The sequence below is a fragment of the Streptomyces sp. NPDC049627 genome (assembly GCF_044465645.1).
In the GTDB taxonomy this organism is placed as follows: Bacteria; Actinomycetota; Actinomycetes; order Streptomycetales; family Streptomycetaceae; genus Streptomyces.
The window spans coordinates 1-56,959 of the sequence record NZ_JBITLW010000022.1 but is presented as its reverse complement, the minus strand read 5'-3'; the positions used below and the strand labels follow the sequence as shown (position 1 = coordinate 56,959).

The following is a 56,959-nucleotide window of genomic DNA, read 5'->3' as shown; positions in this document are numbered from 1 at the left end:
TCCTTCGGCGCCGGACTGCTCGACCAGCCCAGCGACCGGCAGGGCGTGATCATCGCGCTGTTGATGCTGCTGGTTCCGGTGCTCGGGTTCCTCGGGCAGTGCGCGCGTGTGGGGGCGGTGCACCGCGACCGGCGCCTCGCCGCGCTGCGGCTGGCGGGGGCCACGCCCGCCCAGGTGCGGCGGATCGCGGCGCTGGAGGCGGGGCTGGCCTGCCTGGTCGGCTCGGCCGTGGCCACCGTCTCCTCCGTACTCCTCCTGCTGCGCGTGTGGCAGCACCCCGATCCCCTGGCCTGGATCGGCATGGCCGTGGTCGCGGTGGTCGTCCCGGTGCTGGGCTCGGTCGTGAGCGCGGTGTCACTGCGCCAGGTGGTGGCCTCGCCGCTGGGCTGGGTACGGCGGGTGCGTCCGGCACGGGGGCCGGGACGGGCGTTCCTGGCGGTGTGCGTGTTGCTGAGCGCCATGGCCGTGGGCCTGGCTCTGACCACGTACTTCGGCAATCCCCTCGAATTCGCCCTCGCCCCGCTGACGGTGTTCGCCACGAGTCTGCTGATCGGCGTCTCGGCCGTGTGGCTGGCGGGCTGGTCGTCCCGGCGGCTGGGCAGCGCGCTCGCGGCCCGCGCCCAGCGCCCGGCGCTGCTGATCGCGGCGGAGCGGCTGCGCGACGACCCGTGGGCGACGGCACGCACCCACGCCGCGGTACTGCTGGTGACGGTCGTGGGTACGGCCTTCGTGGGCATCCGCGCGGTGCTGCTGTACGCCGTGGACCACACCGACTACCTCGCCGAGAACCGGTCGTACTACGCCACCGGCCTCGACCTCTCCGGCGCCGCGATCCTCGTCGCCCTGCTGCTGACCCTGTCGGCCCTGGCGGTGGGCACCGCCGAGTCGCTGGCCACCCGGCGCCGGGGGCTGGCCGCGCAGACCGCGGCCGGGGTGCCGCAGACCGTGCTCGGGCGGGCGCTGCTCCTGGAGACCGCGCTCCCGCTCGCACCGGCGGTCCTGCTCGCGGGCGCGGGCGGCACGGCGATCTACGTGGGCTGGGCCGGGATGATCGACGACGCCGTCGGGCCGGTACCGCTGCTGCCGGTACTGGTCCCGGTGGTCGTGTACGCCGCCTGCCTCCTGGCCACGGCCACCTCACTGCCGCTGCTGCACCGGTCGCTGCGACCGGCGGAGCTGCGGTACGCGTGAGAGCAGCCGTCCGGCCCCGGGGGCACTGGGGGCCTCCGGGGCCGGTCACGGCGAACGCGCCGCAGGCGTACGCCAGGTATGCGAAGGCCCGGATCGTCAGGCGGAAATGCCGTCGATCCGGGCCATGGCGTCCTCCGCGCCGAACGGCTGCAAGTACGGCAGCCAGCGCGGGTCCCTATGCCCGGTGCCGATGATGCGCCAGGCGAGGCCGGTGGGGGGAGCCGGTTTGTGGCGCAGCCGCCAGCCCAGCTCGAAGAGATGTCGGTCGGCCTTGACGTGGTTGCAGCGGCGGCAGGACGCCACCACGTTGTCCCAGACGTGCTTGCCCCCGCGGCTGCGCGGGATGACGTGGTCGACGCTGGTTGCGACGCCACCGCAGTACATGCACCGGCCCCCGTCGCGCGCGAAGAGCGCCCGCCGGGTAAGAGGAACGGGCCCCCGATAGGGAACCCGGACGAATCGCTTGAGCCGGACCACGCTGGGTGCGGGGACTGTGACGGTTGCGCTGTGCATGAAGGCGCCGGACTCCTCGAGGCATACGGCCTTGTTCTCGAGGACGAGGACGAGCGCGCGGCGGAGCGGTACGACGCCGAGTGGCTCGTACGACGCGTTGAGGACCAGGACATGCGGCACGGATGCCTCCTTGGGCGTCGGCGGCGCGTGGCTCGCGCCGGGACGATCTGTAGTCAGTCTCCCCTCTTGCCTGGTGAAAGCGCCACCATGTCCCGGTAACGGGCTGGGAGTGTTTTCGACCACATCTGATTCATCCCCCGGACGACGAACGGTTCATCCCACCAGTTCATCCCCACGTGGGCACGGTTCCTCCCTCGAACGTGGCGGCAATCCACACACGATGCCCCGATAGTGTGGTGGACCTGCCCTGCCGGTGACCTTTTCGTGACCTTGACCATCTGCCGGCGGGGCGGGCCGCTGCACTGGAGGTACCAGCCGTGTCCTTGCCCGCCGTCCTACTGGCCGCCGGTCCGACGCCGTCGCCCTCTCCCTCGGAGACTCAGACCCCGGCGGTTCCCTCGATCCAGGACGCCCACGAGAGCGCGACCCAGGCCGCGAGCTGGGTCGAGCAGAACTGGTCGACCTGGCTGGCGATCGGCCTCAAGGTCCTGCTGATCCTGGTGATCGCGGCCGTGCTGAGAGTGGCGATCCGGCGGGCGATCACCAAGCTCATAGACAGGATGAACCGCACCGCCCAGGCGGTGGACGGCACGGCCATCGGCGGCCTCCTGGTCAACGTCGAGCGCCGCCGTCAGCGCTCCCAGGCGATCGGCTCGGTCCTGCGCTCGGTGGCCAGCTTCCTGATCATGGGCACCGCCGCCCTGATGGTCCTGTCGGCCTTCGACATCAACCTGGCTCCGCTGCTGGCGTCCGCCGGTGTCGCGGGCGTGGCCATCGGTTTCGGCGCCCGCAATCTGGTCACCGACTTCCTCTCCGGCGTCTTCATGATCCTGGAGGACCAGTACGGCGTCGGCGACTCGATCGACGCGGGCGTCGCGTCCGGCGAGGTCATCGAGGTCGGCCTGCGCGTGACCAAGCTGCGCGGCGACAACGGCGAGATCTGGTACGTCCGCAACGGCGAGGTCAAGCGCATCGGCAACCTCTCGCAGGGCTGGTCGACGGCCGGCGTGGACGTCACCGTCCGCTCCTCGGAGGACCTGGACAAGGTCAAGCGCACCATCGACGGGGTCGCCGAGAAGATGAGCAAGGAGGAGCCCTGGAACGAACTCCTCTGGGGCCCGATCGAGACCCTCGGCCTGGACAGCGTGCTGCTGGACTCGATGGTCGTTCGCGTCTCCGCGAAGACCATGCCGGGCAAGTCGCTGACGGTGGAGCGTGAACTGCGCTGGCGCATCAAGCGTGCCTTCGACGCCGCCGACATCCCCATCGTCGGCCGCCCCGCCCTCCCGGCGGACGACGCCCCCGCGGCCGACCCGACGGCGGCCGTGGCGGCCCCGTCGGCCTACGCCAACTCCTCCTCCCCGCAGGCCCAGAACGCCACTCCGCTGACGCCGCCCAGCGTGACCAAGTAGCCCGCGCGGGCCGCGCACACGTCCCTCAGTCGATCCACCCCCGCCACCGCGGCCAGGGCCGTTCGCACCGCCCATCGGCGATGGCCTTCTCGTAGGCCCGCCGGGTGAGCTCCTCCAGCTCGGACCCGGCGGGCCCAGGGCTGTCCGCGCCGGAGAGACGGGAGTGAGCGACCACGCACTCGCCGTGCGGCACCGGCCGCGTCGCCCAGAAGACGAAGGTCCCGCCCACGAGGAGCACGGCGAGCGAGGCGAGGACGAGCAGCGAACGGCGGCCGGCACGAGGCATCCGTGCAGCGTAGCCGCGACCGGTTACGGCTTCGCCGGGCTCAGCAGCACCCAGAAGTAACGACTGCATTGCTGGTGTAGACCACCCTTGACGCGACCTTCGGAGGAGCGTACTTTCTGGCCATCGGACAGGAAACTTTCCTAACAGTGATCCCTGAATGGACTTCCCTCGTAGATCACTGAGAAGCTGGTCGACTGAAAGGCAGGTGTCGATCCCATGGCAGGAACCGCCGGTACGCCGGGCACCCCGCGCGTCCTGCGCGCCATGAACGACCGTGCCGCCCTGGACCTCCTCCTGGAGCACGGCCCGCTGTCCCGCACGCGGATCGGCAAGCTCACCGGCCTGTCCAAGCCGACCGCCTCCCAGCTGCTGGCCCGCCTGGAGGCCGCCGGCCTCGTCCTGGCCACCGGCACGACAGAGGGCCGACCCGGCCCGGGCGCCCAGCTGTACGAGGTCAATCCTGCCGCCGCGTACGCCGCGGGGCTCGATGTCACCCCCGAACGCATCCGCGCCGCCGTCGCCGACATCACCGGCCGCACGGTGGGGTCGTACGAACTGCCCACCCCCGGCAGACGCCCCGCCCACCCGGTGGTCCGGCAGGTCACCGACGCCCTCGACGGCGCCGTGAAGGCGGCGGGTCTCGCCCGCGACGACGTCCACCGGCTCGTCATCGGCACGCCGGGCGCCTTCGACCCCACCACGGGCCGGCTGCGCTACGCCTCCCACCTCCCCGGCTGGCACACCCCCGCGCTGCTCGACGACCTCGCGGCCGCCCTGCCGATGCCGGTCGAGTACGAGAACGACGTCAACCTCGTGGCGCTGGCCGAGCAGCGGCTCGGCGCGGCCCGCGGCCACGAGGACTTCGTGCTGCTGTGGAACGAGGGCGGCCTCGGTGCCGCCCTGGTCCTCGGCGGCCGCCTGCACCGCGGCTGGACCGGCGGCGCGGGCGAGGTGGGTTTCCTGCCGGTCCCCGGGGCACCCCTGGTCCGGCAGGTGACCAAAGCCAACAGTGGCGGCTACCAGGAGCTGGCCGGTTCGCAGGCGATCCCCCAGCTGGCGCGCGAACTCGGCATGACGGACATCCCGTCCGGGCCGTACGCCGAAGCCGCCGCCACCCTCGTCCAGCGGGCCGCCGCGGAGGACACCGTCCTGCACCGGCTGCTCCTGGCGACGTACGCGACCCGGCTGGCCACCGGTCTCGCCTCCCTGGTCTCCGTCCTCGACCCGGAACTGGTCGTCCTCAGCGGCGCCTCCCTCACCTCCGGCGGGGAGGTGCTGCGCGCCCTCGTCCAGGACGAGCTGGAGGAGCTGGCCGCGTCCCGGCCCCGGCTCGTCGTCGGCGACGTCCGTGAACACCCCGTGCTGCGGGGCGCGTTGGAGAGCGCGCTCGCGACCACACGCGACGAGGTCTTCGACACCTCACGCTGACCGCCCGCCCCGCCGGCGCGCGCCCACCACACCCCCTGATCCACCCCCCGCCTTCTCTCACCCAACCCCTGTCCCGCCCTTGGGAGACCTTGCCATGCCCGGAAAGTCCTGGAAAGTCATACCCTCAGCGTCCCGCAAGGCGGCCACCGCGCTGGCCGCCTCCGCCTCCCTGGCCCTCCTCGCCACCGCCTGTACCGGTCAGTCGGAGTCCGGCGCCACCGACGACCCGAACGCCAGGACGACGATCACCTTCTGGCACGGCTGGAGCGCGCCCGCCGAGGTCAAGGCGATCCAGGCGAACGTCGACCGCTTCGAGAAGGCCCACCCCAACATCACCGTGAAGGTCGTCGGCAACATCAACGACGACAAGCTCAACCAGGCGCTGCGCGCGGGCGGTTCGAACGGTCCGGACGTGGTGTCGTCGTTCACCACGTCCAACATCGGCAAGTTCTGCTCCTCCGGCGCCTTCCTCGACCTGAAGCCCTTCATCGAGAAGTCGAAGCTGGACCTCGGCAAGATCATCCCGAAGCCGATGCTCGACTACACCCAGTTCGAGGGCACCCGCTGCGCCCTGCCCCTGCTGGGCGACGCCTACGGCCTCTACTACAACAAGGACGCCTTCGAGAAGGCCGGCATCAAGTCCCCGCCGAAGACCTGGTCCCAGTTCGCGAAGGACGCCAAGAAGCTGACTGTGAGCAAGGGTGACAGTTACCGGCAGCTCGGCTTCATGCCGACGTACCACGGTTACGAGACGGTCGTCGATCACTACATGTCCCAGTGGGACCACGCCTACTTCGACGCCGACGGCAAGTCCGGCATCGCCGAGGACCCGGCCTTCGCCGAGATGTTCACGTACCAGAAGAAGCTCATCGACGACCTCGGCGGCTTCGCGAAGCTGGAGAGGTACCGCAACACCTTCGGCGACGAATGGGGAGCCAAGCACCCCTTCCACACCGGCCAGGTGGCCATGCAGCTCGACGGCGAGTGGCGCCTGGGCATGGCGAAGGACGCGGGCGTCGGCTTCGAGATCGGCACCGCCCCGATGCCCGTCGCCGATGACGAGGCGGACGAGTACGGCAAGGGCTTCCTCTCCGGCACGATCATCGGCATCGCTCCGCAGAGCGAGAAGCAGAACGCGGCCTGGGAACTGGTGAAGTACCTGACGACCGACACCGAGGCCGTCGTCTCCTTCGCCAACGCCATCCACAACGTGCCGTCCACCTTCGCGGCCCTGAAGTCGCCCGACCTGAAGGTGGACCCCGGCTTCAAGACGTTCCTGGACATCGCCCAGAACCCGCACTCGAACACCCCGCCGGCCTCCGTCAACGGCTCGACGTACCAGACGACGCTCCAGGACTTCGGCTACCAGTACGAGTCCGGCAAGGTGAAGGACCTCAAGGCCGGTCTGGAGAAGACCGCCGAGCAGATCGACACCGACATCGAGCAGGCGAAGTAGCACTTCGATGTCCACCCACACTCTGCGCGCGAAGCGCCGCCGGTCGGCGCTTCGAACGGTGGCCTTCCTGTCACCGTGGCTCATCGGGTTCGGCGTCTTCTTCGCCTACCCCCTCGTGTCCACCGTGTACTTCTCCCTGATGAAGTACGACGGCTTCGGCACACCGGTCTTCCGCGGCCTGGGCAACTGGTCCTACGTGTTCGACGACTACCCGCTGTTCTGGCCGGCCCTGCGCAACACGCTCTGGCTGGTGCTGGTGATGGTGAGCTGCCGGGTGGTCTTCGGCCTCGGCATCGGCCTGCTCATCACCAAGATCAAGACCGGCGCGGGCGTCTTCCGCACCCTCTTCTACCTGCCCTACCTCGCCCCGCCGGTCGCCGCGACCCTGGCCTTCGTCTTCCTCCTCAACCCCGGCACCGGCCCGGTCGACTCGGTCCTCGACGGCCTGGGGCTCCCGGCACCCGGCTGGTTCACGGACCCCGGCTGGTCCAAGCCGGCCCTCACCGCACTCGCGCTGTGGGGCGTGGGCGACCTCATGGTCATCTTCATGGCCGCGCTGCTCGACGTACCGAAGGAGCAGTACGAGGCCGCGGAACTGGACGGCACGTCGGCCTGGCAGAGGTTCCGTTACGTCACCCTGCCGAACATCTCACCGATCGTGATGTTCGCCGTCGTCACGGGCGTGATCCAGACGATGCAGTACTACACACAGCCGCTGGTGGCCGGAAAGGTCGCCTCCGGCATCATCGGCGGCTCCGGCCAGCAGTTCGAGCCCGGCTATCCGGACAAGTCCACGCTGACCCTCCCCCAGCTCGTCTACAACCTCGGCTTCCAGCGCTTCGACTACGGCTCCGCCTGTGTGGTCGCGCTGGTGCTGTTCGCCCTGGCCATGGCGTTCACCGCGCTGCTGATGCGGCGCAGGGGCGGACTGATCCAGGCAGGTGACTGACCATGACCCAAGTGCTGGACAAGCCCGTGCAGTTGGACGCACCGAGCACCGCCGAGCGCACGGCCCGGCGCAAGGCGCTCCTGGAGTGGATAGCGATCCACTCCCTCGGCGTGGCGGCCGCCCTCTTCTTCACGCTGCCCTTCGTGTTCGTCGTCCTGACCTCGCTGATGAGCGACCAGCAGGCGCTCACCCGCGACCTGGTCCCCGACACCTGGGAGTGGGGCAACTACGCCAAGGTCTTCGACACCCCCGGCTTCCTGACGTGGTGGAAGAACACGCTGGTCTACGCCGGCCTGGGCACGGTCCTCACCGTCGTGTCGTCCGTGCCGGTGGCGTACGCGCTCGCCAAGTTCCGCTTCCGCGGCCGGAACCTGTCCCTGATGCTGGTGATCTCGATGATGATGCTGCCGCCCCAGGTGATCATCATCCCGATGTACCTGTTCTGGGCGAAGCAACTGGACCTCTCGGGGACCCTCTGGCCGCTGATCATCCCGATGGCGTTCGGCGACGCGTTCTCGATCTTCCTGCTGCGCCAGTTCCTCATGACGATCCCGAACGAATACCTGGACGCGGCCAGGGTGGACGGCTGCGGCGAACTCCGCACGCTCGTCCGAGTGGTCCTCCCCATGGCGAAACCGGGCATAGCCGCAGTGGCGCTCTTCCAGTTCTTCTACGCGTGGAACGACTACTTCGGCCCCCAGATCTACGCGTCCGAGAACCCGGGCGCTTGGACGCTCTCCTACGGCCTGGAGTCGTTCAAGGGAGCACACCACACCGACTGGAACCTGACCATGGCCGCGACCGTACTGGTCATGGCCCCCGTGATCCTCGTCTTCTTCTTCGCGCAGAAGGCGTTCGTCGAGGGCGTCACGCTCACCGGAGTAAAGGGCTGAACCCCGTATGAAACTCACCGTGGTCGGCGGAGGCTCGACCTACACCCCCGAACTCATCGACGGCTTCGCCCGCCTCCGGGACACCCTTCCCGTGGAGGAACTGGTCCTGATGGACCCGGCGACGGACCGCCTGGAACTGATCGGCGCCCTGGCCCGCCGTATCTTCGCCCGCCAGGGCCACACCGGCACCATCACCACCACCACGGACCTGGACGCGGCGGTGGACGGCGCCGACGCGGTCCTCCTCCAGCTCCGCGTGGGCGGTCAGGCGGCCCGCGAGCAGGACGAGACCTGGCCCCTGGAATGCGGCTGCGTGGGCCAGGAGACGACAGGCGCCGGCGGCCTGGCAAAGGCCCTGCGCACGGTCCCCGTGGTCCTGGACATCGCGGACCGCGTCCGCCGCACGAACCCCACCGCCTGGATCATCGACTTCACCAACCCGGTCGGCATCGTGACCCGCGCCCTGCTCCAGGAGGGCCACAAGGCGGTCGGCCTGTGCAACGTGGCGATCGGCTTCCAGCGCAAGTTCGCGGCCATGCTCGGCGTACCTCCCTCCGACGTCCACCTGGACCACGTGGGCCTCAACCACCTCACGTGGGAGAGGGGAGTACGCCTCGGCGGCCCCGAGGCCGAGGACGTCCTTCCGAAGCTCCTCTCCGAGCACGCCGACACCATCGCCGCCGACCTGCACCTCCCGCGCCCCCTCCTGGACCGCCTGGGCGTGGTCCCGTCGTACTACCTGCGCTACTACTACGCCCACGACGAGGTGGTGAGGGAACTCCGAACCAAACCGTCGCGCGCCGCGGAAGTGGCGGAAATGGAAAGAAAGTTGCTCACCCTCTACGCCGACCCGGCCCTCGACGAGAAACCGGAACTGCTCTCCAAGAGAGGCGGCGCGTACTACTCGGAAGCAGCGGTGGACCTGGCAGCCGGGCTGCTGGGCGGGACCGGCAGCCCGCACCAGGTGGTCAACACGCACAACAACAAAACGTTGCCCTTCCTCCCGGACGACGCGGTGATCGAGGTACAGGCAGCGGTGACACCGGCAGGTCCGGCCCCGCTCCCGGTGCCCGCCGTGGACCCGCTGTACGCGGGCCTGATGACCGCCGTCACGGCCTACGAGGACCTGGCCCTGGACGCGGCGCTGCGCGGCGGCCGTGACCGGGTGTTCAGGGCACTGCTCGCGCACCCCCTGATCGGCCAGTACGCGTACGCCGACACCCTCACCGACCAGCTGATCGCACACAACCAGGAGCATCTCGCGTGGGCATGACCGCACGTGTCCTCGCTGTCGACGCGGGCAACAGCAAGACCGACGTCGCGGTCGTGGCGGCCGACGGGAGCGTCCTCGCCACGGCGCGCGGCGGCGAGTTCCGGCCGCCCGTGGTGGGCGTCGAGGCCGCGGTGGACCAGCTGGCCGAGACCGTGGAGCGGGCCTTCACCGCCGCCGGCGTGACCTCGGTCGACCATGTCTCGGCCTGCCTCGCGAACGCCGACTTCCCCGTCGAGGAGGAGCGGCTGGCGAGCGCCCTGCACGCGCGCGCGTGGGGCACGGACGTCGCCGTCCGCAACGACACCTTCGCCATCCTGCGGGCCGGCGTCACCGAACCGCGCGGGGTCGCCGTGGTCTGCGGCGCCGGCATCAACTGCGTGGGCATGCGCCCCGACGGCCGTACGGCCCGCTTCCCCGCGCTGGGCCGTATCTCCGGCGACTGGGGCGGCGGTTGGGGCCTGGCGGAGGAGGCCCTGTGGCACGCGGCCCGCGCGGAGGACGGCCGCGGCACCCCCACGTCCCTCGCCCGCACCCTCCCCGCCCACTTCGGCCTTCCCTCCATGTACGCCCTCATCGAGGCCCTGCATCTGGAGGACATCCCACCCGCCCGCCGCCACGAGCTGACGCCGGTGCTGTTCGCCACTGCGGCCGACGGCGACCCCGTGGCCCGCGCGGTCGTGGACCGCCTGGCCGACGAGGTGGTGACCATGGCCACGGTGGCACTGACCCGCCTCGACCTGCTGGAGGAGGAGACGCCGGTACTGCTGGGCGGCGGCGTCCTCGCGGCCCGCCACCCCCAACTCACCGACGGCATCCAATCCCTCCTCACGTCCCACGCCCCGAAGGCGGTACCGAAGGTGGTCACGGCGAGTCCGGTACTGGGCGCGGCACTGCTGGGCCTGGACGCGACGGGGGCACCCACGGAGACCCACACCCGACTCCGACAGCACTTCGAGCCGTAGGCCACCGCGCCGGGGAAGGCGGGCACCCCGACCCGCCGATCCTGGAACCGAACCGATTCCCCCGGCGTATTCATGGGCAGGGGGACGTGCGGGGCGTGCTGAGGTGTGCCGGAGGTCCGGGGTCTGCGCTGCGATCCGATCAAGATCCAGTGAAGGCCGGTGCGGATGTCAGTCCCGGCAGCGATACTTGCGTCGACGGATGGCCATGGGGGAGGTCAGCAGTGACACAGACGCCGAAGAGCAGCGCACCACCACCGGGGCACGGCCCGGCACCCGGCGCACCCACCATGCCGTCCGTACCACCCCAGCCGGGCCCGCCCGAACAGCACAGCGGCACCGGCCGGCCCGTCAGCCCCGCTCGACCGCCGGAGGCACGCCGTACGGCCTTCGCCGAGGGCTTCGACCAACTGCGCACGGCGGCCACCACCGAACCCGGCCGCCTCCGCATCATCGGCGCCCTCCTCGCCGCCCTCGTCATCGCCTTCGGTGCCGTGGCCGCCTGGCAGATGACCGACCGGGCCACGGCAGCCGACGACGTCCTCAACCGCAGCCAGCCCCTCAGCTCCGACGCGGCCGACATCTACCGCTCCCTGGCGGACGCCAACACCGCGGCGGCCAGCGGCTACCTCGCCGGCCTGCAGGAGAAGCCCGCCATGCGCGAGGGCTACGAAAAGGACATCCGCACGGCCGCCGACAAACTCGTCAAGGCCGCCGCCAACTCCGAACCGGGCTCCACCTCGGCGAACACGATCGCCGAACTCAGCAGACTCCTGCCGGAGTACAAGGGCCTGGTCGAAACGGCGAGGGCCAACAACCGCCAGGGCTACCCGGTGGGCGGCGCGTACCTGCGCACCGCGAACGAGATGATGCAGCACAAGATGCTGCCGGCCGCCGAGAAGCTCTACCAGACGGAGAACCAGCGCCTCAGCGACGACTACGCGGACGCGAAGTCCTTCCCCTGGGCGGCGGCCGGCCTCGGCATCCTGGCCCTGGCCGCCCTCGCCTGGGCCCAGCGCCGCACCTACCAGCGCACGAACAGGGTCCTCAACCACGGCCTCGTCACCGCCACGGCCGCCGCCACCGTGGTCCTGCTCTGGCTCGCCGTGAGCCACACCGTGGCACGCGCGGGCCTGAACGACTCCTACGACCACGGCGTCCGCTCCCTGAACGTGCTGCACGAGGCCCGCATCGCGTCCCTCACGGCCCGCAGCGACGAGAACCTCACCCTTGTCAGACGCGGCGCGGACTCCAAGACGCTCGCCGACGACAAGGTCGTGGACGCGTACGAGTGGGGCTACGACCAGCAGATCGACCAGCTCCGCAAGGCGCTCGCACGGGCCGACGGCCTCGCCGACGACACGGCGGGGAAGAAGCCCGTACAGGACGCCAACAGCTTCATGAAGGTCTGGAAGGACCGTCACGGCCTCGCCCGCGTCGACAACGAGAAGGGCAACTACCAGGCCGCCCGCGACCGCGTCATCGGCGCCGCGAAGGAGCCGACGAGCGTGTGCTTCGACAACGTCGACAAGGCGCTGGCGACGGCACTCGAGCACGAGCAGCAGGAGTTCAAGCAGGCCGCGAGCGGCGGCCGTGACTCGCTGACCGGCCTCCCGACCGGCGCCGCGGCCCTCGCGGTCCTGGGCGCGACCGGCGCGGTCCTCGGCATCGGCCGCAGGCTGTCGGAATACCGGTGAGAGGGGGCACGACGATGAACGCACGCGGCACAACGCCGAACGCGCACGGCATGACGCCGGACGCACCCGGCACGACAGGGAGCGCACGCGACGACTCGATTCGCCTCCGGGGCGCGGCCGGCCCGTGGCGGCGGCTGCGAGCCGGCCTGCGGGGCTGGGGCGGTGTGGGCGCCATGGCGCTCGTCTGCGCCCTGGCGGTGACCTTCGTCCTCCTGCTGCCCCTGTCGCAGTCGCACGGCGGCAACGACGGTACGGCCACCGCGGGCCAGGGCGTCGCCCACGGCAGCCAGGTGAAGGCCGAGGACTGCAAGGACCCGCAGGACCAGAGCCTGTCGCCGTCCGGCGGCAACGGCGAGAGCCCGGTTCTCGACGCCATCAAGGCCCGCAAGGACCGGCGCCTGATCGTCGGCGTCGACACCAACAGCTACCGCTGGGGCTACCTCGACCCGAACAACCCGGCCGGTGAGCTGGAGGGGTTCGACATCGACCTGGTCCACCGGATCGCCCAGGACATCCTCGGCGACCGCGACGCGGTGCAGTTCAAGGCCATCCCGACCAGCCGTCGTATCGAGGCGATCCAGAAGGGCGAGGTCGACATGGTGGTCCGCACCATGACGATCAACTGCGACCGCATCGGGAAAGTCGCCTTCTCCGCCCCCTACTTCGTGACCGGCCAGCAGGTCCTGGCGCCCAAGACCTCGACGATCACGGGCTACAACGACACGCTCGCCGGCAGGCGGATCTGCTCGGCGACGGGATCCACGGCGTACGACAGCCTCGAAGCGGGCAAGAACAACCGCGACCTGCCCGCCTCCACCGACATCAGGACCACCGTCCCCAACCAGCTCGACTGCCTGGTGAAGTTGCAGCTCGGCGAGGTCGACGCGGTCGTGACCGACGGCGCACTCGCCGCGAGTCAGGCGGCGCAGGACCCCACGGTCGAACTCAAGGGTGGTCTGTTCACGGACGAGTACTACGGCGTGGCGATGAAGATGGGCTCCGACGATCTGGTACGCCAGGTCAACCGGACGCTGGAGAACTACATCAAGGACGGTGGGTGGGGAGCGTCGTACGACAAGTGGCTCCACCCGACCATGGACAAGGGCGACAAGAAGTCGGCGTCGGCGACTCCTCCCGAGGCCGACTACAAGTAACCGATCATGAACTGACGGACGACTGACGGAACACAACGCAGCGAGAGGTGATCGATGGGCGTCACGGACCCCGCCGGGCCGGTGATGGACCGGGACGAGGTGGACCGTGCGCTGGCGCGGCTCGGCGCGGAGCACGAGGCGATCGAGACCTCGCTCCTCGCCCTGCAGGACCACGCGGGCCGCAGACTTCTCGAGGGCGCCGAGCTCACGGGCATCACCAAGGAGCGCTGGACGACCACGGAGGCGTCGATCACGCTGCTGTGGGCGTACTTCGACGCGTACACGGACGCGTTGCGCGCCGCCCGCGACATCCGTGCCCGCCGCCGCTGGTCCAGCCGCGAGGACCTGGTGGAGCTGACGGAACTGCTGCGCGGCGCGTCCGTGACGGTGGCGGGCTCGGCGACCGCGACCGCCAACGCCCCGACCCTGCACGGCGGTTCGGGCAAGCTCAGCGAACAGTTCACCCTGACCACGCTGGTGGACCGGATGAACGAGCTGTACGCGACAAGCCTGGACATGGTCGTCGCCGCCGACGCGGTCTGGTCGGCGCTGCCCGCCCGCATCGATTTACTCGCCGCGGAGCTCCAGCGCACCCGCCAGCTCGCGCACTCCGTCGGCGTACGCCCCGGCGAGCACCCGGCCGGCGACGACCTGGAGCGCATCACGCGCACGCTCACCAAGCTGCGCGCGGAGGTGGTGTCCGACCCGCTCGCCTACTGGATTCCCACACCGGGGAGTTCGGCGCCCGGCGGCGGCAAGCCGGACACCACGGTGTACGACCGGGAGGCGCGCGCCCTGGAGGACGTACGCCGTGAGATCGACGCGGTACTGACGGTCCGTCAGGATGCCGAGCAGCGCCTGGTCAAGCTGCGCGACGTGCTCTCCCGCGCGGACCGCACGCTCGCCGAGGCCCGCACCGCGCGCGGCGAGGTGCTGGCGAAGATCGCCGCCACGGAGGTGCCGGTCGTCAGCGGCCCGCCGACCGTGCTGCAGGAGCAGCTGGCGACGGCCGCGGAGTACCGCAGACAGGCTCAGTGGCACCGCCTGTCCCCGCTCCTGGAGTCCCTGGAGCAGAAGGCGGAGGACGAACTGCTGCGCGCCCGCGAGTCGTTGACCGCGGTCACCGCGCCCCTGGCGGTCCGCGCCGAGCTGCGCGGCCGCCTCGACGCGTACAAGGCGAAGGTCGCCCGGCACGGCCTCGCGGAGGACCCGTTCCTGATCGAGCGCTACGACGCGGCCCGCCGCATGCTGTGGAGCGCGCCCTGCGACCTGCGCGTCGCCGAACAGGCCGTCCTGCGCTACCAGCAGGCGGCCGCCGAACTGCTCGGCAGCCCGCGCGTGCCGGGTCCGCGAGGGCCCGAGGACCGCAGGGGGTCGGGAGCATGAGGGAGGACAGGGGGGAGGCGTCGTCATGAGTCAGGCACAGCAGAGCTGCCAGCGGCCGGACTGCGGCGGGACGTACGAGGACGTGGGCGGCGGCGAGCTGTACTGCGACACCTGCGGTCTCGCCCCGGTCGTCTCGGCGACCGGCGCGGTCGGCTCGCCGTCCACCGGCGTGACGGGCGGCGGCAAGAGCTCGCGCGGCTCGGCGGGCAGCGGCAGCTCCCGCTCCACCGGCCGCGGCAGTTCCCGTACGTCGTCGCAGTCGTCGAAGTCCCGGCGCTCGGTGTCGGGCCGGCTCTCCCGCTCCCTGTCGGGCCGTTCCTCGGGCCGCTCGGTGTCGGTGCGCAGCTCCGGCTCCACCGCCGGTTCCAGCGGCCGCGGCCGCCTGGGCGCCGGTCTGGTCCAGGTCCCGGACGTGCCGCGCCCCGACCCGCGCGCGATGGTGCTGGAGAACCCGGAGGTGCCGGAGCGCAAGCGGTTCTGCTCGCGCTCGGACTGCGGCGCGCCCGTCGGCCGGGCGCGCGGCGACCGGCCGGGCCGTACGGAGGGGTTCTGCACCAAGTGCGGGCATCCGTACTCCTTCGTGCCGAAGCTGAAGGCCGGTGACATCGTGCACGGCCAGTACGAGGTCGTGGGCTGCCTCGCGCACGGCGGCCTCGGCTGGATCTACCTCGCCGTGGACCGCGCGGTCTCCGACCGCTGGGTGGTGCTCAAGGGCCTGCTCGACACCGGCGACCAGGACGCGATGGCGGCGGCGATCTCCGAGCGGCGTTTCCTCGCGGAGATCGAGCACGCCAACATCGTGCGGATCTACAACTTCGTCGAGCACCTCGACCAGCGCACGGGCTCCCTCGACGGCTACATCGTCATGGAGTACGTGGGCGGCAAGTCGCTGAAGGAGATCGCCAACGGCCGCCGCACCACGGGCGGCAAGCGTGACCCGCTGCCCGTCGAGCAGGCGTGCGCGTACGGCATCGAGGCGCTGGAGGCCCTCGGCCATCTGCACAGCCGCAACCTGCTGTACTGCGACTTCAAGGTCGACAACGCCATCCAGACCGAGGACCAGCTCAAGCTGATCGACATGGGCGCGGTGCGCAGGATGGACGACGACGAGTCGGCCATCTACGGCACGGTCGGCTACCAGGCGCCGGAGGTCGCGGAGGTCGGCCCGTCGGTGGCGTCCGACCTCTACACGGTCGCGCGCACCCTCGCCGTCCTCACCTTCGACTTCCAGGGCTACACGAACGTCTACGTCGACTCGCTGCCCGACCCCGACCACATCGAGGTCTTTCGCCAGTACGAGTCCTTCTACCGCCTCCTGGTCCGCGCCACCGACCCCGACCCGGCCCGCCGCTTCGCCTCCGCGCAGGAGATGACGGAGCAGCTGACGGGCGTCCTGCGCGAGGTCGTCTCGCTGCAGACGGGGCGGGCGAGGCCGTCGCTGTCGACGCTGTTCGGGCCCGAGGTGCGGGTCACGGACACCGAGCTGTTCCCCAAACTGGACGGGGAGGTGTCGCGGCTGGGGGCACGGGTGGCACGCCCGGGGAAGGGGCTCCCCACTCCGGCTGCCGGCTCCCCTGCTCTCGAGGTCGGCACCCCGAGCATCGTCAAGGGCGTCAACACCCCCACCGCCGCCCTCGCGCTCCCCGTCCCCCACGTCGACCCCTCCGACCCCAACGCCGGTTTCCTCGCGGGCCTGATGACGACCGCGCCGGCCGAACTGCTCGGCGCTCTCGCCGCCGCGTCGGCGCCGTCGACCGAGACGCGGCTGCGGCAGGTGCGCGCCTGGCTGGAGAACGGCGACACCGCCACCGCCCACGAGACCCTGCTGAAGCTGGAGGACGAGCGGCCCGACGACTGGCGGGTCGTGTGGTACCGCGGCGTGGCCGCGCTCGTCACCGGCGACCACGAGGGCGCCGCGCTCGCCTTCGACGCGATCTACGACGCCTTCCCCGGCGAGCCCGCCCCCAAGCTGGCCCTCGGCCTGTGCGCGGAGGTGCTGGGCCAGCTGGACAACTCGGCGGAGTACTACCGCCTCGTGTGGTCGACGGACCCGAGCTATGTGAGCGCCGCCTTCGGTCTCGCCCGCGTCCAGCTGGCGGCCGGTGACCGCCGCGGCGCCGTACGGACCCTGGAGTCCGTTCCGGAGAGCTCCATTCACTACACGGCCGCTCGCGTGGCGGCCGTCCGCGCCCGGCTGCGTGGACGCACGGCCGTCGCCGCCGACGTACCGTTCCTGGAGGACGTGACCGCCGCCGCGGGCCAGGTCGAGGCGCTGGACGCGTACGGTCTGGATCCGGCGCGCCGGGAGCAGTTGTCGGCGGAAGTCCTCGGTTGCGCGCTGGACTGGATACTCTCCGGGGGCCAGGGTTCCGCCCCGCCCACCCCCGGAGGACGGACGCTGCTCGGCAGCGGCCTGGACGAGCGGGGACTGCGTTTCGGTCTGGAGCGTTCGTACCGCACGCTGGCCCGGCTCGCACGGGGCGGCGAGGAGAGGATCGACCTGGTGGAACGTGCCAACCGTTACCGCCCCCGGACGTGGGTGTAGTTGATGTCGCAGATGCCCCAGTTGTCCGCCTGCCCGAGCTGCGAATGGCCGCTCGAGTCGGGTGACCGTTTCTGCGGTGCGTGCGGATACGACCTGTCCGCCGTGCCCGTACGGCCGGACGACCATCCGACCATCGCCATGAACGGCTCGGTGCCGTCCCCTGCCGGGGGCACGCCCGGGCCGGACCGGCCAGTCGCCCCCACAGCGGCCGGCGCCGCCACCCCGGCGGCCACCCAGCTGCCGGCGGACTTCCAGGGCACCGGCTCCGGCGGCCACGAACGGCCCCCGGGCACGCCGCCGCCCCCGCAGTCACCGCCGCCCGCCCCGCCGGTGCCCCCGGCGGTGAGCGGCCCCGCCGTTCCCCCCGCCCCGACCGGCTCCCCCGTCTCCCCGGCCTCCGGCGTGCGGTTCGACCGCCCGGCCGAGCCCGAGGAGTACCCGCTGCAGGCGCCCGACCCGCGCGTCGCCGACCTGCCGAACCAGCGTGAGGGTGCCAAGGTGTGCGTGGCCTGCCGCGCGGGCCGCGTCGACCACGACGGGTACTGCGAGAACTGCGGCCACGCCCAGCCGCGCGAGCGCGACCACATGGAGCAGGACGCCGGCCCGGTCGCCGCCGTCAGCGACCGCGGACTGCGCCACCACCGCAACGAGGACGCATTCGCCGTCGGCTGCACCGCGCTGCCCGACGGCCGGCCCGCTGTCCTGGCGATCGTCTGCGACGGCGTGTCCTCGGCGACCCGCCCCGACGACGCCTCGATGGCCGCGTCCCGGGCCGCGAGCGAGTCGCTGCTGGCCGCCCTGCCGCGCGGCACGCACCCGCAGCAGGCCTTGCACGAAGCGATCGTCGCCGCCTCGAACGCGGTCAACGCGCTCGCCGCCGAACCGGCCACGGCCCGCGAGCAGGGCCCGCACCAGAACGCCCCGGCCTGCACGATCGTCGGCTCGGTGGTGACACCCGAGCTGCTGATCGTCGGCTGGGTCGGTGACAGCCGCGCCTACTGGGTCCCGCTGGACCGCAGCACGCCGCCCGCCCGGCTCACCGAGGACGACTCCTGGGCCGCGCAGATGGTCGCCGCGGGCCTGATGAACGAGGCCGAGGCGTACGCCGACGAGCGCGCCCACGCCATCACGGGCTGGCTCGGCGCGGACGCCTACGAACTGGAGCCGCACACCGCTTCCTTCAAGCCGGACCGTCCGGGTGTGGTGGTGGTGTGCACCGACGGGCTCTGGAACTACGCGGAGGCGGCCGAGGACATGGCCGAGGTCGTGCCCCTCGACGCCGTCGCGCGCCCCCTGCACAGCGCCCGGGTGCTGGTCGGTCACGCGCTCGACGGCGGGGGCCACGACAACGTAACAGTGGCCGTCCTGCCGTTCCCGGCACCGCCGATGGGGGCAGGATCGGCCTGAGGCCGCACTGCGGGGAGAGGCCTCACCGGACCGGAGGGGACCGGTCCGTCGACATCCATGGCTCCACCATGGGGTTCTTTAGGGGGATTTGAGAACGCATGGCCAATTTCTCGAAGTCCAATGCGCCACAGTTCTCGGTGGACGTGTACCAGAACGAGTACCTGCCGGAGGGCGGTCGTGAGGTCAACGCGATCGTCACGGTGACCGCGACCGGAGGCGGCACGATCGGAAGCGCGGTCGCGGCGCCCCAGCTCTACGCACCGGGGCAGGGCCCGTCCGCGGCCGTGGCGATCATGGTCGACTGCTCGGGCTCGATGGACTACCCGCCGACCAAGATGCGCAACGCCCGCGACGCCACGGCCGCCGCGGTCGACACCTTGCGCGACGGCGTGCACTTCGCGGTGATCGGCGGCACGCACGTGGCCAAGGAGGTCTATCCGGGAGGCGGCCGGCTCGCGGTCGCCGACGCCACCAGCCGCGAAGAGGCCAAGCAGGCCCTGCGCAGGCTGAGCGCGGGCGGCGGCACGGCCATCGGCACCTGGCTGCGCCTCGCCGACCGCCTGCTCTCCTCGGCCGACGTCGCCATCCGGCACGGCATCCTGCTCACCGACGGCCGCAACGAACACGAGTCGCCCGAGGACCTGCGGGCCGCGCTCGACGCCTGTGCCGGACGGTTCACCTGTGACGCCCGTGGCGTGGGCACCGACTGGGAAGTGAAAGAAGTCACAGCGATCGCCTCCGCCCTGCTCGGCAGCGCCGACATCGTCGCCGATCCGGCCGGTCTCGCCGCCGACTTCACGCAGATGATGGAGACGGCGATGGGCAAGGAGGTCGCGGACGTCGCCCTGCGGGTGTGGACACCGGTGGGCACGACCATCAAGTACGTCAAGCAAGTCGCCCCGACAGTCGAGGAGTTGACCGACCGCCGCACGGAGGCGGGCCCGCGCGCCGGTGACTACCCCACCGGTTCCTGGGGCGACGAGTCCCGTGACTACCACGTTTGCGTCGAAGTCCCGGCCGCCGGCCTCGGTCAGGAGATGCTCGCCGCCCGGGTCTCCCTGGTCGTCCCGCAACCCGACGGCAGCGCGCGGAACTTGGGCGCCCAGGGCCTCGTACGGGCCGTATGGACCGACGACATGGCCGCGTCGACGTCGATCAACCCGCAGGTGGCCCACTACACCGGCCAGGCCGAACTGGCACAAGCCATCCAGCAAGGGCTGGATCTGCGCAAAGCGGGCGATATCGACGGCGCAACGGCCAAACTCGGCCGGGCCGTTCAGCTCGCCAGCGCCTCCGGAAACGCGGATACGGCGAAACTCCTTGCGAAGGTGGTGGACGTGGTCGATGCCGCGGCAGGTACTGTGCGACTGAAGGCGAAGGTCGCGGAGGCCGACGAGATGACTCTCGAGACACGGTCGACAAAGACTGTTCGTGTAAAGAAGTGACCTAGAAGGAACGAAGGAGGGACGCGCCGACATGCCGACCTGCCCGAACGGACACCAGTCGGGTTCCGACGACTGGTGCGAGGTCTGCGGTCACCGCATGGCCGGTGCCGTACCTCCACCCCCTCCGCCACCCCCGCCCGGCGGTGGCTACGGCTTCCCGCCGCCCGGCGGCCCTGGCGGTCCCGGCGGTCCGTTCGGCGGCCCGAACGCCGGTCAGCAGGGCGGCCGTCCGCACCCGTCCGCCGCACCGGAGCCCGAGCTGTGCCCGCAGTGCCGTACGCCGCGTGAGGGCGGCGCTCCGTTCTGCGAGGAGTGCCGGTGGAACTTCCTGACCAACACGGCGACGTCGTACACCCCCGCCGCTCCGCGCCCCCCGGCGCCCGGCGGCCCGGGCCTGCCCTCTCACTTCCAGCAGCAGTCGGGGCCCCCGCCGTCGTACGGCGGCGGTGACTCGTACGAGTACCAGGGCTCGCGCCCGTCCCAGGTGAACCGCCCCGCGGAACCGATCCCGCCGTTCGGCGCGGAGCCGCAGGGGCCGGGAGGTCCGGGTGGACCTGGTGGCCAGGGTGGTCCCGGCGGCCATGGCGGCCCGGGTGGTCCTGGTCCCGGTCCTGGTCCCGGTGGTCCTGGTCCTGGCGGCCCCGGCGGCGGCTACGGCTTCCCGCCGCCCGGCGGTCCCGGTGGCCCCGGCCCCGGTCCTGGTCCCGGCGGTCCGGGCGGCCCCAACCCCGGCGGGCCGGGTGGTCCTGGCGGCTTCGGTGGCCCCGGCGGACCGGGAGGCAACGGCCCCTCCGGCTTCGGCGGCGACCCGTCGCGGCCCGTTCCGCCGCCGCCCGGCCCCACCCCGCCCGGTGGTCCGGGTGCGACCAGCGGTGCTCCGCAGGCGTTCCAGCAGCCAGGGCAGGCCGCCCCCGGTGGCCCGCCGGCCCCGCCCGGGTTCCCGCAGGAGACCCACCGTCCTCCGCAGCAGGGCGGCCCGTCCTTCGGCGGCGGTGACGACTGGGTGATCTCCCCGCCGACGTCGGGCCCCGGCGGCCCCGGCGCTCCCGGTGGCCCCGGCCCCGCTCAGGGCGGGTACGGCTACCCGCAGCCCGGCTCGACCCAGGCCCCGCCGTCGCCCGGTCAGGGCTACCCGCAGCAGCCTGCGACCTGGACGGCGACCATCGGTCCGGACCGCGACTACTTCATGGCGATGATGCAGCGCTCCGGCCCCGAGGCCGCGGGCCTCAACCTGCCCGCGTACTCGCCCGAGCAGCAGCGCACGCTCACCGGCAACCAGATCACCATCGGCCGCCGCCGCCACTCCACCGGCGACACCCCCGACATCGACCTGTCGGTGCCGCCGGAGGACCCGGGCGTCTCGCACCAGCACGCGGTCCTGGTCCAGCAGCCCGACGGCAGCTGGGCGGTCGTCGACCAGAACTCGACGAACGGCACGACGGTGAACGGCGCCGAGGAGCCCATCCAGCCGTTCGTGCCGGTACCGCTGCAGGACGGCGACCGGGTGCACGTCGGCGCCTGGACGACGATCACCATCCGGCGCGGCTAGGTTTCCCGCCAACGGCGAGGGGGCGGTCGTACGGCACTTTCTCGCCGTACGACCGCCCCCTCGCCGTGTTCCGGCCTCCCGGCATGTCAGCCGGGCAGCGCCCACGCGTACGGCCCCTCCGGGTCGTCCAGCCACGCCCACTCGTGCTCGCCGCTCACCGTGATCCCGTACCGCTCGCGCCGCGGCTGTCCCTCGCGCTCCCACAGCGCGTACGCCTCCTGTGGATCGAGGCTGCCGCGGGTCAGTGCCAGCAGGAAGCGGAACAGTTCGTGATCACGGGCCCGGCGGGGCAGCCCGCCCAGATGCGCGGACCCCGACTCGGAGCGGCTGCCGCCGCGCAGCGGCACGAAGTAGGCGGGCGTGTGCAAGAAGCGCCCTTCGGCGTGCTCGGCGTCGCGTACGGCGAGGGCGACCAGGCCGGTGGCGAGCGGCGTCAGGATGCGGGCGCCGGGGCGGCACTGGGTGAGCCAGGCGCGCGGGATCGACGGCAGGGTGCAGGTCGCGATGATCCGGTCGAAGGGGGCGCGTTCGGGCACGCCGCGAGCGCCGTCTCCGGTGACGACGACGGGGTGGTGTCCGGCGGCGGCCAGGTGCTGCCGGGCGGACTCGGTGATCTCCGGCTCCAGGTCGACGGTCGTGACGAGGTCGTCGTCGCCGAGCCGGTGGGCGAGCAGGGCGGCGTTGTAGCCCGTGCCCGCGCCGATCTCCAGGACTCTGTCGCCATCCTCCACCTCCAGCGCGACCAGCATCATCGCCATCAGGGACGGCTGGCTGCTGGAGGAGACCAGCTCGCCGTCGCGCAGCCGCGTCGCCAGCGGGGTGTCGGCGTACGCGCCGCGCACCCAGCGCTCCCGCGCCGCCGGGTCGGGGCTCTGGCCCCAGCGCCGCTCGTAGCCGCCGGTGACGCCGACGTAGTAGTACGGCACGAACAGATGCCGCGGAACGGCCGCGAAGACATCACGCCAGACGGGGTCGTCGGCCCAGGCCCCGCTCGCGTCGATCTCGCGCACCAGCGCGGCCCGCGCCGAGGCGGCGAGGTCGGCGAGTTCCCCGGCGTCCCTGTCGAGATCCTGCGTGCTCATACGTCCACTGTGCTGCGACGGGCGGCAGGAGGCGAGTGCCGGGCAGTCCTAGGCCTTGAGTCCTGGTCCGCCCCGTCTGAGACCATGGGTGACGTGAATGAGATTCGGCGCGGCACGCTTCAGGAGCAGACCTTCTACGAGCAGGTCGGCGGGGAGGAGACCTTCCGCCGCCTCGTCCACCGTTTCTACGAGGGTGTCGCCGAGGACCCGCTTCTGCGGCCCATGTACCCCGAGGAGGACCTGGGGCCGGCCGAGGAGCGGCTCACCCAGTTCCTGATCCAGTACTGGGGCGGCCCGACGACGTACAGCGAGAACCGCGGCCACCCCCGCCTGCGCATGCGCCACGCCCCGTTCACCGTGGACCGGGCGGCACACGACGCCTGGCTGAAGCACATGCGGGTCGCCGTCGACGAGCTCGGCCTCTCCGAGGAGCACGAGCGGACGCTGTGGAACTACCTGACGTACGCGGCGGCGTCGATGGTGAACACGGCGGGCTGAGCAACCGATCAGCGGACGCTGACGTCCAGCGCCCCCAGCCCCGCCCGGCGTACGGCGATCGACCCGTAGGGCGTGCGCAGCCGCAGCCACGCCCCCGAGGACAGCAGCCCCACCTCTTCCTGGCCCGGCCGCAGGAAGCCCAGCGACTGGGCCGCGTGCACGGCCCGTACCGGAAGCCGCGTCTCCCCGACCGTCCGGGACCAGATCTCGCGCCCGATCCGGTCGAGCTCGGCCCGCGTACGCCCCTCGGGTGCCAGTTCCTGTGTCCGGGCCCGGAATTCGGCGACGGCCGCGCCGACCATGGCCCGCAGCTCGGTGGGCGCCGGCAGCCCCGGCTCCCCCCGCCAGCCCCCGCGCGGCGGCAGCACCCCGGCCCACGGAGGACCGGTCACGGCAGCCGGTACGACGGCGGTAGCCGCCTTCTCGTCGACCGACTCCAGCAGTTCACCCGCGGACACGGTCACGTCGAGCGTGACGTCGAGCCCGTTCTCGTACGGCTTGGCGAGGCGCGCCGCGCGGATCGCCAGGACCTCGAAGGACGGCGGCCGCCCGAAGACGGCGAGTGCGGTGCCGGCCGCCTGTAGGCGCACGGCGGCGGAGCGGTCGTAGTGGAGCAGCCGGGAGAGGAAGGCCGCGAGATCCGCCGCCTCCCCCTCGTCGGCGAGGTGGAGCACCGTCATGCGGCGACGGCCTCCTCCTCGTCGGCCGCGTCGTCCATGTACTCGCGGAGGAACTCCTTCTCCTCCGCGGTGATCCGACGCGGCCGTTCCGTCTCGAAGTCGAACGGCACGACCACCGTCGAGGCCCGGACATAGACCAGGTCGTCATCCTTCACCTCGTAGGTGATGGTGAAGGCCGCGGCCCTGATCTCACTGACCCACAGCTCGATGTCCACGGGGTGGTGCCGGTGGACGAGCTGCCGCTTGTAGTCGATCTCGTGGCGCGCCACCACGGACCCCTGCTTGAAGTCCTTCTCCGGACGGAAGAGGAAGTCGATACGGGCTTCCTCCAGGTAGCGAATGAAGACCGCGTTGTTGACATGGCCGTACGCGTCCATGTCCGACCAGCGCAGCGGGCAGCGGTAGAGGTGGCGCAAGATCGATCAGCCCCGGGTCAGCTTCTTGTAGGTGGCGCGGTGCGGACGCGCGGCGTCCGGTCCGAGCCGCTCGATCTTGTTCTTCTCGTACGACTCGAAGTTGCCCTCGAACCAGAACCACTTGGAGTCGCCCTCGTAGGCGAGGATGTGCGTCGCGACGCGGTCCAGGAACCACCGGTCGTGGGAGACGACCACGGCGCAGCCCGGGAAGTCGAGCAGCGCGTTCTCCAGGCTGGAGAGGGTCTCGACGTCGAGGTCGTTGGTCGGCTCGTCGAGGAGCAGCAGGTTGCCGCCCTGCTTGAGGGTGAGCGCGAGGTTCAGGCGGTTGCGCTCACCGCCGGAGAGCACACCGGCCGGCTTCTGCTGGTCCGGGCCCTTGAAGCCGAAGGCGGAGACGTACGCGCGGGACGGCATCTCGACCTGCCCGACGTTGATGTAGTCGAGCTCGTCGCTCACGACCGCCCAGAGGGTCTTCTTCGGGTCGATGTTCTCGCGGCTCTGGTCGACGTAGGAGATCTTGACGGTGTCGCCGACCTTGATGTTGCCGGCGTCGGGCGTCTCCAGACCCTGGATCATCTTGAAGAGGGTCGTCTTGCCGGCGCCGTTCGGGCCGATGACACCGACGATGCCGTTACGCGGCAGCGTGAAGGAGAGGTCGTCGATGAGGACCTTCTCGCCGAAGGCCTTGCTGAGGTTGTTGACCTCCACGACGATGTTGCCCAGTCGCGGGCCCGGCGGGATCTGGATCTCCTCGAAGTCCAGCTTCCGCATCTTCTCGGCCTCGGCGGCCATCTCCTCGTAGCGGGCCAGACGCGCCTTGGACTTGGCCTGACGCCCCTTGGCGTTGGAGCGCACCCACTCGAGCTCTTCCTTGAGGCGCTTGGCCCGCTTGGCGTCCTTCTGGCCCTCGACCTTGAGACGGGTCTGCTTGGTCTCCAGGTACGTGGAGTAGTTGCCCTCGTACGGGTACGCACGCCCGCGGTCGAGCTCGAGGATCCACTCGGCGACGTTGTCGAGGAAGTACCGGTCGTGGGTAATGGCGACAACAGTGCCCGCGTACTTGGCGAGGTGCTGCTCCAGCCAGTTCACGGACTCGGCGTCGAGGTGGTTGGTGGGCTCGTCGAGGAGCAGCAGGTCGGGCGCCTCGAGCAGCAGCTTGCACAGCGCCACACGCCGCTTCTCACCACCGGAGAGGTTGACGACCGGCCAGTCGCCGGGCGGGCAGCCCAGCGCGTCCATGGCCTGCTCCAGCTGGGCGTCGAGGTCCCAGGCGTTGGCGTGGTCGAGCTCCTCCTGCAGCTTGCCCATCTCGTCGAGCAGCGCGTCGGAGTAGTCGGTGGCCATGAGCTCGGCGATCTCGTTGAACCGGTCGAGCTTGCCCTTGATCTCGGCGACACCCTCCTGGACGTTCGCCAGGACGGTCTTCTCCTCGTTCAGCTTGGGCTCCTGCATCAGGATCCCGACGCTGTACCCGGGAGACAGGAACGCGTCACCGTTCGACGGCTGCTCCAGCCCCGCCATGATCTTCAGAACGGTCGACTTACCGGCGCCGTTCGGGCCGACGACGCCGATCTTCGCTCCGGGGAGGAAGTTCAGGGTGACGTCGTCGAGGATCACCTTGTCGCCGTGCGCCTTGCGCGCCTTGCGCATGGTGTAAATGAACTCAGCCAAGAGAAACCGTCCGGCAGCTTGAAATCTGGCAGTGGGCAGATACACCCCATCTTGCCCGACGTCCACCCTTGGGTGGTAACCCGTATAACCGGAGGGCCCTGACCTGGGGCTTCGCCCCGAGGGCGGTGGCTCGTCCGTCGCTGTCGGTCGTCGTCGAGCGGTATGACGGCCGATCGCCGGGCGCGGCGTGAATCCCACGGCCTCGGTCGCACAAGTCAGCGGAGGTGTGCGGCGGCAGAGGGGTGTATCCAGGTTTCATGGGTGCTCGACGACTGCCCGGCAGTCATCGGCGATCATGGGAGCCACCTCAGGCTCTGCTGGCAGTGCCGCTCGCGCTCATCGTCATCGTGACGGTGAGCGACGTCCTCGCGCCCTCCGAAGTGCACCTCGGGCCCTTCCTGGCCGCCGCCCCCGCCATCACGGCATCGTTCGCCGGCCCCCGGACCACCGCGTGCGTCGGTGCAATCGCGGTCCTGGCCCAGGCCGTGGCCGCCGGCGTGCGCACCAGCCTCACCGACCTCAACCACACCTTCCAGCTCACCACACTCGTGCTGATCTCGGTGTTCGTCACGCTGTTCGCACACCGGCGCGAGCGACACGAGAAGGAGCTGATGCAGCTGCGCTCGGTGGCGGAGGCCGCCCAACAGGTCGTCATACGACCGCTGCCGCGCCGGATCGGCCCGCTGCGCATCGCTTCGCTCTACCTGGCCGCAGAAGCCGAGGCGCAGATCGGCGGCGACCTGTTCGCAGCGGCGCGCACCGCGCAGGGGACCCGGTTCATCGTCGGGGACGTCCGGGGCAAGGGCCTGGAGGCGATCGGGGACGCCGCTCTCCTCCTCGGCGCCTTCCGCTCCGCCGCCCACCGGCAGGCCGACCTTGCCGCACTGGTCACCTACCTGGACGGAACCGTCTCCTCGGACCTGGACGACCCGGAAGCAGCCGTATCCGCATCCGGCTCCCCCAGCGAAGCGTTCATCACCACCGCGGTCCTGGACATCCCCGACGGCACACCGGTCCTGTACCTGATCAACTGCGGTCATCCACCGCCCCTGCTGCTGCACCGGGGCGAGGTCATCTCGCTCGAGGTGAGCGATCCCGCCCCTCCTCTGGGGCTCACCGAGTTCGCCGCCCTTCCCTTCGCCGCACAGGCCTTCCCCTTCGAGACCGGCGACACCCTCTTGCTGTACACCGACGGCGTCATCGAGGCCCGCGACGGCTCGGGGGTCTTCTATCCACTGGCCCAGCGGCTGCGCGCGGTTCTCGAGGGCGAGCCCCAAGGGCTTCTGCGCCATCTGCGGGAAGACCTCCTCGCCCACACGCCGGGAGGGCATCTGGGCGACGACGCCGCGATGGTGGCGATCCGACGCGAGACTCGCTGCTGAAGGCTCACGCCAGGTCGATGTGCTCGCCGACCGACCGCTCGCGCGCGGCGGTGACGACCAGCGCGGCGGCAACGGCGTCCTGGACGGCCACACCGACCGACTTGTACAGGGTGATCTCGTCGGACGAAGTGCGGCCCGGTCTGCTGCCGGAGACGAGTTCGCCCAGCTCGGCGTGCACATGGTCGGCTGTGATGACGCCGTCCCGGATGGGCATCAGCAGGTCGTTGCTGCCCGCCGGGAAGGGGGCCAGTGCGGCGTGCCGCGATTCGACGCAGACCAGCGCATCGGCGATCGTGGCGTCGTCGATCTCACGGCCGGCCGGGTTGAAGCCCACCGAGGTGACGTGGACTCCTGGGGTCAGCCAGGGACGACGGACCACCGGTTCGAGGGCGTGGGTGGTCGCCGCGGCGATGTGCGCGCCGTCGAGCGCCTCGGCGTAGGTCCGCACCGCCCGCACCTCGGCGTCCGTCACGGACGACAGCTCAGCGGCGAGGGCGGCGGCTCCGGCCTGGTCCCGGCCCGCGATCCGGACCTCGCGGATGGGCCGGACCCGGCACATCGCACGGACGTGGGACCGGGCCTGTACTCCGGTGCCCAGAATCGCCAGCACCGTCGCGTCCTCGCGTGCCAGCAGCCGCGCCGACAGCGCCGAACAGGCGGCCGTCCGCGCCGCGGTGATGGCCGTACCGTCCAGCAGTGCGGCCGGCTCGCCGGTGGCCGGATCGAAAACGAGGACGACCGCCTGGTGGGTCGGCAGCGGCGTCCCGGCATTGCGCGGGAAGAGGGAGACCAGCTTGGTCATGAGCACACCGGCCGACGGCGCGTAGCCCGGCATGGCCGCCAGGAAACCCTCCTGTTCGGGCACGAGCGCCGCGATCCGGTCCGGCGCCGAGCCGCGGCCCGCAGTGAGGTCCGCCATGGCCGGGGCCAGGGCGTCGATCAGCGCGTCCATATCGATCAGGGCCTCGGTCTGCGCACGCCCCAGCACAAGCATCCCGCGGAACCTCCCCACAGACCTGGTCGCCGTCCGGGTGGTTTCGCGATGAGATCGCGCGTTCCGGCGCGCCCTTCGGACATATCAGGTTTTTTCATATTACCTTTCCGTGGCTGAACGAAGTCGATCTATCACGGATCGCACCCACTCGCACACCACCTCACTTCACCGGAGATGACATGCACAAGCTTCGCAAGGCTTCCGTTCTGGTCGCCGCCCTGGGCAGCGTCGGCCTCCTGAGCACCGGCACCGCCGCCGCCCAGGGCCTCGACGGTCACGGCAACAAGATCATGCAGAGCTCGAGCTGCAAGTCGCACGACCTGAACCTCGACGTCCTCGGCCAGGTCGGCGTGCTCAACGGCGTGCTGGGCAACGCGCTCAACGGCGAGGGCAACTCGGGTGGCCAGGACTCCCACCTCGGCTCGACCATGGGCTGCAACAGCAGCGCCTTCTAGCCCGCGTTCCACGAAGGGCTTCCCACCACGCAGCCCGGCAGGCGTCCGCAGGTCGGTGAAGGCTGATCGCGGCATCGACTGCCGGGTGCGGGCCGGTGTCCCAGGGCAGGACCTACCGGTGGAGTACGGGCCGTGGGCAGACGGTCCATGGGTCCCGCCGATGGCAACGCACCGGTGTCTGGCGTCAGGGGCCTGACCCACGCAAGTGGATCAGGCCCCTGACCGGCTCCTCGGCCGGGCGGCTCGGGAGCACACGCGTCGTCCGGCGCTCAGTCCCCGCTCGGCGCTTCCCTCTTCCTCAGGACCACCAGAGCCGCGCCGCCGATCAGGACCAGGCCGATGGCCACACCGGCGATCAGGGGGGTCATGGCGGAGCCGCCCGTCGCGGCGAGGTTGGTGTCGTCGGATGGCGTGCCGACCGTGGCGGGGCTCGGCTCGCTGAGAGTCTGGGTGGCGGGGCCCGCCGCCTCGGCCTCGGTCACCTGCGTCATGCAGTCCAGCAAACCGTTGAACCGCTTCTCGAAGCCGCCCGGCCCCTGGATCGTGAAGTCGTACGCCTGGTCCTCCTGCAGCGGGACCGTCACCGTCCGCGACTCGCCCGCCGGGATGGTGTGCTCGATGCCGAGCAGTTCGAAGGTGAACGGCGCGTCGCCCTCATTGGCCGCGGTGATGTCGACACCGCCCTTGTCGCAGTTCTCCGCCGCGGACAGCGCGGGTATCGCGCCGGTCCGCGCCCAGGTCGCGCTCGCCGTCGCCGAGACGGTCGACTCGCTGGATCCGGCCAGGATCTGGGTCTGGCTGCGGCTCTCGGCGGCGAAGGCGCGCCCCACCGGCACGGTCGTCGACGCCTGCACCGTCAGCTCGGCCTGGCCGGCCGCGGCCTTCTCGGGCACGTCGAAGAACACCTGGCCGCCGTCCACCGCCGACGTGACCGCCTTGCCGTCCTTGTCCACGATCCGCACCCCGCTGGCGGCCGCGTCCGCCGGTGGTGCCACCGTCACGCTCTCCGCGTCGGTGTGCACCGTCACCGGGCCGAGCCGCTCACCGGGGTGGCCGGAGACCGCGGGCGGGTCGAGGGTCAGCGACGCCCGGGGCTCCGCCACGTCCCGCGCGCTCTTCTCCAGGTAGTCCGCGAGCCGCTCGGCCTGCGGGTCGAGGGCGTCGACGTCCACACCGTCCGAGTAGCGCCAGATGGCCACCTGGGTGCCGGCCGCCGCGTCCTCCTCGGTGAGGCCGCCCTTGACGCCCGCCTTGCCGGCGAGCGCCGCGAGGTCGTTCACCTGGGGGTAGGAGTTCTGCAGGATCCAGCGGATCTTGCCGGCGTCCTTGTTGGCGCCCAGCGAGGTGCCGCTCCAGGACGTCTCGCGGTAACGCGCGTCGCGCTGTGTGGGGTTGTGGATGTCGACGCAGTACGTCTGCAAGGTGCCGCCACCGTCGACGGACATCTCGAACAGGCCCGCCGAGATTTCCTGGTCCCCGGAGTCGGCATGGACGACCGCCGCGCCGTATGTCTTCAGGCCGCCTATGGTGGCGGTCGCTCCGCCCTCACTGCCCGCCGTTCCGGCGGCCGCGGCGGGGCCGGCGCCGGCCATCACCGAAGCGGCGGCGAGCCCGGACATCAGGGTCGCGGCAGCGAGGCGGGCCGCCCCTCGCCGCCCCCGCACCGACAGCGCAGAGAACGCAGCAAACACAGAATTCCCCTTCGAGCGGAGCCCGTTGACGTGGGGGGACGGTCCCACCAGCAGAGTCTTCAAGCCCCGAGAGTCATGCCCGGCATCCTAGGTACGCCGCGCACCACGCTTCCCTGTGATCCCGTCGGAGGGCCGATCCGACTCGGAATCGTTATCGCCAAGATCCCTTGCGAGCAGGGCTTATCGACAAATCCACCGGGGTCGTTCCGGAGCGCATTCGCCGATAAGCCGCAGTTCGGCCAGGGGTGGCGCGTGACTGACGTCACGTCACCGCGGCTGGCTCCGGGGCCTGTTGGGAGCCGTTGTCCGACGGGGTCGTCTCCCAGTCGGGCTCGGGTCGGTCGGGGGCCGTGGCAACGCCCGCCTCCGGCCTGGGAGTGCGCCGGAAGGCCGAGGTGCCGCGGGCGAGATCATGGCCGATCGCCAGTGCGTCGATGTCGGCCGAGGTCCAGCTCTGCCCCTCGCGGACGTCCGAACGCACCTTCAGCCTGCCCTGCACCACCACGGGGTCGCCCACGTTCAGCGAGCCGGCGGCGTTCGTGGCGAGCTGCCGATTGGCCCACACCGTGAAGAAGTTGGTGTGCCCGTCGGTCCACTCGTTCTTCCCGCGGTCCAGATAGCGCGAGGTCACCGCCAGCCGGAAGCGGGCGGACGGCCCCGTGGCGAGCTCCCGGTACACCGGCTGCGTCGCCACGTTCCCCACTGCGCAGATGATCGTCTCGTTCATCTCGAACCCCTCCCTCACCCGGCCGCTCCGGCCCGGGCGGATACCCGTACGGGCCCGTCCCGTACGGCTGCGTCCGACATGACGGCCGCGCACCCCGGTACGCCCGCGAACGTGCACCGCCGTCACCGCTATCGACCGCGTCCGTCGCGATCGCCGCGAAGCCAGACTGCCTCCGCCGGGCCGAGCCCGCCGAGCCCTGTGGATCACCCCCCGCTTGTGGATATCTCCGCCACCCGGACGAGTGAGTGACCCACGGCCGCGGCCCCAGGACGCCCCCGCCCTCCCAGAGGGTCCTGCCCTTGCGGGAGCCCCCCTCACGGCAGGGGAGCCCCTGCCGTCAAAGGCCGCCTCCCAGGCCGAGGTTCACCTCGTCGCGCCCCCAACCCCCATCACACGCCCGTACTGCTCCCGAACCTCCCGATAGCGCAGCAACTCGGCCGCCACCGGATCCAGCACCCGGGCCCGCCCGCAGCCGGCCGCCGCCTCCCGCAACCGCCGCTCCGCCTCCAGGCCGTACCGCCGTGCCGGTCCGCGTGCCGCGATCCGGCAGCCCCACTCGACGAGCGGCCCCCCGATGATGCCCGCCACCATCAGCAGCACCGGCACACCCAGGTTCGGCGCCATCACCCCGATGATCTGCCCCACCAGCCACAGCCCGCCGACGACTTGAAGGATCGTCATGGACGCCTGCACCAGCACGGCCGCCGGCCACCAGCCCGGCCGCGGCGGCCGCCCCGGCGGCAGTCCGGCCCGCGCGGCCAGCTCGTCCAGCGCCTCGGGCAACCCCTGAGCCCCCCGTACGGCCGCTTCGCGCACCGCCTGCGCCCAGGGGGCGGGCAGCCCGGCCGACGCCTGTTCGGCGACCGTCCGCACCGCCTGCTCGACGCGCTGGCGGGCCGTGGCCTCCTCGTCCGTCTGGGCGCGCAGGGACAGGCGTCCCGTCGGGGGCTCGCCCCGGTCCTGGTACCAGCGCCACAGCCGCAGCCACGGCGTCCCGCACGCGCGGTTGGCGTTACGCAGCCAGGCCCGTTCGGCGGCCTCGCCGGCGGCCGTGGCGCCGATCGCGTCCGCGAGCCGGGCGGAGAACTCGTCCCGCGCCTGCTCGCTGAGCCCGGTCCGCCGACGCGCGGCGTACAGGGGCCGCAGCCGCCATCCGGCAGCCTCGACATCGGCCGCGACCCGGCGCGCCGCGGCCCCGCGTTCCGCCACGAACTGGCCGAGCGCCTCGCGCAGATCGCCGACCCCCTCCCCGGTGAGCGCGGACAGCGCCAGCACCGTCGCGCCCGGTTCGCCGTGCTCGCCCAGCGCGATGCCGTCCTCGTCGAGCAGCCGGCGCAGGTCGTCGAGGACCTGGTCGGTGGCCTCGCCGGGCAGCCGGTCGATCTGGTTGAGGACGACGAACATGATCTCGGCGTGTCCCGCCATGGGCCGCAGATAGCGCTCGTGCAGGACGGCGTCGGCGTACTTCTCCGGGTCGACGACCCAGATGACCGCGTCGACCAGCGCCAGAACGCGGTCGACCTGCTCGCGGTGGGCCACGGCCGCCGAGTCGTGGTCGGGCAGGTCGACCAGGACGAGCCCGTGCAGCTGCCCGTCCGCCGCCGCGCTCTGCGCCGGGCGCCGCCGCAGCCGCGGCGGGATGCCGAGCCGGTCGATGAGCCCGACCGCACCGTCGCTCCAGCTGCACACCAGGGGCGAGGCGGTCGTCGGGCGCCGTACGCCCGTCTCCGAGATGGTCACCCCGGCGAGCGCGTTGAACAGCTGCGACTTGCCGCTGCCCGTGGCGCCCGCGATGGCGACGACGGTGTGCTGTCCGGAGAGCCTGCGCCTCGACGCCGCCTCGTCGAGCACCCGTCCGGCCTCGGCGAGCGTCTTGCTGTCGAGCCGGGTGCGCGAGAGCCCGACAAGTTCGCGCAACGCGTCGAGCCGGGACCGAAGCGGGCCGTCGTAGGCGAGCGGCATCACGACCTGCCGGCCGGAGGTCCGGCTCTCCACGACGACGGGCTGCTCAGCGGCGGCGGTCTCGTTCGCCCGCCGGGCGATCAGCCCGTCGTCCCAGGGGGTCCCGGATTCGGTGCCGGACGCGGGATCCGTGCCGGACGGGGAGGCCGTACGGGAAGAGGACTCCGCGCGGGAAGAGGACTCCGCGCGGGAGGGGGCCTTTGTGCGGGAGGGGGCCTTTGTGCGGGAGGGGGGCTCCGTACGACGGGAAGGGGCCCCGCCGGAGCGTGGGGTGCTCCCGCGCGCGGGAGCACCCGCGCCCCCGTCCTCCACGCGCGCGTGGCCCTCGCTCGGCTGCTCCTCGTCCGCGGCGGATGTCCCGCCCTTCCCGGGCTCTCCGCCGTCGGCCATAGCAGAACCCTCATCCCCGCTGGGCTTCTCCTCCGCCAGGTCGCCCTTCACGGGCAGGCCGTTGTCGGAAGCGGCTTCGGCAGAGGTGTTGTCGTCACGTTCGTCGTCGTCCTTGGTGGCGCTGTCCTTCGGGAGAGGGACGTGTTCCGTCTGGTCCTGTTCCGTTTGGTTCTGGTCAGTGACGGCGGTCACCGGTCACCTCTCCTTCTGCAGTACGGACAGCGCGGCGATGAGTTCGGCCTGGGGGTCCGGATGGACCTCCAGGGCGTCGAGGGGCGCGAGCCGGCGCTCGCGTTCGTTGTGCATGACCCGGTCCAGGTGCTCGGCGAGCAGCCGCCCGGCCCGGTCGCGCAGCCGCAGCGCCCCGTGCGCCCCGATCCGCTCGGCGAGCCCCTCCCCCGCGGACCGCGCCCGGCGGGCGCCGAGCAGCGCGGTGGCCACCAGGGCGGCGACGACCTCGGGATCCTGGACGACGCCGCGGTCGACGTCGTTCACCTCGTCCTCGGCGTACTCCTCCAACTCCCGCCGCCAACGCCGTACGGCCATGCCGATGCGGTGTTCGACGCTCTCCGGCCCGGCGTCACGGGGCATCAGCTCGGGCGCCTCGGCGGCAGGTTCGCGCCGCCAGGCGTCGTCGACGCGCTCGTCGGCGGCGGTGACGGCGCACAGCAGGAGGGTGCTCAGGCTCTCCACCAGCGAGTCGAGGAGTTCCCCGGCGGAGCAGTCGAGCGGAAAGGCGCGCCAGCGCTTCAGGGCGGCGCCGGCGAGGACGGCCCCGGACTGCAACCGGCTCCGCACGCGCGCGTACTCGCTGTCGTACGCCGAGTCGACGGCGGCGGTGAGCCGCAGTGCGGCGGCGTACTGGGAGGAGGCCGCGGCGGCGAGTTCGGGCAGGCGGGCCTTGAGGGAGTCGAGGAGGCCGTTGGCCGTACGGGCCATGGCGTGCTCGCGTGCCGCCGGGTCCTGCGCCTGATGGACGAGCCAGGTGCGCAACTGCGCGACCGCCGTGGCCGGAAGCAGCCCGCCACCCCATGCCGACTCGGGCAGCTCGGGCACGGTGAAGCGGGGTACGTCGCCGAGGCCGGCCTTGGTGAGGAGCGCCCCGTACTGCCGCGACACTTCGGAGACGACCTGGTGGGGAACCCTGTCCAGAACGGTCACGAGAGTGGCGTCGTACTCCTTGGCGGTACGCAGCAGGTGCCAGGGGACGGCGTCGGCGTACCGGGCGGCCGTCGTGACCATGACCCAGATGTCGGCCGCGCAGATCAGTTCGGCGGCCAGGGCGCGGTTGTCGGCGAGCAGGGAGTCGATGTCGGGCGCGTCGAGGAGGGCGAGGCCGGGTGGCAGGGTGTCGGCGGTCTCCAGCCGCAGCACGCGCGCGGGGTCCTCGCCGGGCAGCATCAGTTCCTCGGCCGGATCGTGCTCGGGCACCCACACGCGTGTGAGGTCGGGCAGGACGCGCATCGCGCTGAACCAGTGATGGTCCTCCGGATGGCAGACCAGTACCGGGGTGCGCGTCGTCGGCCGCAGTACGCCCGCCTCGGTCACGCGTCTGCCCACGAGGGAGTTGACGAGCGTCGACTTCCCGGCCCCGGTGGATCCGCCCACCACGGCCAGCAGGGGCGCTTCGGGCTCTCTCAGGCGGGGCACCAAATAGTCGTCGAGCTGCGCGAGCAGTTCGTCGCGGTTGGCACGCGCGCGTGGGGCCCCGGCCAGGGGCAGCGGGAAGCGTGCGGCGGCGACACAGTCGCGCAGGGCGGAGAGTGCGTCGAGCAGCTGAGGCCGTACGTCCAAGGTCACCACATGCGAAGAATGCCCAATTTTAGGGGAATTCTGAAGCATATGAGCATGTCTGCGCGCCGACGGGACACAAGGGACGGAAGGGGCGACTGGGACACCGGCACAGTCCAGGCATAACGAGTGCACAACACCCGGGGCGCGAGAGGCCAAAAGCGGTGCACGATTCGTACCTGCCTGCGATTATCAGGACCGCTTCACCGAACCTCCACATCGAGCCACGGAGGCGAAGCAACAGGGACACGGATGCGGGAGCCCTATCCTTGTCCCCGGCAACGTCACGGATTCAGCCCACACCCGGGCACCACGACCGAGGCCACCACAACCGGCCCCCGTAGCTCAGTGGATAGAGCAGGCGCCTTCTAAGCGCTTGGCCGCAGGTTCGAGTCCTGCCGGGGGCGCCCTCTCTCCGCCCTCCTTCGGGAGGGCGTTTTTGCTGGTCAGGGCGCATACCAGCTGTCACGGCGAAGCCCCGGACGCCCTCTTTATGATCAAGGGCAGACTCCGGGGCTGTCCGGCTGTCACCGGGTTTTCGCGGGTGGCTGTGTCGAATACGTGTCGAGGTTCTGGGCGGCCGAGGGGTCAGCCAGCAGACGACCGCTCGGGGAGATCTCCGGCAGCTTCGAGCCGCCTCTTCAGGTCGGGCAGCTGACCTTCGACGCATCGGGCGTAGGTCGCCAGGAGCACGGCAACGCTGTTCCCAGCCCACTCGGCCACCTGGGCAGGCGGGATGCCGTCGTTGAGCCACTTCGTCAGGCGCGTGTTGCGGTTGTCGTAGACGCGCCGTCCGGTGGGCGACTCGAAGACGTGCGGGGGCAGTACGGCCTTACGCGCGCTGCGCCACGCCCTACGGATGACGGAGCCGGCGAGGACGCCGCCCGATTCGCCTTGGAACAGCAGGTCACCTGGCTTGAGTTCTTCGTCCTCGATGTGCTGCCGAAGGATGCGTGTCAGGGCGGGGTGCCCTGGGACGGTGCGTGTCTCGCCCTCCGCACGGCCCTTCAGGTCGCGTTGCTCATGGATCTCCCCCGTGTCGGTCCACTGCTTCCCGACCTCGGGGGTCGCGGTGTGGAGCAGCAGCTCGCACCATTGGTCCTCGGCGTCGGGCCCGGGCAGGGACACGTCCTCCACCCGCATGGCTACGGCTTCCTCGGGCCGGGGGCCGCAGTAGTACAGCGTGGCGAAGAAGGCGTGAAGTCGCTCACCGCCGCGTGGTCGGCGCCGTATCCAATCGAGGATGGCAGCCGCCTGCTCGGGGTTCAGCAGGGACCGTTTGTCCACAGCGCTGGTGGTCTTCGTGGCAGCCGTCGAGTCCTTTCCCTTGGGCAGAGGGTTGGCCCGCAGGATGCGTCGCCGGATCGCGTACTTCATGGCGACGTTGAGGATCCGGCGGTTGCGCTTCCGCGACCAGGCCGCCGCCTGCTTGCCGTCGAGCCGGGTGTCGATGGCGCGCAGGACTTGGTCGACCTTCTCCGGGTCCTCCCAGGCTGAGACGGGAAGGGAGTTCCGCTCCACCCATCGGAGGATGCCCGCCACGTCTCGGGGTGCGTTGGGACGACGGTTTGTGTTAAACGCCCACTCACGAAGAGCGGTGCGCACGGCCGCAGGTGCGAAATGGGTGGGCTTAGCTCGCAGCAAGGCGATGGTGGTCGCGGTCAGGGTCTTGGCGATGTTCTTGCGGCTGTTGCCGCCGAGTTGAGGCCAACGGGCGTCCACGTACTCGACGGCGAACTTGTACCAGCTCATGGCAGCCGACTTGGAACGGTGGGACACCGGAAGCCCGGTGGCCACGACGAATGCCTCGCCCTTGCCCGTGGCCCGGATGAGTTCGGAGCGGAAGCCCTCTGCGAGTGCGACGGTGTCGAAGGGCTCGCGCCAGCGCTTCCCCGCGACCACCCAACGCACGGTGTACGTGTTCTTCCGGGCTCCCTTGTACGCGAGGATCTTGTAGACCTTCACGTCGTACGTCGTCTCCATCAGGCGGCGTCCTCGCGGTCGTCGAGCCAGTGATCGAGGTCGCTCCGCCGGACCCTTAGGTCACCGTTCGGGAGCTTGATGCAGCGCGGCGCACGGCGCTTGGCTCGCCAGTCGTAGAAGGTCGAGCGCGAGACGGCCAGTTCGTCGCAGACCTCCGCGAGGGTGAGCATGGTGCGTGACCGGATGGCCGTGGTCATTCCGTACCCCCCTCGGTCAGGAGGGCCTCGCGGGCGGTCTCGCGGTTGGTCTGGAGGTCGCGGGCGATGGTCGCGGCAAGGGCGGCTTCGCCCGGTGTGTGGCCGTGTCCGGCGTACTGCCAGTCCGTCAGCACGAGGACGGTGTCCGGCTCGCGGTCGTCGAGGCCGAGGAGGGATGCCTCTTGTGCGGCGCGGAAGTCGGCGCGTTCCTGGCGGAGGGCGCCGAGAGTGGTGGAGTACGTGCGCGACTTGGACGAGAAGTGCCCGCGGAAGCCGAGCATGTGGGCCCAGGCCCAGAGGCGCCGATCCGGATAGAGGCTGTCCAGGTCGCGGCACGCGGTGATGAGGCGCCGGGTGTGGTCGGGTACTTGGTGCCGGTCGAGTTCGGCGAGTTCACCGATACGGCGGTCCAAAGTGCCGGTGTTCTCGGCGGCCTTGGTGGCGTACTTGGCGACGTACGAGGCGACGGCCTGTTCGGTGATGTCGGAGCCGTCACCGAAGGCCTTCACCGGCCGGACGTCGAGTTGGGTGCCCCAGCGGAAGGTACGGGTGGGCTGGTCCTCGACGGGCGGCACCGACACCGAGGTGTAGGAGTGCGCAGCGGCGGCGCGTAGAGCGTCCGTGAGGAAGTCGACCGTGGCCCAGGTGGGCGGTGGTGTCCCGGGCCCCTCTGGGCCGTCGAGGCGTACGACGGCGTGGAAGTGCAGGGCGCCGCGCTTTTGGAACTCGGCGACCTTGCCGTACGAGACGCGAAGGTGTTCGGCGAGTTCGCGGCGAGGCAGACCCGCGCAGGCTGCGAGTTCGCGGCGGAGTCGGGTGGTGAAGCGCTGCCAGAGCTGTCCGGCGTGGTTGTTGAACAGCACGGCACCCGCGTAGTCGTAACCGTCCGGGTCGAGGGCAGTGCCAAGCTCCGGGGCGTTGGACGCGTGTGGGGTGCCGCAGCGGCAGGTGCCGTGATCGGGCCGGTTGTGGACCGGGCCGAACGACGGAGCCGTGAGGGTGGCGAAGACGCGCGGGTGGTCGCGGACGGTGGCAGGAATGTCGCGTCGGTCGTCTCCGGCGAGGCCTGCGCGGATGAGGTGGTAGGTGTCGCCTGCGTAGGTCCAGGCGCAGGACGGGCAGCGGGAGGCGCGGCGGTTTCCGCAGGCGAGGCGGAGGCGTCCGCCCGGCTCGTTCGCGGTGGAGTAGTGGTGCAGGGTCTCGCCGGTGGTCTTGTCCTTCTGGAGGACCCAGCCGGTGAGGTGGACGGGGTCGGAGCAGCCGCCGGTGCGGCGGATCTGGTCTTCCCATCGGGTGTAGTCGGACGCCGAGGCCACCCGGAGCACGTCCCCGAGGGTGATCGGGTCGAGCAATGTGTCCGGCAAGGGCGCACTCGGTGTCGCGGGTGAGGCGCGGTGGGCCATGCTGGGGGTTCCTTCCGGTTGCGAGATCGGACAGGGACGGCGCCCGGGCGGCGGATGCTTGGCGGTATCGAGGCCGCCCGGGGCCGGTCAGCGTCGCTTGGCTTCAGAGGCGAGCAGGGAGCGCAGGACGACCGCGCATACGGCGACCGAGGCGCCGGTGATGGCGACCGCCAAGAGCAGCGAGACCAGGACGGCGCCGAGGACCAGGACGAGGGCCGTGCCGCCGCTGACGAGGGCGAGCGCGGTGCCGGGGGTGAGCTGGACCGTGGGCCGGGACGGTGTCGGAGTCATCGGGGCGGCCGGCGGGGTCTGTACGTTCGGGCTGACGGTGGTCGGCTCGACGACGGCGGGCGGCGTGGCGAGGCCCGTCGGCGTGGGCATGGTGGGGATCTTCGGTCGGAACATCGGTGGTCTCCTGTCCCAGGTGGGCTACTTGACGAGCGAGTTGATGGCCGGGGCGAGGACGCTGTCCGCGAGGAGGAAGCCGCCGAGCAGGAGTACGGCGATGAGCCAGGCGGGCGGACGGATGAGTTTGACGCCGAGGTAGCCGACGACGATCAGCGCGAGCCAGAGCGGGACCTGCATGGCGGTGGCCTCCTAGCGGATGCGGCAGCGGTGGGTGCGGGCGGCGAGCTGGGCGGCGGCCTGACTGGAGTAGTCGGAGGACCAGCCGCAGTTGTCGGAGGTGCACACGGCGGCGTGCTTGGTCTGGCCGTGGCGGTCACGGTGGGTGCCGATCTGCACCGGACCGATGCGCATCACGGAGTGGAAGTGGTCGCGGGCGGGCATGTCAGTCGATCCCCTCTCGGGCGGTGGTTGGGGTGGAAAAACCGGCGCGGATACCGGCAGCCGTCAGGCGAGGTGAGCGGCGATGGCGTCGGCGAGGTGCGGCGGGACGCCGAGGCGGGAGCGCAGAGTGTCGGGGTCAATCGGGGCGCCGGTACGGGCGTAGTGCTCGTCGGCGACTTTGCGGGCGTGGTCGAGCAGGACGGCGGGGACCTGGGGTGCGGTGGCCGGAGCGGGATCCGGCGCCGAAGCGGCGTGGTCCGTTGCGAGGGCGGGGACGACGTCAGGCTCGGGCATGGCTTCCGTGGCCGGCAGGCGTAGGGCGTCCGGTGCTGGTTGCTCGGCTGAGGGCTCGGCGTCCGATGTGTCCGCGACGGGTGCCGACGGAAGTGACTGCGACTCCGCAGCCGCCGAGTGGGCAAGGAGTGTTCCGCCGAGGAAGGCGACCGCGGGCCACCCGGCGACGCCGAGACGGAGTAGGGCGGGCGGGTCGGTCAGGTCGAGGAACCCGGCGGTGGCCACGTTGGCACCGAGCGAAGCGAACAGTGCGACGAGGAACCAGCACCAGGCCAGCCGGGACGGCCCCTCGCTGCGCAGGCGCCGCCACGCGGCGACCAGGAGCAGGTCGACACTGACCGGGTAGGCCCATGCCTTCCAGCCGTCCTGTCCGGCAGCAGCGGCCAGGTCGTGCAGGTGGGCGAAGGACAGAGCACCGGCGATCACGGCCTGAACCAGGACCGCGTCGACACGGAGACCGAGACGGGCGCCCATCAACAGTCACCCGCGGGGGCGGGACCACCGTCGGGGTCGTAGCCGTCCGGGAACACGCCGGGCGGCGGCTCGGGCAGCGAGGCGGCGAGGGACGGGCTGACGGCTTCCACGAAGTCGAGGTCGGCACCGGCCATGTCCGCGTACAGGGCGAGTTGGCCGAGCAGGAGCACGGTTCGGGCGAAGTCCTCGCAGTCGGGGCACATGGCGGTTCTCCCTTCTTTGGGCATGGCGGGGGTAGGGACTTGGCGCGAAGGCGGTCACGCCGACCGTCGGGAATCCGAGAGATCAGGCGGTGGCCGGGGAAGGCTTGGCAGGCTGCAAGGGGGTGTCGGCCAGGGCGGAGAGGGCGGGCCGGTACGGAGCCAGCTCGGGCAGGTCCGGAGTCCGGTCGGCGTGCCGATTGCAGATGTTCACGGCTTGCCGGAGCGAGGTGTGCGGGGCCCGGATGCGGTGCCACCCTCCGGAGGAGTCACCCGCGATGGCGAGCCCCCGCGTCTCCGCCGGGATCTGGATGGCGGCGAGGACGGCGTCCGGGGCGATGTCGCCGAAGGCCATGTTGGCGGAGGGCTCATCGTTGACGCGGTGGGCGGTACGGCCGGTGAGCTGGGCGCGGAGCATGGTGATGCCCTTGCCGAGTTCGGAACCGAAGCGTTGCCCACAGATTTCGAGATAGATGCCGGCCGCACGGCCGAGCTGGGCGAGGCGGACCAGGGAGGTGATGATGCGGTCCCGGCGCTTCTCCTCCTCCTTGTTGGCGTACAGGGCGAGTTCGGCGACCTCATCGACCAGGACCACGACCGGGACCGGGCGCAGATCGGCCGTCAGGTCCCAGATGTCGGCGGCGATCTCCGCATCCGGCACGTCGGCGGCGATCCGCTGCTGAGCCCGAATGAGCTGGTAGTTGCGCTCCATCCGGACCACTAGCGCGTCGAGCACTTCAGCGGCGGTGTCGGGATCGTCGGCCAGCGCGGAGAACCGGCGGGCCAGCGGGAACAGCTCAACCCCCTGCTTGCAGTCGATACCGACGAGGGCGACGTCCATCGGGGCGAGTCCGGCGACCAGGTTGCGCTGGTAGACGGACTTGCCGGACTCCGTGGCGCCGAGGGTGAGGGCGTGGGGTATCGCCCGGTAGTCGCGGTAGTGCACTGAGCCGTCCTGCCGCAGAGCGACCGGGACACGCATCGGCCGGATCTCGGTCTCACCCGGCATCTGCACCCGCTTGAGCACGTCGTAGCCGGTCATCCGCACCTCGACGACACCAGAGCGCAGTTCACGCGAGGTCACGCCGTACATCGAGAACGAATGCCGAAGCCGATCCGAAGCGGCGGCGATGTCGAAGGCGTCCTGCCCGGGACGGAGCTTGAGCCGCAGAACCAGGCCGGTACGAGTCGGCCGCAACCGCAGGATGCGTGGTGAACGAGACTCCGGTAACGGCCGGTTGATGGCACGTGCCAGGGCGAGCCGCCACCGCGTCGGCGGAACGGTCAGCCCACACGCGTCCATGACTGAGCCGTACCGGACCAGCACCCGAACCACGGCCAGCGTGACCCCGAAGGTCAACCAGTACCAGGCGGGGCACCGCCACCGCAGGAGACCCACGGCAGCGGCGACCAGCACCAGGGTGACCGTGAAGGCGGTCATGATCAGGCCGCCTTGGACCCTGCGACGACGTCGGCGAGCGAAGTGACCGCGACCGCGCGGAACGCGATGCCGTGCCGCTTCTGACCGTTGAAGTCGTTCTCCCAGGGCCGAGCGATCAGACCGGTGAGCGCGACCGGCGTGCCCATGGACAGCTCGCCGGTGATCCCGGGCTCCGGGACGGTGACGGAAAGGATCTCCACCTCCTCGTTGGCCGCGAACATCACGTCGACCGTCATCAGCTTCGCCCCGGTTTCCATGTCGGTCGCGACCTCACCGGTCCGACGGTCACGGACCTTGACCTGCGGGGACTTGGCGACCATCACGACCGCACCGGCGGTGTCGACAGGGATCTGACGCACAGAGATCACTCCTCTATAGATGCTGAACTCCGCCACTCATGTACATGAGTGACATGAAGAAGAGTGCATCACACCTGTACATGAGTCAACCCGCCGCTTAGAAGAACTCGCGACGGGCTGCGGGAAGTTGAGCGGGCGTCAGTCGGCGGCAGGGATCCGATACTCGAAAACGAACTGGTCAGCGGCCATCAGCGTGTCGCACACCTCGACCACGAGACCCTCGGTCGTACGGGCCTCCCGGATCAGGTGAACCACCGGCGCACCAGGACTCAGCGCCAGCTCCGAGGCTTCCGCCTTGGAGGCCGGCCGCGCTTGCAGCGTCTCGACGAACTCCGCGAACTCATGCCCGTGCTCTTCGAGTCGGGCGTAGATGCCACCGCCGCCGGGGTTCTCAGCGAACAGCTCCGGGATCTCCTTCACGACCCCCCAAGGGAGGTAGGAGGTGGCGGTCTCGACCGGGGTGCCGTTTCGGAAGTAGAGGCGGCGACGGGCCAGCACCTGCGAGCCGACGGGGACACCCAGGCGTTCGGCGGCATCCTCGGGCGCCTCCATGGGCCCGATGTAGAGAACGCTGACCTTGGCGGTGGCGCCGGACTGTGCGGACTCCGCGAGGTACGCCGCCTGTCCCCCTTGCCGGAGCGAGCGCCGGAAGCGATCGGAGGAGCGGTGCCGCACAGGAGGCCGGTCCTTCACGATCGAGCCCTTGCCGTGCCGGGTCTCCACCAGCCCACTCGCCCGTACCTCGACCATGGCCTTACGAATCGTCCCGCCGGACACGCCGTAGCGGTCCACCAGCTCGGACTCACTCGGCACCATGTCACCAGGCTTGAGAACCCCCGCCCGGATCTGCTGCACGATCTCGTCCGCGATCTGCACGTACCGAGGCCCGGAACCGACCCCTCCAGCCGCAGTTCCCATAGTCCTTCCCTGCCTCCTATGCTCCTCTACATGAGTCAACCACAGGAAGCGACGCCGTCTCCCCTGCACTCCGTGTCCGTGGCCGGAGTAGTGGTGCGCGAGGACGGGCGCCTCCTGGCGATCCGCCGAGCCGACAACGGCACCTGGGAACTCCCCGGCGGAATCCTCGAACTCGACGAGACCCCCGAGGCCGGCGTGGCCCGCGAGGTCCTGGAGGAAACGGGCGTCCACGTCGAGGTAGACGAACTGACCGGCGTCTACAAGAACTTGACCCGCGGCATCGTGGCCCTGGTCTTCCGCTGCAAGCCTTCCGGCGGCACCGAGCGCATCTCAAGCGAGTCCACGGCCGTCTCCTGGCTCACGCCCGACGAGGTCAGCGAGCGCATGTCCGAGGTCTTCGCGATCAGGCTCTTGGACGCCTTGGACGGCAACGGCCCGCACGTACGCAGCCACGACGGGAAGCGCCTCATCCCAGCGGGATAAGACTTTCTCTCCTTCATCAAGGCGGCTCGCTCCGCTCACCGCGCGCGGCCCAGCCCCCGGCCGGGCCTGCGCTCCTGTCTCCGCCCCGCTCCAGCCCGGCCGGCGCCCGTGCCGCGCTCAAAGCATGCAGCCACCTGATGCCAGAGAAGGGGGTACATCGTGGCTGGGGGCGGTCGGCGGAGCGATTTTAGCCAGCCACTTTGGCGCGAGCCTCGAAGATCATGGCCCCAACGTCGTGCTTTACCGGGCAGGTCCACAGACTGCCCGACGCGCCGGAAGCTTACGGGGCCATGATCACTCGCGCCAAAGCAGCTCCCGGCCAAAATCACACCGCCGACCTGGATGATCCAAATAGGGTTCAATCGACGACTTCAGCAAGCGAATTTATAGCATAGACAAGAATCCGCGCCACGATAGCTACGCCTTGATTTACTTCGTGATTTCTTGGCTGCTCAGGAGACCTTCCATGGACCACATCATTTCTGATCTTACGCAGCGTCGAGAGGAGATCAATGTCATGCTGACTTACCGGCGCCCCATCGATCGCAACCCTTCGACGGAATTTAACAAATAGTGGCGGATTATTCAGGTCACCAAGCAGCATTTCTAGCCGTTCGTTCTTTCCGGCTTCACCGAATCTCGGAATGGCTCGCTTGATGGCTTTCCTTTCCGACTTCGTGAACAACGCTGGCACCGATGTTTTTCCCACGTAGAACTCAACCGCCTCCCAGAGGGCAGTGATGCGATCGACATTATCCTTCCCTCGTGCAGCCCTAGCGCATGCAAGGACCGCTTGTCGCAAATTTAGCGGAAGGCTTCGGGTCATACCTGGGAGAACAAAGGGACGATGCTTATCCGTGAGATCAAGATCTGTAAGTTTCGAAGGCTGTTCTGGCACCCGCAGCCACCTGCGGCGACTTCGCAGACCACGTACGAAAACCACATCACCGCGCCGCGGAGAAACTAGAACGCTCTCTCGGTTCCACTCTGCATTGGTACCATCCGGCAACGGCGCAATTGAATACCTCGACCTAACCGTAAGCCATGAGAGCGCAAGATCAATCTCTAGCAAGCCTTTTTCCTCGGCGGCGAGCATTAGACTGTCCGTAGCGAATGTCACAGCATATGTAGCGTGTCGCCGAAAACTTTCTACGAACTCCTCAGGCCCAGGTAGCCCATCGAGTTTCAGATCTTCTCTCGACAAGATAGAAACAGGGCCAACCTTTGCCGAGCCAGCCACGACGACGCCCTCGACCGGACTCAAAATCTCGAACGCTTCCATCGGGAGCGCTTCTAGGCCGCTGATCCGAATTTGATCATCACTCAGGCCGCCCCCGCGCATCAGCGTATAGAGCATTTCAATATGCGGCACTCCGGCTGTTGCCGTTTGCGATAGCTTACGCTCATTCAGCTCAGGAAGCGAAGTGCACAGCACCTCGATCTGCTGCCCTACAGGTTTTGCCTCCACGACAAATCCCGTAAAAACACGCCGGGAGCGACCGTCTTGAAATTGCTCAACGACTACTTGGCTAGTGAAGTCTATTCGGTGGATAACTGAAGATCTAGCGTTCAGTTTGACTCTGGCCTCTGTCAGGGTGTTCACCTTGGCTGTCACGTTGATTGATGTGACAGCAGAGCTAGCATCCACATCGCCGAAACGAGTGACCTCATATCGAGAAGCCGTCGCCAAGGGGAATGGATTCTCATAGGGCAATTCTTCATCGTCAGTCACTATTTACCCCCCCTCAGGCTGTGCACCCATCTGGCTCTGCGAACTCTCGAAAACTGCCCGAACGAGCCTGCCAATTTCCGCCGCCCAGAAGTTTGCCAGAACTACAATTTTCTCCAGTTGTGCGCTTTTGCCGCAGGCTAGGTCCTCGGCAGCCGTGAGCAAGAGGCGTGCTGGGTTCTCCAATTCAGCACCCCTGAGGCGAATAACGTGTTCGACCGCATCGTCAACACTCTGCGCCTGCGTCTCAGCCTGATTAACAAGCTGTCGCACGGAAATAGAGAAATAAACGATGGACGCCTCATAATGGCCTTGCCTCAGGCACTCTTGCCCTAGGGTGCCAAACAAAAGACCGTGACGTCCTGGTGATTCAATATGCGCATCCGCACTCTCAGAAGCTTGCGCGAGGGTAGCGAGATATTCTTTTCTCTGCGTTATGCGCAGTGCCGCTTCGGCTGATTTTCGAGTTTCATGAAAGGCTCCCGAATCCCACCATGTCCGCTCCTGGCCTGTAGCCAAATCGACAGAAGAGAGGGTGGGCTGTTGCAAGCCCTTCAGTGATTCAACTAGGTTGCGCACGGCATAGACTTCAGCTATGTCGGCGTCCGACAACGATTTTTGCAGGTTAGACGATTCCATTTCTGCTGCGAAATATTCCGCACTCACTGGGAACCGAGCAATCGTGGTCTCGTTGCCATCCAGCTGTCGCGTCTGTTTCTCAAGATGATTTTTGAGGGACGTGATGAATGAAAACCAACGAGTCAGGATCTCTCTATGTATGTCGCTTCTTTTGGAATCCAGAGCCTCAGACCAAGCGATCTCGGCCTCTGTCGTCAAGCTGCTGGCGTACACGAGTAGAGCACGCAGGTTTGAAGTCAGCGGCGCGTACTCATTTTCACCATCTGTTTGATCACCCTGGCCGGCGGCGCTGCCACTTGTAGCTGGCTTCGCCGGTGCCACACGCGGGTTTACTCTTCGCCCATTATCATTCCGAGTAAGTACTTCTGCGGCAGCATCTGCGGCTCGCAGCAATCCCTCCACATCGGGCTTCTCAACGGGGGAAACTTGAAGGTCTACCCCGGTTCCCAACTTAGTAAGATTTTCTTTGGGTATCAGCACGGGGAGGCCGTATAGCGTTTCCCCGTAGATTCCTTGGATAATGCGCGCCGCATCCTCGATACTTTTCCGATATGAGGTCAGAGTTAGAGCGGCCAGTCGTTCGAGTTGAGATAGGGAAACGCTGAAAATCTCGGCAACGATCCAATTGTCCGGAGCTGGAACTCCCGCAGTTTCGAGAGATCTTTTCTGCATATATGCGATGTGAGAGCCACTAGACGATGCAAGGTCGACGAGCGAGTCATCATGCGCGTCCACAATCTTCTTAAGCAGGTTCAGAATACTGTCCTCAGCCACAAGCTTGGCGGCCAGCTCGGAGATCTGTTGGCGACCTTCTTCATCCGCACCAAGGTGTTCACTGGTTCCGCTTAGGACCGCGTTAGGCCACGAAACGATTGCCTCCGCAGTCTCAATGGCTGTCCTGCTAAGGATAGCCCGCTCATTCTCGCTGAAGTGGCCGTTTGCTTTCACCTTGCTATCGATGGCGGCGTCGATTGCCTTAAGAAGATTGTTATACGCTAGATCGACCTTGTTCCATTCCCATTGGCTAGAAGCGAACGAGCGCAGCATGTTCATAGCTTGATCTATCTGCGTTTTCTCGCCTACTTGCAGGTCTCTAATATAGGCAAGCGAGTGGTGGTCCTGCTGCCCCGGGCTCTTGGAGACCATTCGCATCAAGCACCATTCAATCGACATGGTTTCCGTCCTCCCTAAGGCTGCCTCAGCTGCTGTCTGCCCTTGCTAGTTAGGTATAGCGTCTAACACACTGCTCCCTCGTGCACATGCTTTGCATGGGTTCGCCTGTCCTTGAAGACGAGGGCGACAACGAGGGGGTGGTCAACAGGAACCTGCCAAATTGGTCTCCTGTTCAGCGGGCTGACGCCCGCACGCGCCGCACCATCGGTGAGCCGGTCCAGACGATGAGGCTCCGCAGGGCGAAGGTACGGGCCGGGGAGGAGACTGTGGCACGCGCGCGCTAGGGGCAGGCTCCGGGGCTGACGGGGCAGGCAGGCCCAAGACTGACGCTGTACTAGGTCGTGCCAGATTCATGCCAGATCGAGCGGTGAACCACGGGGAACATCGGGGAGTGCCTGAGCAGTCGGCTGGACATAGACCGCTCTAACCACAGGTCCGTGTGGCGACAGCTTCTGAAGAACCTCAGCTTCCCAAGCTCAGGGCTCTGGGCCCAAAGCTGCCTGGCCCAGCCGTCATGAGCACCGCTGAAACTGCCACGCAGACCGCCCACGCGCGAGATGATGAGCCATGGTGACTCGCCGGCCATCAGCGGAACCCAGTCTGCTCGTTGCTGTCTGGTGGCTGTTCCTCGCGGCCCTGGGCTTCGTCATGTTCCTTGGCGGTATCTCGTTCGTCCTTGCCCTTTGGGACGGCGAGCCCCGCCCGGCGCCAACCGTCACGGTCACAGAGACACACTTCGAACAGCCTGATGTCTCTGACACCATCCCAGGCAGCGTCATCGAGGACGGTCTGGCGAGCCTGCCGACGCCAAGCGCCTGTATCGAAGCCGACGCCCGGAGCGTTATCCCGCGGGACCGCTGGACTCCTTGCGGTCAACTCCTCGGCTACTTCGACGACGCGACGCCAAGTCCATGACCTGGGTTACCGCGATGCCTGTCCGTCTCAGTTTCCGTCTCATTCAGCCCCGTTCACGGCCGTTCGGGCGAGACCCGGAGCCGTCCCAAGACCAGCGGGCAGCCTCGCATGAACGCAGGTGAACGCCCCGTACGCACCCCACCGCCCCGCCAACACAGTTGGAAAGCGTGCTGCTGCGTGTTGTCCAAGTCCGTATGCACTGACTCGAAGCGTCACGCATGCCAACTCACAAGTAATGACGGTCGTGGAACCATGCAGAAGTGGTTTGAAGGCGCCTGGTGTTGCCATGCTCGTCAGGTCACCCGTCCACTCGTGTCGGCAGAGAGCACGGCCACTTGGCTAGGCGCCCTATCGTGCGGCGCCCCAGGCTCGTAGCGTGGCTGCATGGGATGGCTGACGCTGATCAGTACCTTGAGTGGCGGAGTACTCGGCGTTGGCTCAACGCTGGTCGTCGAATCGGTACGCAATAGGCGAGATCAACGACTCCGACATGCAGAGCTACGTCGGACCGCGTACGTCCGGTACCTCACAGCGCTGACCGAGACTGAGACCGCGTTACAAACACTCGCATTGAGTCGCTCAACGCCGATCGCGAGTAGCGATGTGGTAGCTGCTTTCCGGTCGACTGGGGTGATAGCAGCCAGGTACGAGTTGTTTCTGGTGGCACCAGCTGTTGTCTACGATGCCGCCCGCGAGGCCTATGACCTCCTCAGAGCGATGCGAGTTGCCATCGCGACGACCACCGTCGTGGTAGGTGATGAGTCAGCTGAGTGGCAGGCGCTCCACACACCGTACGACATTTCCTTGCGCAAGCTCCGCGATGCAATGCGGAACTCACTGGGCCCCGCCTTTGACTAGATTTGACAGCAAGGTCGTGCCGGACCCGGGCCCGATCGTGCGGAGAACCACGGGGAACCGCAGAAAAACCCCCTCGCCAACCGCCAACACCACTCAGCCGCGGTCAGCCGTGCATGCAGGCCCAGATGCTCCTCTTGCCGCGCTCATGCCCTGTTTGTTCCGTGGCCCGGACGGTACGGTCTTCATGTGAACCACGAGTACGGCGACTATGGCAGCGCCGGCAGAGCGTTCGCACGTGTCGCCAATGTGCTGCGGGCGCGAATGACTGACGGTTCTTACCCACTCAACTCCATGCTTCCGGCGCAGCGTGACTTAGCCCACGAGTTGGGCGTTTCCCGGGACACCGTGCAGCGGGTGCTCAAGGAACTGGCCGCCGAGGGCTGGATCGTGCAGCGCCTGGGCAGTGGATCCCGCGTCGTCAGGACTCAGGAGATCCGTTCACCCGCGAGCAGCTATCGCCCCGACCACACCGTCACGCTGGGCACTCTCATCAGCCGAGCTTTCGACCAGCCTGAAGTGGTATTGGACGTCTTCACTTTGTCGTGCGAGTCGTTGGACGCGCACATACGGCTGCAGGCCGAGCGAATCCGTATTGGTGTGATCGCACCGGAGCGCATAGCCCTGCGCATACTGCTGCCCGATGCATCCCTCGACTTCCCGTACTGGCGGACCGGGGCGGCTGACCACGACCAGCTACTCAAGGAGCGGTTCGTGACGATCATGCGCCGACACACTGCATCACTGCGTAGCGTGCTCGCCGATCTGAAGGCCATGAAGCTCGTGCCCTCCGTGGACTTCAAGGTTCGTCAGGTCATGCTGGTTCCGGCGTTCAAGCTCTATCTGGTCAACGGGTTGGAAGCGCTCCAGGGTCCGTACAAGGTCTTCAAGCGGCCGATCGCCCTGGACGACGGTGAGGAAATCGAGGCAATTGATGTGTTCGGCCTTGGTGCGGGACTTACGCACCACGCCAAGGACGCCGATCCCTATTCCACTGAAACCGTGTTCGTGAACGAGTGGCAGGACTGGTTCGATTCTGCCTGGGAGTTTCTGGCTGTCACCTGATCAACCCATCCGTGCAGTTGGTTGCTGGGCACCGCACCACAAGCGCACCAGAACGAGCGGGGAACAGCGGGGAATCACGGGGAAAGCGGCCGTGCCCGACGAGGACGCGTCCCGGCCGTTCGCCCAGCTCAGCGCCCGAACCGGCCGCAATTGATCGCAGCTTCCCAAGCTGAGGGCGCGGGCCTCGATGCCGGCGCCCCGTTCTCAGCTGATCACCAGGCCCGTGATGCCGAAGACGAGTGTGAGGACGAAGCAGATCAGGCTCACTGCCGTTGCAAGGCGCGGGACCTCGTGTGTGCGACGGAAGTTGGACATGACGCCGTTAGACCAGAAGGAGCAAATCGCGACGATTACGGCTGGGACGAACAGCGGTGTTCCGTGACACACGTATGCGGCACCCACGGCCATCCCAATGAGAACGATCAGCACTTTCCCCCCAGCATCTGCGGCGGCTCCCCAACCCCGCCTGGTGGGCACAGAGTAGAGAAGTACTGGGCAGTAGTGACTGGCGTCTGGCAAACGCTCACGAGATCGAGTTCGTCCGGTCCGTCCGAGGTCGCTCAACAGTGCCCAACGATGACCAGCGACGACACTCGGCCGCTCATGAACACCGCTCTGAGTAGCGAAACGCAGGTCGCCAAGATCCCCGACAAGACCCAGGGCAAGAAGAGAGGCCGTTGTCTCCCCTTCAGACCCTGCGGAGCCGGGACACGAGCGCAACGGGCGTCCGGAAGGAAAGACAAGAGAGCTGGCTACACCCGGCAAAGATCCTGGAGTCAAGAGGTTAAAGATCCTTTTCTCTAGAGCCTGCCCCATCTGCGGAGACGGGTGTCGCACTTACCTCGCCTGTATCTCATAGTTGTGACTAGTCATCATGGATATCTGATGCCTGCTCAGGGGAGCAACTGGCTCGTGAGCCAGGGGCCGGTGACGACGCCTCAGACCGGGGACCCTGCGTGCATGCTGGGTCTATGCCACGGATCATTTTTCCACCGGCCGACGATCCCCTCCCGGATGGCGGCCTCCCAGTCACACAGCATCGCCGCGCTCCTGGGCTCCTCAAAGCGGCGCAAGAGAGAGGTGCCCATCCGCCGGTCCCTCGTGCAACGTGTCGTCCAGGGAGACAGTGGAGACGCCAAGGCTCCAAGTCCGCTGAGCGCACTCGTGCGCGCCCGCCGCGAGCGGGCGTTGGATCTGTACCTGCTCATGGCATCTGTAACCACCGCGGCCCCTTATGACGTGACCGAGCGGTCCGAGCTTTGGGCCCGCTGCTTGGGCCACCACGCCCCGGGTGCCTCAGCCAGTGTCATGGTTTCACGCCTCTGGTTGCAGCTTGAGCAACTCGGTTTGATCAAAAGGTCCCAGAACGGCAAGTTCACCAAGATTACAAAGCTCATGGAGGACGGCACGAGCACCTCCTACCGTCCGCCCATCGGCCGGGCCGATGGCCCCCTTGAGGACATCTACTTCCGACTGCCGTTTCAGTATTGGGTCGATGGATTGCACGAGAAGCTAACCCTGTCAGGTAAGGCGCTGCTGCTCATATGCATGAGCCGACGCGATCCGCAATTCTATATTCCCGAGGTGTTCGCGGACTGGTACGGGCTATCTCCGAAGACGATCCGCAAAGGGCGTGAGGAGCTGCTGACGGCAGGGGTTCTTACCACGGTTGGGTACGGCATATACATCGACACTTCTCTGCCCACCCTCACGACGACCGCCGACAAATATGCCTTCCAGGCCCCCTACAACCTGAACGTCAGCAAGCGCGCCACAGCGGCTGACTCCGCAGCTGATGAGACCAAGGCCGAAGAAGACGGGCCGGCAGCGTCCACTTCGGCCCCAGACGAGCCACTGCTTCCGACCGTGGAGTTCCTTGTCCGCAAGACGAAGCAGGCTGAACCCCACCGCCCCAGGTGAGGACAAATGGCACCGGTCGCCGCCCAAAAGGCGGCGGCCCCCTGTTCCCGCAGGGAGCCGCCAGATGAAACAACCAATCGCTCGACCTACAGGAGGAGCCATCAGTAACACCCTCAAGGCTACGGGCCAGCCCCGGAAGCCGTCGACTCTGCTTACCCGCGTGGGGTTCTGGCTGCGGAACGCCCGTGCTCAGTGGGCCTCGCCAGCCCGGCGCCGCAAGGTGCGCGCGCTGGGATGCACCGCTGGCCACGGACTCGTTCGAGGCATCGCTGCCGGACTCGGCACCACTGCGGTCTCTTGCATCGCGTGGTGGGTTCAGCGTTGATCCACTGCATGAGTGGCACGAAGCCTCAGCCATCCCGCAACGGGGCCGAGGTCTGCGGAGGCCAGCCCAACAGCAATGAGTGTCTAACTGCGTGACAACGCCGACGGACAGAGGCGGACAAGCCTGGACGCCTGCGGACCATCGGAGCGGGTGAGAGACGCCCCGGCCCAAGGCCAGGCCGTCACCCAAGTTGCTTCGGGACGAAGAAGTCACCGCGCAATGTCTTGTCCACCGCGGTTCCGCCATCGCAGGTTGCTGACGCCGGCCTGCCCACCATCAGCGCCGGAAAGCAGAAGGGCCCACCGACTTCATCGGCGGACCCTCGCGAAAGATCGCGGTTAATCACTTCTGGGGGAAGGTCACAGCGTCCAGGGGGCGAGGAGGTGGCAGTCCAGGATCTTGTGGGCTGTCTTCCGGCGGGATCGGCTGGGGTGGAACAGGGCGACGTGCACGATGACGACGTACACGGTGATCCAGATGTACAGGGCCGTGATCAGTGCCCAGGACAGGGGGCCGGTCGTCGGGAGGAGGTCGGTGAAGGTCATCAGCATGGGTTCTCCTGGTTCGTTGCCGGGCCGTGTAGTCCGGCGGTTCCCCAAGAGCACCACGTGCGGGGCACCTGGCCTTGGTGAAGGTGGGGGGTCTCTATATCTTCCGAAGCCACGTCCTCTTGTGGCGGGAGTGGGTAGATTCGCGCCATGTCTTCTACGGCTGGCCCGGTATCCGCTGATCAGCAGCTCATCGACCACGCGCGACGGCACGGCTACGGGGTGTCGACAAAGCAGCTCGCGTCCTGGCGGCGGGCGGGTCTATTGCCAAGGCACAGGGTGCGGGCATTGGGCCGGGGGCGCGGGAGTGCGTCGGTTCCGGCCGACGAAGCATTCGGCTTGGTCGTGGCGCTCGCCCGGTTGGCCCGGCGTGGTGCTCGACCGTTTCATTTGGTGCTGTCCTTGTTCGGCGAGGGACATCCGGTGCCGGAGCTCACGGTGCGGGAGGCCTTCGGGCAAGCCGTCCGGGGTCTTGGTACCGGTCTCGGTGACGAGGGTCCGATAGCCCGAGAAGACGAGGAGGAGTGGGCGGAGCGTGTCGCCGACGAGGTGGTCGCCTCCGGTCAGCGGGTCCGACTCGTTCCCGCTCGGGCCCGCCGGATCGATGAGGGAATCATCCGGTGCATGCGTAACCGGGGTGTGGTGTGGCCTCCGCCGGAGCTGGCTGAGCTGGACCTGAACCCAGACCCTCCGAATCTGTCCGACAGCGATGTTACGGCTGCGGTAGTGACCACGGTGCTGCGCGGGGGTGCCGCCATCACGCCGCAGGGAATCGGTGATGTGCTGCGGGCCATGCAGCCTACGGGGTGGTACAACCCATGGGCGTCCATGGCCGAATACACGGTCGTGGACGTCCCGGATCTTGCCGAGGAGGTGTTTTCCCCCGATGGCGGTATGAGCACCCTCCCCGACCGCCCTGTCCTCGACACCCTGCTGTGTCTGGCGGAGACAGCGACCCTGGATGATCTACGGGACGCTTGGGAGGCGAGCGGAGCGACCCGGGAATGGGCTATCGACCTGTGCGTACGAGTCGAGGCGGAGATTGAGGCCAACCTGCTGGATGACGCGGCCTACGAATGGATGATGGGCAGAACCCTTGGGATGGGAATGCTGCTGATGGCCGACGTGAGTAAGCGTCACTGGTCCCCGGCGGACCAAGCGTCGACTTCCGTGGGTCTGTTGATGATGCGGCAGGGGTTCCGCTATCTCGATGAGAAGGTGCCCGGCTGCGAGTGGGAGCTGCTCGAATCCCCCGCCATGATGCCACCCCCGCTACTGCCGTTCTTCCGAGCCAGTCTCGGCCGCTCCGGGTGAGGACATAGCCTCGCGCTTTCATGAAGCGGGCTGTCCGAGGGGCACTCTGGAAAGCGGAGAGTGACTTTGAACAGCGATTTTCGATGTCAAGAAGACGCTCTCCCAGACGACTACTACAGCGCGGCGTGCGTACAGGAACATGCCGCCTGACTGCTCGCCTGGTCAGCGGAACCAGCAGCGTGGCCGAGGCGAGTGGGAGCACAGCGAGGAACACACGCGCGAGGCCAGCAGGCGCCCCCGCCGTCGTGGCTGACTGCCATCAGCTGAGCTTCAGGCGAGGCATGTCGAGGGCGTGCCGTCGTCGAGCGTGCCGAAGCTGGGCCGTCCCTGGGCCGTCCGAGGCCGCTCGGCAGTGGCCAATGACGACCAACGACGACGACCAGGCGCACGTGCCCACCGCCTCTGATCAGCAACAACCCAGCTCACCAAGATCCCCGACAAGACCCAGGGCAAGAAGAAGTAGCTCGAATTGGTCAGGGCCATTGCCTACAGGCTGTCTGCAGATGGGAGAACTGGTGAGCCCCAGCTTCCTACACTTGCCGGCGGGGGCGTGACCACCTGTGCCAGCGGCCTGTGAATAGCCGTTCTACGAGCATCATCAGCGCCAAGCTCCCGGCCACAATGCCGCAGCCCTCGAAGAACAGGGTGCTAAATGGCGCTTTCCAAGAGGTCATAGCAACTATGAGGCCTCCGACAGCGAACGCAATAGTGCTCACGAGTTGGAGCAGAACGTAGAGCGACGCGAACGCACTGCGAAGGTTGCCGACGGGCGGATGCTGTGGCCGATCCCCGTGTACGTGCACTGTCAGATGCTGATCACGCCCAGCCTGGTAAATGCGCCCCTCGCCCTCGGCCTGGGCATGCATTTGCCACCGAGAGTGTTCTTCGTCGCGCCGACCTTGCGCGTTCATAGCTGGGTTCTCCTGATGCTGACGGACGGCAGAGCACTTGCGGGGTTCGGGTCATAAAGGACCCAGCTTGCGAGCCAGCTCTAGGCCGAACTCTCCGATGAAGTTGATGTTGAGCTCCGCCGGGTCACCCATGAGGTAGTAGACGAAGATGCCGATATTCATGGGCCAGTACAACCAGGAGAGCGTGTCGATCAGGTCCGACCTGTAGGACAACCGTTCGCGAAGGATCCTGAAGCCTGTGGCGCCAACGACAAGAGCGCCCAGCGAGTAGGGGACTGACCAGAACGACGGGGCGGACTCGGTGGCCCATACGGAGTGGATGCTGGAACCCGCAATCGCGAGTGGGAGCAGCGGGGCCAAAGCGAGGAGAGTGCTGAGCAGGTTTTCCCGGAACCCGCTGCCGGGGCTGCCTCCGGCGTCCGCGTAGGACCAGTCGTCGTCTACATCCTCGTCGTCATCGTCGTCCGTGTCGGCAGCCGAGCCATGAAAGTGATACTCCGTGATGTGCTGGTCACGGCCCGCTTGATAGACCCTCCCCTCGTCCTCGGCGCTGGCGTGCAGGTGCCAAGGTGGGTCGTCTTCATCGTCCCAGCCTCCTGTGTTCATCGCTCGCTGATGAACTGGTTCCCGCCTGCCTGATACACACGACCGTGATCGCGGGCCTCGGCGTTGAAGGTGACGTTCCTCCGGTGCGATCCGGCTTCCGCGAGCTTGGACAGCATGTCTTCGAACTCCGTCGCAGCGGCCCGGTCCTCCAGGAAGAGCGTGAGCATGCGCCCCTGCCAGGCGGACTGAAGCGCCTGACGGACGGGTTGGCTCTCCGTGTCCGGAGCGGCGAGCAGCGCTGAACGAGACGCTTCAAGGTCTCGCTCCAGCTCGGCAGCGGAGTCGGGGCGGAATCGGCGCCACAGAGTAACGACGCCCGATCGAAGTGTCTCCCAGCCGTCTGTTGCCATGGCCGATACGACGGCCGTACCGCCTGCGCTTGCCAAGGCGATGAGCGTCGGGTCCACGATCTCCCCTCCCCGTTTGGGTCCAGAGAACCGATGGTAGCCAGCAACTCCGGTATGACTCACAGGACTTCAAACCATCCGCGAGTCGTTGCTTACAACCACACAGCCTGAATGACGAGCAGCCACTGGGGCTCATCACCCTCCCGGCCAGCAACTTTTGGGATGAAGGCGCGTGCCAGACGCGTGCCAGATCCTGCGGGGAACACCGGGCACCAGCTCAGTGGCTGACCGGGCGCCGTATCCGCTTCACCACAGGTCAGCCCTGGAAGTCTCCTCTGGAAGACCTGAGCTTCCCAAGCTCATGGCCTTGCGGTGGTCAGACGGCGGTTGATGAGCGCAACGATTCCCGGTCGGCGGACCTGGGTATCGCTGAGGGGTGCCCCGGCGGGGCGAGCCGTTGTGTGAGTGCAGCTTTCGAAGGTTGCGTGATTACAGGTGTAGGTGGGGGACTCGTGGCGCGCCGCAAGACAGTGATGCAAGTGCTCGCCGAGGCGTACAAGGCGAAGCAGCAGGCTAACTGGCCCTAACAAAGCCTCTGGACGTGCCGATGGGTGATCAGGCAGACGGCGAGTCCAAGGAATGCCTCATGAATGTCGTCGCGTCGTTCCC

The 56,959-nt window shown here is 68.8% G+C and carries 51 protein-coding genes, 2 tRNA genes and 1 pseudogene (1 of these 54 cut by a window edge); 26 read left to right on the top strand and 28 right to left on the bottom strand.

The genetic code is table 11. From position 1 onward, the window contains the following. On the top strand, positions 1-1,191 hold the 3' portion of the coding sequence (locus ACIBU0_RS41750) for an FtsX-like permease family protein (RefSeq protein ID WP_398829439.1). The gene continues 186 nt to the left of window position 1, outside the view; only the last 1,191 of its 1,377 coding nucleotides appear in the window; the start codon falls outside the window, past its left edge; the stop codon is at positions 1,189-1,191. A 96-nt stretch (positions 1,192-1,287) separates the two neighbouring features. Here the strand turns inward: ACIBU0_RS41750 and ACIBU0_RS41745 are convergent, their stop codons facing one another. After that, the gene (locus tag ACIBU0_RS41745; RefSeq protein WP_398829436.1) at positions 1,288-1,824 is read right to left on the bottom strand and encodes an HNH endonuclease; all 537 of its coding nucleotides are present in this window, start codon (positions 1,822-1,824) and stop codon (positions 1,288-1,290) included. A gap of 317 nt (positions 1,825-2,141) precedes the next feature. On the opposite strand from ACIBU0_RS41745, the gene ACIBU0_RS41740 reads away from it, so the two are divergent. Continuing rightward, positions 2,142-3,236, top strand: coding sequence for a mechanosensitive ion channel family protein (locus ACIBU0_RS41740; RefSeq protein ID WP_398829434.1), 1,095 nt, complete (start codon positions 2,142-2,144; stop codon positions 3,234-3,236). A 25-nt stretch (positions 3,237-3,261) separates the two neighbouring features. On the opposite strand, the gene ACIBU0_RS41735 is transcribed toward ACIBU0_RS41740, so the two are convergent. Continuing rightward, positions 3,262-3,522, bottom strand: coding sequence for a hypothetical protein (locus tag ACIBU0_RS41735; RefSeq protein ID WP_398829432.1), 261 nt, complete (start codon positions 3,520-3,522; stop codon positions 3,262-3,264). A 216-nt stretch (positions 3,523-3,738) separates the two neighbouring features. On the opposite strand from ACIBU0_RS41735, the pseudogene ACIBU0_RS41730 reads away from it, so the two are divergent. After that, positions 3,739-3,909: pseudogene (locus ACIBU0_RS41730) on the top strand (MarR family transcriptional regulator); the annotation flags it as partial. Between the two features lie 238 nt (positions 3,910-4,147). Here ACIBU0_RS41730 and ACIBU0_RS41725 read toward each other — a convergent pair. After that, a tRNA-OTHER gene (locus ACIBU0_RS41725) sits at positions 4,148-4,245 on the bottom strand. A 57-nt stretch (positions 4,246-4,302) separates the two neighbouring features. On the opposite strand from ACIBU0_RS41725, the gene ACIBU0_RS41720 reads away from it, so the two are divergent. The 13 genes from ACIBU0_RS41720 to ACIBU0_RS41660 all read left to right on the top strand — a co-directional run bounded on the left by ACIBU0_RS41720 (position 4,303) and on the right by ACIBU0_RS41660 (position 21,663). After that, the gene (locus ACIBU0_RS41720) at positions 4,303-4,950 is read left to right on the top strand and encodes an ROK family protein (RefSeq protein WP_398829430.1); all 648 of its coding nucleotides are present in this window, start codon (positions 4,303-4,305) and stop codon (positions 4,948-4,950) included. Positions 4,951-5,044: 94 nt separating this feature from the next. Beyond that, positions 5,045-6,406, top strand: coding sequence for an ABC transporter substrate-binding protein (locus ACIBU0_RS41715; RefSeq protein WP_398829427.1), 1,362 nt, complete (start codon positions 5,045-5,047; stop codon positions 6,404-6,406). Positions 6,407-6,413: 7 nt separating this feature from the next. Then, positions 6,414-7,355, top strand: a complete 942-nt coding sequence (locus ACIBU0_RS41710; protein ID WP_398829425.1) for a carbohydrate ABC transporter permease — start codon at positions 6,414-6,416, stop codon at positions 7,353-7,355. A gap of 2 nt (positions 7,356-7,357) precedes the next feature. Further along, the gene (locus ACIBU0_RS41705; protein ID WP_398829422.1) at positions 7,358-8,248 is read left to right on the top strand and encodes a carbohydrate ABC transporter permease; all 891 of its coding nucleotides are present in this window, start codon (positions 7,358-7,360) and stop codon (positions 8,246-8,248) included. Positions 8,249-8,255: 7 nt separating this feature from the next. Further along, on the top strand, positions 8,256-9,521 hold the full coding sequence (locus ACIBU0_RS41700; protein ID WP_398829419.1) for a 6-phospho-beta-glucosidase: 1,266 nt from the start codon (positions 8,256-8,258) through the stop codon (positions 9,519-9,521). Beyond that, complete coding sequence (locus ACIBU0_RS41695) at positions 9,512-10,483, top strand: N-acetylglucosamine kinase (protein WP_398829416.1); 972 nt, start codon at positions 9,512-9,514, stop codon at positions 10,481-10,483. Before ACIBU0_RS41700 ends, ACIBU0_RS41695 begins: the two co-directional genes overlap by 10 nt. A 221-nt stretch (positions 10,484-10,704) precedes the next feature. Next, a complete protein-coding gene (locus ACIBU0_RS41690) occupies positions 10,705-12,177 on the top strand; it encodes a hypothetical protein (RefSeq protein ID WP_398829414.1) in 1,473 nt (490 codons plus the stop codon). Positions 12,178-12,350: 173 nt separating this feature from the next. Continuing rightward, entirely contained in the window at positions 12,351-13,331 is a 981-nt protein-coding gene (locus ACIBU0_RS41685) for a glutamate ABC transporter substrate-binding protein (RefSeq protein ID WP_398829601.1), read from the top strand. Positions 13,332-13,385: 54 nt separating this feature from the next. Then, positions 13,386-14,717, top strand: a complete 1,332-nt coding sequence (locus ACIBU0_RS41680; RefSeq protein ID WP_398829411.1) for a hypothetical protein — start codon at positions 13,386-13,388, stop codon at positions 14,715-14,717. A gap of 25 nt (positions 14,718-14,742) precedes the next feature. Beyond that, positions 14,743-17,262: a tetratricopeptide repeat protein gene (locus tag ACIBU0_RS41675; protein ID WP_398829408.1), complete on the top strand. Its 2,520-nt coding sequence runs from the start codon at positions 14,743-14,745 to the stop codon at positions 17,260-17,262. Beyond that, positions 17,263-18,669: a PP2C family serine/threonine-protein phosphatase gene (locus tag ACIBU0_RS41670; protein ID WP_398829406.1), complete on the top strand. Its 1,407-nt coding sequence runs from the start codon at positions 17,263-17,265 to the stop codon at positions 18,667-18,669. A gap of 98 nt (positions 18,670-18,767) precedes the next feature. Further along, positions 18,768-20,114, top strand: coding sequence for a VWA domain-containing protein (locus tag ACIBU0_RS41665; RefSeq protein ID WP_398829404.1), 1,347 nt, complete (start codon positions 18,768-18,770; stop codon positions 20,112-20,114). A gap of 31 nt (positions 20,115-20,145) precedes the next feature. Further along, on the top strand, positions 20,146-21,663 hold the full coding sequence (locus ACIBU0_RS41660; protein WP_398829401.1) for an FHA domain-containing protein: 1,518 nt from the start codon (positions 20,146-20,148) through the stop codon (positions 21,661-21,663). Positions 21,664-21,749: 86 nt separating this feature from the next. On the opposite strand, the gene ACIBU0_RS41655 is transcribed toward ACIBU0_RS41660, so the two are convergent. Next, the gene (locus ACIBU0_RS41655; protein WP_398829399.1) at positions 21,750-22,745 is read right to left on the bottom strand and encodes a methyltransferase domain-containing protein; all 996 of its coding nucleotides are present in this window, start codon (positions 22,743-22,745) and stop codon (positions 21,750-21,752) included. Between the two features lie 84 nt (positions 22,746-22,829). Between ACIBU0_RS41655 and ACIBU0_RS41650 the strand changes: the two genes are divergently transcribed. Next, positions 22,830-23,243, top strand: a complete 414-nt coding sequence (locus tag ACIBU0_RS41650; protein ID WP_398829397.1) for a globin — start codon at positions 22,830-22,832, stop codon at positions 23,241-23,243. Positions 23,244-23,251: 8 nt separating this feature from the next. Here the strand turns inward: ACIBU0_RS41650 and ACIBU0_RS41645 are convergent, their stop codons facing one another. The 3 genes from ACIBU0_RS41645 to ettA are packed head-to-tail and all read right to left on the bottom strand — an operon-like array spanning position 23,252 to position 26,010. Beyond that, positions 23,252-23,923: a hypothetical protein gene (locus tag ACIBU0_RS41645; RefSeq protein ID WP_398829395.1), complete on the bottom strand. Its 672-nt coding sequence runs from the start codon at positions 23,921-23,923 to the stop codon at positions 23,252-23,254. Further along, positions 23,920-24,339: an acyl-CoA thioesterase gene (locus tag ACIBU0_RS41640; protein WP_398829393.1), complete on the bottom strand. Its 420-nt coding sequence runs from the start codon at positions 24,337-24,339 to the stop codon at positions 23,920-23,922. Before ACIBU0_RS41640 ends, ACIBU0_RS41645 begins: the two co-directional genes overlap by 4 nt. A 6-nt stretch (positions 24,340-24,345) precedes the next feature. Continuing rightward, complete coding sequence (ettA, locus tag ACIBU0_RS41635) at positions 24,346-26,010, bottom strand: energy-dependent translational throttle protein EttA (RefSeq protein ID WP_398829391.1); 1,665 nt, start codon at positions 26,008-26,010, stop codon at positions 24,346-24,348. A 257-nt stretch (positions 26,011-26,267) separates the two neighbouring features. Between ettA and ACIBU0_RS41630 the strand changes: the two genes are divergently transcribed. Further along, the gene (locus tag ACIBU0_RS41630; RefSeq protein ID WP_398829389.1) at positions 26,268-27,392 is read left to right on the top strand and encodes a PP2C family protein-serine/threonine phosphatase; all 1,125 of its coding nucleotides are present in this window, start codon (positions 26,268-26,270) and stop codon (positions 27,390-27,392) included. A gap of 4 nt (positions 27,393-27,396) precedes the next feature. Here ACIBU0_RS41630 and ACIBU0_RS41625 read toward each other — a convergent pair whose 3' ends face one another. Then, positions 27,397-28,386 (bottom strand): ornithine cyclodeaminase family protein, encoded by a 990-nt coding sequence (locus ACIBU0_RS41625; protein ID WP_398829386.1) that lies wholly within the window; start codon positions 28,384-28,386, stop codon positions 27,397-27,399. A 179-nt stretch (positions 28,387-28,565) separates the two neighbouring features. Here ACIBU0_RS41625 and ACIBU0_RS41620 point away from each other — a divergent pair, with 179 nt between their 5' ends. Then, complete coding sequence (locus ACIBU0_RS41620; RefSeq protein ID WP_398829385.1) at positions 28,566-28,841, top strand: hypothetical protein; 276 nt, start codon at positions 28,566-28,568, stop codon at positions 28,839-28,841. A gap of 269 nt (positions 28,842-29,110) precedes the next feature. On the opposite strand, the gene ACIBU0_RS41615 is transcribed toward ACIBU0_RS41620, so the two are convergent. From ACIBU0_RS41615 to ACIBU0_RS41600, 4 genes are all read right to left on the bottom strand, one after another. Continuing rightward, positions 29,111-30,532 (bottom strand): Cys-Gln thioester bond-forming surface protein, encoded by a 1,422-nt coding sequence (locus tag ACIBU0_RS41615; RefSeq protein WP_398829382.1) that lies wholly within the window; start codon positions 30,530-30,532, stop codon positions 29,111-29,113. Positions 30,533-30,794: 262 nt separating this feature from the next. Then, a complete protein-coding gene (locus ACIBU0_RS41610) occupies positions 30,795-31,259 on the bottom strand; it encodes a single-stranded DNA-binding protein (protein WP_398829380.1) in 465 nt (154 codons plus the stop codon). Positions 31,260-31,622: 363 nt separating this feature from the next. Continuing rightward, complete coding sequence (locus ACIBU0_RS41605) at positions 31,623-33,803, bottom strand: GTPase (protein WP_398829378.1); 2,181 nt, start codon at positions 33,801-33,803, stop codon at positions 31,623-31,625. 3 nt (positions 33,804-33,806) lie between these two features. Next, on the bottom strand, positions 33,807-35,414 hold the full coding sequence (locus ACIBU0_RS41600) for a dynamin family protein (protein ID WP_398829375.1): 1,608 nt from the start codon (positions 35,412-35,414) through the stop codon (positions 33,807-33,809). Positions 35,415-35,736: 322 nt separating this feature from the next. Between ACIBU0_RS41600 and ACIBU0_RS41595 the strand changes: the two genes are divergently transcribed. Next, positions 35,737-35,809 (top strand) — tRNA-Arg (locus ACIBU0_RS41595). Positions 35,810-35,990: 181 nt separating this feature from the next. Here ACIBU0_RS41595 and ACIBU0_RS41590 read toward each other — a convergent pair. The 11 genes from ACIBU0_RS41590 to ACIBU0_RS41540 all read right to left on the bottom strand — a co-directional run bounded on the left by ACIBU0_RS41590 (position 35,991) and on the right by ACIBU0_RS41540 (position 43,460). After that, on the bottom strand, positions 35,991-37,385 hold the full coding sequence (locus tag ACIBU0_RS41590) for a tyrosine-type recombinase/integrase (protein WP_398829373.1): 1,395 nt from the start codon (positions 37,383-37,385) through the stop codon (positions 35,991-35,993). Then, positions 37,385-37,582 (bottom strand): helix-turn-helix transcriptional regulator, encoded by a 198-nt coding sequence (locus ACIBU0_RS41585; protein WP_398829371.1) that lies wholly within the window; start codon positions 37,580-37,582, stop codon positions 37,385-37,387. The genes ACIBU0_RS41590 and ACIBU0_RS41585 overlap by 1 nt, the downstream gene beginning before the upstream one ends. Beyond that, complete coding sequence (repSA, locus tag ACIBU0_RS41580) at positions 37,579-38,946, bottom strand: replication initiator protein RepSA (RefSeq protein ID WP_398829599.1); 1,368 nt, start codon at positions 38,944-38,946, stop codon at positions 37,579-37,581. Before repSA ends, ACIBU0_RS41585 begins: the two co-directional genes overlap by 4 nt. Positions 38,947-39,072: 126 nt before the next feature. Further along, the gene (locus tag ACIBU0_RS41575) at positions 39,073-39,390 is read right to left on the bottom strand and encodes a SpdD-like protein (RefSeq protein WP_398829369.1); all 318 of its coding nucleotides are present in this window, start codon (positions 39,388-39,390) and stop codon (positions 39,073-39,075) included. A 24-nt stretch (positions 39,391-39,414) separates the two neighbouring features. Then, entirely contained in the window at positions 39,415-39,570 is a 156-nt protein-coding gene (locus tag ACIBU0_RS41570; RefSeq protein WP_346180215.1) for a hypothetical protein, read from the bottom strand. A gap of 12 nt (positions 39,571-39,582) precedes the next feature. Then, on the bottom strand, positions 39,583-39,774 hold the full coding sequence (locus tag ACIBU0_RS41565) for a mobile element transfer protein (protein ID WP_398829367.1): 192 nt from the start codon (positions 39,772-39,774) through the stop codon (positions 39,583-39,585). Positions 39,775-39,837: 63 nt separating this feature from the next. After that, positions 39,838-40,542, bottom strand: coding sequence for a DUF2637 domain-containing protein (locus tag ACIBU0_RS41560; RefSeq protein ID WP_398829365.1), 705 nt, complete (start codon positions 40,540-40,542; stop codon positions 39,838-39,840). Next, positions 40,542-40,745, bottom strand: coding sequence for a hypothetical protein (locus ACIBU0_RS41555; protein WP_398829363.1), 204 nt, complete (start codon positions 40,743-40,745; stop codon positions 40,542-40,544). The genes ACIBU0_RS41560 and ACIBU0_RS41555 overlap by 1 nt, the downstream gene beginning before the upstream one ends. Before the next feature lie 82 nt (positions 40,746-40,827). Beyond that, on the bottom strand, positions 40,828-42,183 hold the full coding sequence (locus ACIBU0_RS41550) for an FtsK/SpoIIIE domain-containing protein (RefSeq protein WP_398829361.1): 1,356 nt from the start codon (positions 42,181-42,183) through the stop codon (positions 40,828-40,830). Positions 42,184-42,185: 2 nt separating this feature from the next. After that, positions 42,186-42,542 (bottom strand): hypothetical protein, encoded by a 357-nt coding sequence (locus tag ACIBU0_RS41545; RefSeq protein WP_398829359.1) that lies wholly within the window; start codon positions 42,540-42,542, stop codon positions 42,186-42,188. Between the two features lie 138 nt (positions 42,543-42,680). Then, on the bottom strand, positions 42,681-43,460 hold the full coding sequence (locus ACIBU0_RS41540; RefSeq protein WP_398829356.1) for a GntR family transcriptional regulator: 780 nt from the start codon (positions 43,458-43,460) through the stop codon (positions 42,681-42,683). Between the two features lie 18 nt (positions 43,461-43,478). On the opposite strand from ACIBU0_RS41540, the gene ACIBU0_RS41535 reads away from it, so the two are divergent. After that, entirely contained in the window at positions 43,479-43,943 is a 465-nt protein-coding gene (locus tag ACIBU0_RS41535; protein ID WP_398829353.1) for an NUDIX hydrolase, read from the top strand. Between the two features lie 358 nt (positions 43,944-44,301). Here ACIBU0_RS41535 and ACIBU0_RS41530 read toward each other — a convergent pair whose 3' ends face one another. Then, positions 44,302-45,675: a hypothetical protein gene (locus tag ACIBU0_RS41530; protein ID WP_398829351.1), complete on the bottom strand. Its 1,374-nt coding sequence runs from the start codon at positions 45,673-45,675 to the stop codon at positions 44,302-44,304. Between the two features lie 3 nt (positions 45,676-45,678). Then, positions 45,679-47,484, bottom strand: a complete 1,806-nt coding sequence (locus ACIBU0_RS41525; protein WP_398829348.1) for a hypothetical protein — start codon at positions 47,482-47,484, stop codon at positions 45,679-45,681. 567 nt (positions 47,485-48,051) lie between these two features. On the opposite strand from ACIBU0_RS41525, the gene ACIBU0_RS41520 reads away from it, so the two are divergent. From ACIBU0_RS41520 to ACIBU0_RS41505, 4 genes are all read left to right on the top strand, one after another. Continuing rightward, positions 48,052-48,399, top strand: coding sequence for a hypothetical protein (locus tag ACIBU0_RS41520; RefSeq protein WP_398829345.1), 348 nt, complete (start codon positions 48,052-48,054; stop codon positions 48,397-48,399). A 384-nt stretch (positions 48,400-48,783) separates the two neighbouring features. Then, positions 48,784-49,257, top strand: coding sequence for a hypothetical protein (locus ACIBU0_RS41515; RefSeq protein WP_398829343.1), 474 nt, complete (start codon positions 48,784-48,786; stop codon positions 49,255-49,257). Between the two features lie 186 nt (positions 49,258-49,443). Next, the gene (locus ACIBU0_RS41510) at positions 49,444-50,319 is read left to right on the top strand and encodes a winged helix-turn-helix domain-containing protein (RefSeq protein WP_398829341.1); all 876 of its coding nucleotides are present in this window, start codon (positions 49,444-49,446) and stop codon (positions 50,317-50,319) included. 1,164 nt (positions 50,320-51,483) lie between these two features. Continuing rightward, complete coding sequence (locus ACIBU0_RS41505; RefSeq protein WP_398829339.1) at positions 51,484-52,239, top strand: hypothetical protein; 756 nt, start codon at positions 51,484-51,486, stop codon at positions 52,237-52,239. Positions 52,240-52,923: 684 nt separating this feature from the next. On the opposite strand, the gene ACIBU0_RS41500 is transcribed toward ACIBU0_RS41505, so the two are convergent. Next, positions 52,924-53,115, bottom strand: a complete 192-nt coding sequence (locus ACIBU0_RS41500; RefSeq protein WP_328426744.1) for a hypothetical protein — start codon at positions 53,113-53,115, stop codon at positions 52,924-52,926. A 420-nt stretch (positions 53,116-53,535) separates the two neighbouring features. Here ACIBU0_RS41500 and ACIBU0_RS41495 point away from each other — a divergent pair, with 420 nt between their 5' ends. After that, entirely contained in the window at positions 53,536-54,426 is an 891-nt protein-coding gene (locus ACIBU0_RS41495) for a hypothetical protein (RefSeq protein WP_398829336.1), read from the top strand. 962 nt (positions 54,427-55,388) lie between these two features. Here the strand turns inward: ACIBU0_RS41495 and ACIBU0_RS41490 are convergent. Continuing rightward, the gene (locus ACIBU0_RS41490; protein WP_398829333.1) at positions 55,389-55,943 is read right to left on the bottom strand and encodes a hypothetical protein; all 555 of its coding nucleotides are present in this window, start codon (positions 55,941-55,943) and stop codon (positions 55,389-55,391) included. Beyond that, positions 55,940-56,350 (bottom strand): hypothetical protein, encoded by a 411-nt coding sequence (locus ACIBU0_RS41485; RefSeq protein ID WP_398829330.1) that lies wholly within the window; start codon positions 56,348-56,350, stop codon positions 55,940-55,942. Before ACIBU0_RS41485 ends, ACIBU0_RS41490 begins: the two co-directional genes overlap by 4 nt. Positions 56,351-56,959 lie beyond the last annotated feature (609 nt).

Bases quoted from the DNA above. Each gene is read 5' to 3' on its own strand.
- ACIBU0_RS41735 (WP_398829432.1), bottom strand. From the start codon at position 3,522: ATGCCTCGTGCCGGCCGCCGTTCGCTGCTCGTCCTCGCCTCGCTCGCC.
- ACIBU0_RS41720 (WP_398829430.1), top strand. From the start codon at position 4,303: ATGCCGGTCGAGTACGAGAACGACGTCAACCTCGTGGCGCTGGCCGAG.
- ACIBU0_RS41715 (WP_398829427.1), top strand. From the start codon at position 5,045: ATGCCCGGAAAGTCCTGGAAAGTCATACCCTCAGCGTCCCGCAAGGCG.
- ACIBU0_RS41710 (WP_398829425.1), top strand. From the start codon at position 6,414: ATGTCCACCCACACTCTGCGCGCGAAGCGCCGCCGGTCGGCGCTTCGA.
- ACIBU0_RS41705 (WP_398829422.1), top strand. From the start codon at position 7,358: ATGACCCAAGTGCTGGACAAGCCCGTGCAGTTGGACGCACCGAGCACC.
- ACIBU0_RS41700 (WP_398829419.1), top strand. From the start codon at position 8,256: ATGAAACTCACCGTGGTCGGCGGAGGCTCGACCTACACCCCCGAACTC.
- ACIBU0_RS41685 (WP_398829601.1), top strand. From the start codon at position 12,351: ATGGCGCTCGTCTGCGCCCTGGCGGTGACCTTCGTCCTCCTGCTGCCC.
- ACIBU0_RS41680 (WP_398829411.1), top strand. From the start codon at position 13,386: ATGGGCGTCACGGACCCCGCCGGGCCGGTGATGGACCGGGACGAGGTG.
- ACIBU0_RS41675 (WP_398829408.1), top strand. From the start codon at position 14,743: ATGAGTCAGGCACAGCAGAGCTGCCAGCGGCCGGACTGCGGCGGGACG.
- ACIBU0_RS41665 (WP_398829404.1), top strand. From the start codon at position 18,768: ATGGCCAATTTCTCGAAGTCCAATGCGCCACAGTTCTCGGTGGACGTG.
- ACIBU0_RS41660 (WP_398829401.1), top strand. From the start codon at position 20,146: ATGCCGACCTGCCCGAACGGACACCAGTCGGGTTCCGACGACTGGTGC.
- ACIBU0_RS41655 (WP_398829399.1), bottom strand. From the start codon at position 22,745: ATGAGCACGCAGGATCTCGACAGGGACGCCGGGGAACTCGCCGACCTC.
- ACIBU0_RS41650 (WP_398829397.1), top strand. From the start codon at position 22,830: ATGGGTGACGTGAATGAGATTCGGCGCGGCACGCTTCAGGAGCAGACC.
- ACIBU0_RS41645 (WP_398829395.1), bottom strand. From the start codon at position 23,923: ATGACGGTGCTCCACCTCGCCGACGAGGGGGAGGCGGCGGATCTCGCG.
- ACIBU0_RS41630 (WP_398829389.1), top strand. From the start codon at position 26,268: ATGGGTGCTCGACGACTGCCCGGCAGTCATCGGCGATCATGGGAGCCA.
- ACIBU0_RS41625 (WP_398829386.1), bottom strand. From the start codon at position 28,386: ATGCTTGTGCTGGGGCGTGCGCAGACCGAGGCCCTGATCGATATGGAC.
- ACIBU0_RS41620 (WP_398829385.1), top strand. From the start codon at position 28,566: ATGCACAAGCTTCGCAAGGCTTCCGTTCTGGTCGCCGCCCTGGGCAGC.
- ACIBU0_RS41610 (WP_398829380.1), bottom strand. From the start codon at position 31,259: ATGAACGAGACGATCATCTGCGCAGTGGGGAACGTGGCGACGCAGCCG.
- ACIBU0_RS41590 (WP_398829373.1), bottom strand. From the start codon at position 37,385: ATGGAGACGACGTACGACGTGAAGGTCTACAAGATCCTCGCGTACAAG.
- ACIBU0_RS41585 (WP_398829371.1), bottom strand. From the start codon at position 37,582: ATGACCACGGCCATCCGGTCACGCACCATGCTCACCCTCGCGGAGGTC.
- ACIBU0_RS41575 (WP_398829369.1), bottom strand. From the start codon at position 39,390: ATGTTCCGACCGAAGATCCCCACCATGCCCACGCCGACGGGCCTCGCC.
- ACIBU0_RS41570 (WP_346180215.1), bottom strand. From the start codon at position 39,570: ATGCAGGTCCCGCTCTGGCTCGCGCTGATCGTCGTCGGCTACCTCGGC.
- ACIBU0_RS41565 (WP_398829367.1), bottom strand. From the start codon at position 39,774: ATGCCCGCCCGCGACCACTTCCACTCCGTGATGCGCATCGGTCCGGTG.
- ACIBU0_RS41560 (WP_398829365.1), bottom strand. From the start codon at position 40,542: ATGGGCGCCCGTCTCGGTCTCCGTGTCGACGCGGTCCTGGTTCAGGCC.
- ACIBU0_RS41555 (WP_398829363.1), bottom strand. From the start codon at position 40,745: ATGTGCCCCGACTGCGAGGACTTCGCCCGAACCGTGCTCCTGCTCGGC.
- ACIBU0_RS41550 (WP_398829361.1), bottom strand. From the start codon at position 42,183: ATGACCGCCTTCACGGTCACCCTGGTGCTGGTCGCCGCTGCCGTGGGT.
- ACIBU0_RS41540 (WP_398829356.1), bottom strand. From the start codon at position 43,460: ATGGGAACTGCGGCTGGAGGGGTCGGTTCCGGGCCTCGGTACGTGCAG.
- ACIBU0_RS41535 (WP_398829353.1), top strand. From the start codon at position 43,479: ATGCTCCTCTACATGAGTCAACCACAGGAAGCGACGCCGTCTCCCCTG.
- ACIBU0_RS41525 (WP_398829348.1), bottom strand. From the start codon at position 47,484: ATGTCGATTGAATGGTGCTTGATGCGAATGGTCTCCAAGAGCCCGGGG.
- ACIBU0_RS41520 (WP_398829345.1), top strand. From the start codon at position 48,052: ATGGTGACTCGCCGGCCATCAGCGGAACCCAGTCTGCTCGTTGCTGTC.
- ACIBU0_RS41515 (WP_398829343.1), top strand. From the start codon at position 48,784: ATGGGATGGCTGACGCTGATCAGTACCTTGAGTGGCGGAGTACTCGGC.
- ACIBU0_RS41500 (WP_328426744.1), bottom strand. From the start codon at position 53,115: ATGCTGATGACCTTCACCGACCTCCTCCCGACGACCGGCCCCCTGTCC.
- ACIBU0_RS41490 (WP_398829333.1), bottom strand. From the start codon at position 55,943: ATGAACACAGGAGGCTGGGACGATGAAGACGACCCACCTTGGCACCTG.